At 52.9% G+C, this 50,491-nt stretch carries 45 protein-coding genes, 1 tRNA gene and 2 pseudogenes (1 of these 48 running past the window's edge); 32 read left to right on the top strand and 16 right to left on the bottom strand.

The features are described 5' to 3' along the window. Window positions 1-190: 190 nt before the first annotated feature. Entirely contained in the window at window positions 191-2,380 is a 2,190-nt protein-coding gene (locus NA986_RS15585) for an EAL domain-containing protein (protein WP_001112944.1), read from the top strand. 52 nt (window positions 2,381-2,432) lie between these two features. On the opposite strand, the gene nupC is transcribed toward NA986_RS15585, so the two are convergent. Continuing rightward, a complete protein-coding gene (gene nupC, locus NA986_RS15580; protein WP_000376347.1) occupies window positions 2,433-3,635 on the bottom strand; it encodes a nucleoside permease NupC in 1,203 nt (400 codons plus the stop codon). A 272-nt stretch (window positions 3,636-3,907) separates the two neighbouring features. On the opposite strand from nupC, the gene NA986_RS15575 reads away from it, so the two are divergent. Then, on the top strand, window positions 3,908-3,985 hold the full coding sequence (locus tag NA986_RS15575; protein WP_418144572.1) for a hypothetical protein: 78 nt from the start codon (window positions 3,908-3,910) through the stop codon (window positions 3,983-3,985). Then, a complete protein-coding gene (locus NA986_RS15570) occupies window positions 3,978-5,219 on the top strand; it encodes an Nramp family divalent metal transporter (protein ID WP_000131734.1) in 1,242 nt (413 codons plus the stop codon). Before NA986_RS15575 ends, NA986_RS15570 begins: the two co-directional genes overlap by 8 nt. Window positions 5,220-5,279: 60 nt before the next feature. Here the strand turns inward: NA986_RS15570 and ypeC are convergent, their stop codons facing one another. Both ypeC and mgrA read right to left on the bottom strand, forming a co-directional pair. Beyond that, window positions 5,280-5,606: a DUF2502 domain-containing protein YpeC gene (gene ypeC, locus NA986_RS15565; RefSeq protein WP_000490091.1), complete on the bottom strand. Its 327-nt coding sequence runs from the start codon at window positions 5,604-5,606 to the stop codon at window positions 5,280-5,282. A gap of 113 nt (window positions 5,607-5,719) precedes the next feature. Continuing rightward, on the bottom strand, window positions 5,720-6,718 hold the full coding sequence (gene mgrA, locus NA986_RS15560; protein ID WP_000640278.1) for an L-glyceraldehyde 3-phosphate reductase: 999 nt from the start codon (window positions 6,716-6,718) through the stop codon (window positions 5,720-5,722). A gap of 179 nt (window positions 6,719-6,897) precedes the next feature. Between mgrA and NA986_RS15555 the strand changes: the two genes are divergently transcribed. Next, window positions 6,898-8,550: an alpha-keto acid decarboxylase family protein gene (locus tag NA986_RS15555; RefSeq protein WP_001180858.1), complete on the top strand. Its 1,653-nt coding sequence runs from the start codon at window positions 6,898-6,900 to the stop codon at window positions 8,548-8,550. Window positions 8,551-8,569: 19 nt separating this feature from the next. Here the strand turns inward: NA986_RS15555 and NA986_RS15550 are convergent, their stop codons facing one another. Then, window positions 8,570-9,805 carry an ion channel protein gene (locus NA986_RS15550; RefSeq protein ID WP_023216157.1) on the bottom strand — a complete coding sequence of 412 codons (1,236 nt, stop codon included), beginning with the start codon at window positions 9,803-9,805 and terminating at the stop codon, window positions 8,570-8,572. A gap of 203 nt (window positions 9,806-10,008) precedes the next feature. On the opposite strand from NA986_RS15550, the gene glk reads away from it, so the two are divergent. Together glk and alaC are read left to right on the top strand one after the other, a co-directional pair. Beyond that, window positions 10,009-10,974: a glucokinase gene (gene glk / locus NA986_RS15545; protein WP_000170380.1), complete on the top strand. Its 966-nt coding sequence runs from the start codon at window positions 10,009-10,011 to the stop codon at window positions 10,972-10,974. A 720-nt stretch (window positions 10,975-11,694) separates the two neighbouring features. Beyond that, entirely contained in the window at window positions 11,695-12,933 is a 1,239-nt protein-coding gene (gene alaC, locus NA986_RS15540) for an alanine transaminase (protein WP_000763118.1), read from the top strand. A gap of 49 nt (window positions 12,934-12,982) precedes the next feature. Here alaC and ypdK read toward each other — a convergent pair whose 3' ends face one another. After that, window positions 12,983-13,054, bottom strand: a complete 72-nt coding sequence (gene ypdK, locus NA986_RS15535; RefSeq protein ID WP_010723117.1) for a membrane protein YpdK — start codon at window positions 13,052-13,054, stop codon at window positions 12,983-12,985. A gap of 402 nt (window positions 13,055-13,456) precedes the next feature. Beyond that, window positions 13,457-14,377, bottom strand: coding sequence for a kdo(2)-lipid IV(A) palmitoleoyltransferase (lpxP, locus tag NA986_RS15530; protein WP_000484431.1), 921 nt, complete (start codon window positions 14,375-14,377; stop codon window positions 13,457-13,459). Window positions 14,378-14,898: 521 nt separating this feature from the next. On the opposite strand from lpxP, the gene NA986_RS15525 reads away from it, so the two are divergent. Further along, complete coding sequence (locus NA986_RS15525; protein ID WP_000639889.1) at window positions 14,899-15,141, top strand: YfdY family protein; 243 nt, start codon at window positions 14,899-14,901, stop codon at window positions 15,139-15,141. Window positions 15,142-15,416: 275 nt separating this feature from the next. Here NA986_RS15525 and pgtP read toward each other — a convergent pair whose 3' ends face one another. Next, window positions 15,417-16,808 (bottom strand): phosphoglycerate transporter PgtP, encoded by a 1,392-nt coding sequence (gene pgtP / locus NA986_RS15520; protein ID WP_000955739.1) that lies wholly within the window; start codon window positions 16,806-16,808, stop codon window positions 15,417-15,419. A gap of 435 nt (window positions 16,809-17,243) precedes the next feature. Here pgtP and pgtC point away from each other — a divergent pair, with 435 nt between their 5' ends. The 4 genes from pgtC (at window position 17,244) to pgtE (ending at window position 22,883) form a co-directional block, all read left to right on the top strand. After that, window positions 17,244-18,437 carry a phosphoglycerate transport regulator PgtC gene (gene pgtC, locus NA986_RS15515; RefSeq protein WP_023216155.1) on the top strand — a complete coding sequence of 398 codons (1,194 nt, stop codon included), beginning with the start codon at window positions 17,244-17,246 and terminating at the stop codon, window positions 18,435-18,437. Continuing rightward, the gene (gene pgtB, locus NA986_RS15510) at window positions 18,434-20,440 is read left to right on the top strand and encodes a two-component system sensor histidine kinase PgtB (RefSeq protein WP_000678493.1); all 2,007 of its coding nucleotides are present in this window, start codon (window positions 18,434-18,436) and stop codon (window positions 20,438-20,440) included. The genes pgtC and pgtB overlap by 4 nt, the downstream gene beginning before the upstream one ends. Beyond that, on the top strand, window positions 20,430-21,677 hold the full coding sequence (pgtA, locus tag NA986_RS15505) for a two-component system response regulator PgtA (RefSeq protein WP_000930843.1): 1,248 nt from the start codon (window positions 20,430-20,432) through the stop codon (window positions 21,675-21,677). Before pgtB ends, pgtA begins: the two co-directional genes overlap by 11 nt. A gap of 267 nt (window positions 21,678-21,944) precedes the next feature. Further along, window positions 21,945-22,883, top strand: a complete 939-nt coding sequence (gene pgtE / locus NA986_RS15500) for an omptin family outer membrane protease PgtE (protein WP_000716011.1) — start codon at window positions 21,945-21,947, stop codon at window positions 22,881-22,883. A gap of 156 nt (window positions 22,884-23,039) precedes the next feature. Here pgtE and NA986_RS15495 read toward each other — a convergent pair. Both NA986_RS15495 and NA986_RS15490 read right to left on the bottom strand, forming a co-directional pair. Next, window positions 23,040-23,114: transfer RNA gene (locus NA986_RS15495), tRNA-Arg, on the bottom strand. A gap of 75 nt (window positions 23,115-23,189) precedes the next feature. Then, window positions 23,190-24,131, bottom strand: a complete 942-nt coding sequence (locus tag NA986_RS15490; RefSeq protein ID WP_000377772.1) for a formate/nitrite transporter family protein — start codon at window positions 24,129-24,131, stop codon at window positions 23,190-23,192. Window positions 24,132-24,419: 288 nt separating this feature from the next. On the opposite strand from NA986_RS15490, the gene mlaA reads away from it, so the two are divergent. Then, a complete protein-coding gene (gene mlaA / locus NA986_RS15485; protein WP_000776787.1) occupies window positions 24,420-25,175 on the top strand; it encodes a phospholipid-binding lipoprotein MlaA in 756 nt (251 codons plus the stop codon). 60 nt (window positions 25,176-25,235) lie between these two features. On the opposite strand, the gene fadL is transcribed toward mlaA, so the two are convergent. After that, entirely contained in the window at window positions 25,236-26,543 is a 1,308-nt protein-coding gene (fadL, locus tag NA986_RS15480) for a long-chain fatty acid transporter FadL (RefSeq protein WP_001518618.1), read from the bottom strand. A 370-nt stretch (window positions 26,544-26,913) separates the two neighbouring features. Between fadL and NA986_RS15475 the strand changes: the two genes are divergently transcribed. The 4 genes from NA986_RS15475 to sixA all read left to right on the top strand — a co-directional run bounded on the left by NA986_RS15475 (window position 26,914) and on the right by sixA (window position 31,527). Then, a complete protein-coding gene (locus NA986_RS15475; protein WP_000030904.1) occupies window positions 26,914-27,198 on the top strand; it encodes a YfcZ/YiiS family protein in 285 nt (94 codons plus the stop codon). Window positions 27,199-27,375: 177 nt separating this feature from the next. Then, the gene (gene fadI, locus NA986_RS15470) at window positions 27,376-28,686 is read left to right on the top strand and encodes an acetyl-CoA C-acyltransferase FadI (RefSeq protein WP_001248132.1); all 1,311 of its coding nucleotides are present in this window, start codon (window positions 27,376-27,378) and stop codon (window positions 28,684-28,686) included. Then, window positions 28,686-30,833 (top strand): fatty acid oxidation complex subunit alpha FadJ, encoded by a 2,148-nt coding sequence (gene fadJ, locus NA986_RS15465; RefSeq protein WP_000214135.1) that lies wholly within the window; start codon window positions 28,686-28,688, stop codon window positions 30,831-30,833. Before fadI ends, fadJ begins: the two co-directional genes overlap by 1 nt. Before the next feature lie 208 nt (window positions 30,834-31,041). After that, on the top strand, window positions 31,042-31,527 hold the full coding sequence (gene sixA / locus NA986_RS15460) for a phosphohistidine phosphatase SixA (protein WP_001195801.1): 486 nt from the start codon (window positions 31,042-31,044) through the stop codon (window positions 31,525-31,527). A gap of 99 nt (window positions 31,528-31,626) precedes the next feature. On the opposite strand, the gene smrB is transcribed toward sixA, so the two are convergent. Then, window positions 31,627-32,178 (bottom strand): endonuclease SmrB, encoded by a 552-nt coding sequence (gene smrB, locus NA986_RS15455; RefSeq protein ID WP_000730794.1) that lies wholly within the window; start codon window positions 32,176-32,178, stop codon window positions 31,627-31,629. A 165-nt stretch (window positions 32,179-32,343) separates the two neighbouring features. On the opposite strand from smrB, the gene prmB reads away from it, so the two are divergent. The 6 genes from prmB to NA986_RS15425 are packed head-to-tail and all read left to right on the top strand — an operon-like array spanning window position 32,344 to window position 36,890. Further along, entirely contained in the window at window positions 32,344-33,276 is a 933-nt protein-coding gene (prmB, locus tag NA986_RS15450; RefSeq protein WP_023216674.1) for a 50S ribosomal protein L3 N(5)-glutamine methyltransferase, read from the top strand. 35 nt (window positions 33,277-33,311) lie between these two features. Further along, a complete protein-coding gene (gene aroC, locus NA986_RS15445) occupies window positions 33,312-34,397 on the top strand; it encodes a chorismate synthase (RefSeq protein WP_023216673.1) in 1,086 nt (361 codons plus the stop codon). Window positions 34,398-34,400: 3 nt separating this feature from the next. Next, the gene (gene mepA / locus NA986_RS15440) at window positions 34,401-35,225 is read left to right on the top strand and encodes a penicillin-insensitive murein endopeptidase (RefSeq protein WP_000750429.1); all 825 of its coding nucleotides are present in this window, start codon (window positions 34,401-34,403) and stop codon (window positions 35,223-35,225) included. Beyond that, window positions 35,225-36,034 (top strand): sulfite exporter TauE/SafE family protein, encoded by an 810-nt coding sequence (locus NA986_RS15435; RefSeq protein ID WP_000368599.1) that lies wholly within the window; start codon window positions 35,225-35,227, stop codon window positions 36,032-36,034. Before mepA ends, NA986_RS15435 begins: the two co-directional genes overlap by 1 nt. Beyond that, on the top strand, window positions 36,034-36,582 hold the full coding sequence (locus NA986_RS15430) for an elongation factor P hydroxylase (RefSeq protein WP_001066345.1): 549 nt from the start codon (window positions 36,034-36,036) through the stop codon (window positions 36,580-36,582). The genes NA986_RS15435 and NA986_RS15430 overlap by 1 nt, the downstream gene beginning before the upstream one ends. 32 nt (window positions 36,583-36,614) lie before the next feature. Continuing rightward, complete coding sequence (locus NA986_RS15425) at window positions 36,615-36,890, top strand: YfcL family protein (RefSeq protein WP_000559749.1); 276 nt, start codon at window positions 36,615-36,617, stop codon at window positions 36,888-36,890. Window positions 36,891-36,941: 51 nt separating this feature from the next. Here NA986_RS15425 and mnmC read toward each other — a convergent pair whose 3' ends face one another. Further along, window positions 36,942-38,942, bottom strand: a complete 2,001-nt coding sequence (gene mnmC, locus NA986_RS15420; RefSeq protein WP_070794488.1) for a bifunctional tRNA (5-methylaminomethyl-2-thiouridine)(34)-methyltransferase MnmD/FAD-dependent 5-carboxymethylaminomethyl-2-thiouridine(34) oxidoreductase MnmC — start codon at window positions 38,940-38,942, stop codon at window positions 36,942-36,944. A gap of 159 nt (window positions 38,943-39,101) precedes the next feature. Between mnmC and fabB the strand changes: the two genes are divergently transcribed. Together fabB and NA986_RS15410 are read left to right on the top strand one after the other, a co-directional pair. Then, the gene (gene fabB / locus NA986_RS15415; protein ID WP_000817161.1) at window positions 39,102-40,316 is read left to right on the top strand and encodes a beta-ketoacyl-ACP synthase I; all 1,215 of its coding nucleotides are present in this window, start codon (window positions 39,102-39,104) and stop codon (window positions 40,314-40,316) included. A 97-nt stretch (window positions 40,317-40,413) separates the two neighbouring features. Further along, on the top strand, window positions 40,414-41,070 hold the full coding sequence (locus NA986_RS15410; RefSeq protein WP_001142900.1) for a CPBP family intramembrane glutamic endopeptidase: 657 nt from the start codon (window positions 40,414-40,416) through the stop codon (window positions 41,068-41,070). 66 nt (window positions 41,071-41,136) lie between these two features. On the opposite strand, the gene NA986_RS15405 is transcribed toward NA986_RS15410, so the two are convergent. The 3 genes and pseudogenes from NA986_RS15405 to NA986_RS15395 all read right to left on the bottom strand — a co-directional run. Next, window positions 41,137-41,655 (bottom strand): YbjP/YqhG family protein, encoded by a 519-nt coding sequence (locus NA986_RS15405; protein ID WP_023181631.1) that lies wholly within the window; start codon window positions 41,653-41,655, stop codon window positions 41,137-41,139. After that, window positions 41,655-41,972: pseudogene (locus tag NA986_RS15400) on the bottom strand (hypothetical protein); the annotation flags it as partial. The pseudogene NA986_RS15400 and the gene NA986_RS15405, both read right to left, overlap by 1 nt. Further along, window positions 41,918-42,049: pseudogene (locus NA986_RS15395) on the bottom strand (helix-turn-helix domain-containing protein); the annotation flags it as partial. The pseudogenes NA986_RS15400 and NA986_RS15395, both read right to left, overlap by 55 nt. A gap of 172 nt (window positions 42,050-42,221) precedes the next feature. On the opposite strand from NA986_RS15395, the gene NA986_RS15390 reads away from it, so the two are divergent. Both NA986_RS15390 and NA986_RS15385 read left to right on the top strand, forming a co-directional pair. Beyond that, on the top strand, window positions 42,222-42,596 hold the full coding sequence (locus NA986_RS15390) for a hypothetical protein (protein ID WP_001051265.1): 375 nt from the start codon (window positions 42,222-42,224) through the stop codon (window positions 42,594-42,596). Window positions 42,597-42,775: 179 nt separating this feature from the next. Beyond that, a complete protein-coding gene (locus tag NA986_RS15385; RefSeq protein ID WP_023216015.1) occupies window positions 42,776-43,954 on the top strand; it encodes an MFS transporter in 1,179 nt (392 codons plus the stop codon). On the opposite strand, the gene flk is transcribed toward NA986_RS15385, so the two are convergent. Further along, window positions 43,951-44,952, bottom strand: coding sequence for a flagella biosynthesis regulator Flk (flk, locus tag NA986_RS15380; RefSeq protein WP_000553395.1), 1,002 nt, complete (start codon window positions 44,950-44,952; stop codon window positions 43,951-43,953). The two genes, NA986_RS15385 and flk, sit on opposite strands and share 4 nt — an antisense overlap. Before the next feature lie 103 nt (window positions 44,953-45,055). Here flk and pdxB point away from each other — a divergent pair, with 103 nt between their 5' ends. The 6 genes from pdxB to folC all read left to right on the top strand — a co-directional run. Further along, window positions 45,056-46,192: a 4-phosphoerythronate dehydrogenase PdxB gene (gene pdxB, locus NA986_RS15375; RefSeq protein WP_023216016.1), complete on the top strand. Its 1,137-nt coding sequence runs from the start codon at window positions 45,056-45,058 to the stop codon at window positions 46,190-46,192. Window positions 46,193-46,259: 67 nt separating this feature from the next. Further along, on the top strand, window positions 46,260-47,273 hold the full coding sequence (locus NA986_RS15370; protein WP_001289141.1) for an aspartate-semialdehyde dehydrogenase: 1,014 nt from the start codon (window positions 46,260-46,262) through the stop codon (window positions 47,271-47,273). Then, a complete protein-coding gene (gene truA / locus NA986_RS15365; RefSeq protein WP_000016631.1) occupies window positions 47,273-48,085 on the top strand; it encodes a tRNA pseudouridine(38-40) synthase TruA in 813 nt (270 codons plus the stop codon). The genes NA986_RS15370 and truA overlap by 1 nt, the downstream gene beginning before the upstream one ends. Before the next feature lie 48 nt (window positions 48,086-48,133). Further along, on the top strand, window positions 48,134-48,793 hold the full coding sequence (locus tag NA986_RS15360) for a DedA family protein (RefSeq protein ID WP_000364318.1): 660 nt from the start codon (window positions 48,134-48,136) through the stop codon (window positions 48,791-48,793). A 149-nt stretch (window positions 48,794-48,942) separates the two neighbouring features. Then, a complete protein-coding gene (gene accD, locus NA986_RS15355) occupies window positions 48,943-49,857 on the top strand; it encodes an acetyl-CoA carboxylase, carboxyltransferase subunit beta (protein WP_000118383.1) in 915 nt (304 codons plus the stop codon). A 67-nt stretch (window positions 49,858-49,924) separates the two neighbouring features. Then, window positions 49,925-50,491 carry the start of a bifunctional tetrahydrofolate synthase/dihydrofolate synthase gene (gene folC, locus NA986_RS15350; protein WP_023216017.1) on the top strand. 702 nt of this gene lie beyond the right edge of the window, so 567 of the gene's 1,269 nt are visible here — the first part of the coding sequence; it begins with the start codon at window positions 49,925-49,927; its stop codon lies beyond the right edge, outside the window.

The following is a 50,491-nucleotide window of genomic DNA, read 5'->3' as shown; positions in this document are numbered from 1 at the left end:
ACATTCGAACCCTCGCTGAAAAGCGGGGGTTTTTGCTTTTTGTCACAAAATTCATGGCGTCTGATCTGCTCTTCAGGTGCGTTTGTTTGCCGCTGCTTTTGCGGTCAATATGAGCTTTTGTTAGATTGCTTCATAATGCGAATATACTTATTATTCATGCGCCTTATATAATGATGTGAGCATTAAAGCAATGCCGGATAAGTGTAACGTATTAAAAAATATAAAAATATTCTTACTGGCCTTCTGCCTGACCGTTCCGGCTATTCTGCTATCTCGTCTCATTTCTCCCCGCGCCACAATTGATTCCAGCTATATCTTTCTGGCCTGGCTACCGCTCTGCGTCATGTTTTCCGTGCTGTTTTTATTTGGCCGCCGTGGCGTCGCGCCGATGGTAGGCGGAATGATGTTGACTAATGAATGGAATTTTCATTTACCTCTGCCACAGGCGATGGTGTTGCTATTTTGCCAGACGTTTCCCGTGTTGCTGGTTTGCGCTATCGTACGCTGGCAGCTGGGCGCGCGCTGGCGCTACGGAATACCCAACCAAGGCATCTGGCTACGCGTTTTCTGGTTAGGGTTAATGACGCCGTTTGGCATAAAAATCAGTATGCATCTGGCGGGGCACTACCTGGCTTTCCCGGTGACCATCTCTACCTTCTTTGGCACCGGCACCGCTATTTTCTCGATTGTTGATTTATTGAGTCTGATTTCTGCCGCGCTTATTTTTACCCTCTTTTTCTATTATCCGCTGCGGATGATAGTCAGCCCGCACTATATTCGTATTTTCTGGCGGAGGGATGTCGCTCCTTATCTCGCCAAAGAAAAACGCCTGTTTACGCTTCTTTGGTTTGCCACTCTGGCGACGCTATTAGCGGTGCTGTGTACGCCTTTCGAGACAAAGTATATTGCTGGCTATCTGGTGCCAGTCCTGTTCATTGGATTTACCATCGGCGTGGGGAAAATCAGCTATCCGCTGTTGAATTTTAGTTGGGCTCTCACTGCGCTATTCCTGCTTAGCTATAACCGCAATTTTCTGCAGGGCGTAGGCTCAGAATATTCGCTGGCATTTATCCTTTCAGTTCTCATTTCTTTTAGTATTTGTTTGTTATATATGGCGCGGATTAATCAGCGCAGCGAATGGTTGAATCGACAGTGGCACTCGCAGGCATTAACCGATCCGTTGACGCAACTGCCTAACCTGCGTGCGCTGGAGCAGTTTCTTTTACAGGATGCCGGGCAAAGCGTGTGTTATCTACGCATGGAAAACCTGGAATTTCTGAGCCGTCATTACGGTATGCAGATGCGCGTGCATTGCGAACGCGAGGTGTTTCGCGTGTTGCAGCCGCTGCTGCTGGAAAAGGAGAAAATTTTCCATCTGCCGGGCAGTGAATTATTGCTGGTATTGACGGGACCGGAGACGGAAGCCCGCCTGCAATATATGCTCAATGTGCTTAATAACCGCAAAATTTACTGGAACAATACCGGTCTGGACATGGAATACGGCGCATCGTGGGGAACATTTGATGGTCGCCAGGAAACCTTGCAACCGCTGTTGGGGCAATTAAGCTGGCTGGCGGAGCAATCCTGTTCGCACCGTCGGGTGCTTGCACTGACCCAGAGTATTGAAGCCGCTTCCGGGCAGACGACGGAACGGGTGCTGCGGTTGCAGAAAATCCGTCAGGCGCTGGAGCGCGGCGCGCTTGTTTTGTATGCGCAACCCATTCGCGACTCGCAGGGAAAAGGGTATGACGAGATTCTGACGCGGCTTCGGTGCGACGACGGTATCATGATGCCCAATCAGTTCATTCCGCTTATCGCCCAGTTTAACCTGAGCGTACGGTTTGATATGCAGGTGATGGAAGCGCTCCTGCAATGGTTGTCCGCGCATCCTTCGGCGGAGCAGGGGGCGCGTTTCTCGGTTAATTTGATGCCGCTGACGCTGCTGCAAAAAGAGACGGCGTCGCGCATTATGCAGCTTTTTAAACGCTATGGCGTCCCGCCTGCTTCGGTCATCATCGAAATTACTGAAGAACAGGCCTTCTCTCATTCCGAAATCAGTATGCACAATATCAACCAGTTGCGTAAGTTTGGCCTAAAAATCGCCATTGATGATTTCGGCACCGGCTATGCAAACTATGAACGGCTAAAACGCCTCAAGGCGGACATCATTAAAATCGACGGTTGTTTCGTAAAAGATATTCTGACGGACTCCCTGGATGCGATGATCGTGAAATCCATCACTGATTTAGCGAAAGCGAAATCGTTGAGCGTCGTGGCTGAGTTTGTTGAAACGCCTGCGCAGCGCGATCTGCTATTGCAGCTTGGCGTACACAGTTTGCAGGGATATCTGATTGGCCGCCCGCGCCCGTTAGGTAAATAAGCGGCATAAAAAAACCGGGGATAGCTCCCCGGTTTCTACATTAAACCCAGACTTACAGTACCAGCGCCGCGATAGAGGCGGACAGTACGCTCACCAGCGTAGAACCGTAAACCAGTTTCAGACCAAAACGGGAAACCACGTTGCCTTGCTCTTCGTTCAGGCCTTTAATCGCACCCGCAATAATACCGATGGAAGAGAAGTTCGCGAAGGACACCAGGAAGACGGAGATAATGCCTTCAGCGCGTGGAGAGAGGGTAGAGGCGATTTTCTGCAGATCCATCATCGCCACGAATTCGTTGGAAACCAGTTTGGTCGCCATGATACTTCCTACCTGCAGCGCTTCACTGGACGGTACGCCCATTACCCATGCGACCGGGTAGAAGATGTAACCCAGAATGCCCTGGAAGGAGATGCTGTAGCCGAACCAACCGGTAACCGTTGCGAACAGCGCGTTCAGCGCCGCGATCAGCGCGATGAAGCCGATCAGCATCGCCGCGACGATAATCGCCACTTTAAAACCTGCCAGAATGTACTCGCCCAGCATTTCGAAGAAACTTTGGCCTTCATGCAGGTTCGACATCTGAATATTTTCTTCGCTGGCATCAACGACATAGGGGTTGATCAGCGACAGAACGATAAAGGTGCTGAACATGTTCAGAACCAGCGCTGCGACCACATATTTAGGGTCCAGCATGGTCATATACGCGCCCACGATAGACATGGAAACGGTAGACATTGCGGTCGCCGCCATGGTGTACATGCGGTTACGGGACATTTTGCCGAGGATATCTTTATAAGCGATAAAGTTCTCAGACTGGCCGAGGATCAGCGAGCTGACGGCGTTAAAAGACTCCAGTTTGCCCATACCGTTTACTTTGGACAACAGGAAACCAATAGCGCGGATGACCACTGGCAGAACGCGGATATGCTGAAGAATACCGATCAACGCGGAAATAAAGACGATCGGGCACAATACTTTCAGGAAGAAGAACGCCAAACCTTGATCGTTCATACTGCCAAAGACGAAGTTTGTCCCTTCGTTGGCAAATCCGAGCAGTTTTTCAAACATCTCGGAGAAACCTTTTACGAAGCCAAGGCCAACATCCGAGTTCAGGAAGAACCAGGCCAGTAATACTTCGATAACAAGTAACTGAATGACATAACGAATGCGAATTTTTTTACGGTCACTGCTAACCAGCAGTGCGAGTACCGCAACAACGGCAAGCGCCAGGACAAAATGAAGGACGCGGTCCATATTTGCTCCAAATATGAGGCAGGTTTAATTTTCGTGCACATTCTATGCAACAGCCGTAAAGAAAACGAGATCCAACACACACTATAATAAGGACCTGTGACGAGATTCAAAATTAGTGATCTGTAATACACTTTTACTGTACTGAATATGAAAATGAAAAGTTATATCAGTGTGCTAATCTTGTAATGTTAAGCCAAACTGCTCTGATACAGGTCGTCATCGTATCGGTCTATCGTTTCACACTATCAAAGTAATCACCCGTACCCATTGAAATGCACTTGATAATCATTATCAATAAACATAGCATGAAACATAGCAAAGGCTATGTTTTTGAGGCAAAAGATGACTGACAATCGCGTAGAGAATAGCAGCGGACGGGCGGCGCGCAAGCTAAGGCTCGCATTAATGGGACCTGCGTTCATTGCCGCGATTGGTTATATCGATCCAGGTAACTTCGCGACCAATATTCAGGCCGGCGCCAGCTTTGGCTACCAGCTACTCTGGGTGGTGGTCTGGGCGAACCTGATGGCGATGCTGATTCAAATCCTTTCGGCAAAACTCGGAATCGCCACGGGCAAGAACCTGGCGGAGCAAATTCGCGACCATTATCCGCGCCCGGTAGTCTGGTTTTACTGGGTACAGGCGGAAATCATCGCGATGGCCACCGATTTAGCTGAATTTATCGGCGCGGCAATAGGTTTTAAGCTGATCCTGGGCGTCTCTTTATTACAGGGCGCGGTATTGACCGGTATCGCGACGTTTCTGATTTTAATGTTACAACGCCGCGGTCAAAAACCGCTTGAAAAAGTCATCGGCGGTTTACTGCTTTTTGTCGCCGCTGCTTACATTGTGGAGCTGTTTTTCTCTCAGCCTGATATGGCGCAGCTCGGCAAAGGAATGGTTATCCCGGCGCTACCGAACCCGGAAGCCGTATTCTTAGCCGCCGGCGTGCTTGGCGCGACGATTATGCCGCATGTGATTTATCTGCACTCGTCATTAACACAGCATCTGCACGGCGGAACGCGGCAACAACGGTACTCAGCAACGAAATGGGATGTCGCTATTGCCATGACGATTGCCGGTTTTGTCAATCTGGCAATGATGGCGACCGCCGCGGCGGCGTTTCATTTTAGCGGCCACACCGGCATCGCCGACCTCGATCAGGCATACCTGACGCTGGAACCGTTACTAAGCCATGCGGCGGCAACGGTGTTTGGTCTTAGTCTGGTAGCGGCAGGGCTTTCCTCCACTGTGGTAGGGACTCTGGCGGGGCAGGTGGTGATGCAAGGGTTTGTCCGTTTTCACATTCCGCTGTGGGTACGGCGCACCATTACCATGCTGCCCTCATTTATTGTGATTTTGATGGGGCTGGACCCTACCCGAATTCTGGTGATGAGCCAGGTGCTGCTGAGTTTTGGTATTGCGCTGGCGTTGGTGCCGCTCCTGATTTTCACCAGTAACGCTACGCTAATGGGCGAGCTGGTGAACACGCGGCGGGTAAAACAGATTGGCTGGATAATTGTCGTGCTGGTCGTCGCCCTGAATATCTGGTTGCTGGTTGGAACGGTGATGGGGTTGTCATAAAGACAGAAAGATAGCAGGCCCGATGCGTGGGCGTCATCGGGCTGTTATTCAGCAGGAGGCTTAGTGATGATGTTTGTGACCCCGGCCTCGCCCGCGATGATCGTCGCGATCGCGCCAGCCTTCCCGATAACCGCGTTCATACGCTTTACGCTTATCCCAGCCGCGATGATAGCCGTTGTCATGGCGCCACCAGCGATTTTTACGCCATTCATAATGGTTGTGCCAGTAATCACGGTCGCGCCAGCGACCACCGTCCCAGTAGTTACCGTAATCATCGCGATCGCCAATCTGTAATTTTATTGAGGGCAACAGGGTGATTTCGCCCGCATTCGCGGCAAGCGGTGTAAAAGCCAGCAAGGCTGCCGCCAGAATCAGTGACCTGAACATACTTTCTCTCCTTCACGATCGAGCCGTCGCCGGCCTGTTAATGCAATATTACAAAGCAGTAAAGATTTGTTTCATCGCCTTAACTCTTAAATCATGAAGGAGAGCATTTTTTGCTAAAACCGGCCCTCCAGAATAGCGTCAATTTCTGCACATTCCGCCGCCGAAAAACGGCGATTGGCCAGCATTCCCACGGCGTCTTCGATTTGCGACGGTTTGCTGGCGCCAATCAGTACCGAGGTAACGTTATCGTTACGCAGCACCCAGGCGAGCGCCATCTGAGACAATTTTTGGCCCCGTCGCGCAGCCAGTTCATTCAACTGGCGAACTTTTTCCAGTTTGTCGGCGGTAATCTGTTCTGGTTTAAGGAAACGGCTTCCGCTCGCCGCGCGGGAATCTTCCGGAATGCCATTCAGATAACGGTCAGTGAGCTGCCCGCCCGCCAGCGGCGAGAAGGCAATACTGCCGACGCCTTTTTCCTGCAACAGCGCCAGCAGCCCGTCCTCTACCCAACGCTCAAAAAGCGAATATTTAGGCTGATGAATCAGGCAAGGCGTGCCGAGATCCTCCAGAATATCGATAGCTTGTCTGGCCAGATCGGCAGGATAGTTAGAGATCCCCACATACAACGCTTTGCCCTGGCGCACAAGGTGATCTAACGCTTTCATCGTCTCTTTAAGCGGCGTTTCGGGATCGGGACGATGGTGATAAAAGATATCGACATACTCCAGCCCCATACGTTTCAGGCTTTGATCGAGGCTGGCGATAAGGTATTTCCGTGAACCCCAGTCGCCATAAGGGCCATCCCACATGGTGTAGCCCGCTTTGGTGGAGATGATCAATTCATCGCGCCACGGTAAAAAATCTTCCTGCAGAATGCGGCCAAAATTGCATTCTGCGGAGCCCGGCGGCGGCCCATAATTATTGGCGAGATCAAAGTGGGTAATGCCCAGATCGAACGCGCGTTGCAGCAGCGCCCGGCTATTTTCTATCCGTGTCGCATCGCCGAAGTTGTGCCATAACCCCAGCGAAATAGCGGGAAGTTTGACGCCGCTACGCCCGCAGCGACGATACTCCATTGTGTGATAACGATTTTCATCGGGCTGATAAATCATGACCTTTCCCCCTGTGGCGTGAATAAATAGTGTATACGGTTACACTCGCCAGGCGGTATCCGGATTTTACTGTTTGCCGCTGTAAACATTGTTTTCCAGGCTTTCATCCCCGTCGTGCTGGACAGCCATCGGCATTCCTTAATACTCAACATAATGTCAACGTCAAAAGGAAAGCTGTCATGCAAAACCCCTATACCGTGGCCGACTATTTGCTGGACAGACTGGCAGGATGCGGCATTGGCCATCTTTTTGGCGTACCGGGCGATTATAACTTGCAGTTTCTTGACCATGTGATTGACCACCCGACCTTGCGTTGGGTGGGATGCGCCAATGAGCTGAACGCCGCTTATGCCGCGGACGGTTATGCGCGCATGTCGGGCGCTGGAGCGCTACTCACCACCTTTGGCGTGGGAGAACTTAGCGCTATTAACGGTATCGCGGGCAGTTACGCGGAATATGTCCCGGTCTTGCATATCGTCGGCGCGCCCTGTAGCGCTGCGCAGCAACGTGGCGAATTGATGCACCATACCCTCGGTGACGGCGATTTTCGTCATTTTTATCGCATGAGTCAGGCGATATCCGCTGCCAGCGCAATATTGGATGAACAGAACGCCTGTTTCGAGATTGACCGCGTATTGGGTGAAATGCTTGCCGCACGCAGGCCAGGATACATCATGCTGCCCGCCGACGTGGCGAAAAAAACGGCCATCCCGCCTACGCAGGCGCTGGCGTTGCCCGTGCATGAAGCGCAAAGCGGCGTGGAGACGGCTTTTCGTTACCACGCCCGTCAGTGCCTGATGAACAGTCGGCGCATTGCTCTATTGGCCGACTTTCTTGCCGGGCGTTTTGGTTTACGACCACTGTTGCAGCGCTGGATGGCGGAAACGCCCATCGCTCATGCGACACTACTGATGGGGAAGGGGCTTTTTGATGAACAGCACCCGAACTTCGTTGGCACCTATAGCGCTGGCGCCAGCAGCAAAGAAGTGCGTCAGGCCATAGAGGACGCCGATAGGGTTATCTGCGTCGGCACCCGTTTTGTCGATACCCTTACGGCCGGATTTACCCAACAATTGCCGGCGGAACGCACGCTGGAGATTCAGCCTTACGCGTCGCGCATCGGCGAAACCTGGTTCAACCTCCCGATGGCGCAGGCGGTGTCTACGCTGCGCGAACTGTGCCTGGAATGCGCTTTTGCGCCGCCGCCGACGCGTTCCGCCGGACAGCCAGTGCGGATTGATAAGGGAGAACTGACCCAGGAAAGCTTCTGGCAAACCTTACAGCAGTATCTCAAACCCGGCGATATTGTCCTTGTCGACCAGGGGACCGCCGCCTTTGGCGCTGCCGCGCTGTCGCTTCCTGACGGCGCGGAAGTTGTGGTTCAGCCGCTGTGGGGGTCTATCGGCTATTCCTTGCCCGCCGCGTTTGGCGCGCAAACCGCCTGTCCCGATCGGCGGGTGATTCTGATTATCGGCGATGGCGCGGCGCAGCTCACGATTCAGGAGATGGGCTCGATGTTACGCGACGGGCAGGCGCCGGTCATCCTGCTGCTCAACAATGACGGCTATACCGTAGAGCGCGCCATTCACGGCGCGGCCCAGCGGTATAACGACATCGCGAGCTGGAACTGGACGCAGATACCACCGGCGCTAAACGCGGCGCAACAGGCGGAGTGCTGGCGGGTGACGCAGGCTATCCAACTGGCAGAGGTCCTCGAACGGTTGGCGCGCCCACAACGTCTGTCATTTATTGAAGTGATGTTGCCAAAAGCCGATCTGCCGGAATTACTGCGTACCGTGACCCGGGCGCTGGAAGCCCGCAACGGGGGATAATGGCCCCCGCTGCGCCGGATTAGGGTTCGTGACGGTTGGCGGCCAGCAACGGTTTTCCCGCCAGCAATAGCCAGGCGGGGAGCATCACAATGCAGAGCAGCGGCAGCAGATTGGTATCCGGTACGACGACTGCCGCCATAAACAGACTGAGCCAGCCGTCGCGCGTCACTACCAGCACTAAGCCAAGAATCGCGCAGGAGACGGTAATCGCCGCGGGTACGGCCTCAACATGGGCATGGAGCATGAGCCCCAGCGCCGCGCCGATAAACACAGCCGGAAAAATGCGCCCGCCGCGAAAGCCGCTCGCCGCCGCGATGACCAGCGCAGCGAGTTTGACGACGGCTAAGGTAAAATAATCTCCCGCGCCCAACGTCTGGCTAAACGCCATTTGTTGCATTTCGTCCAGGCCTTTAAACAGGGTAAGCGGCCCGCCAATGACGCCCAGAATACCCAGTATAAAACCGCCAATGCCGAGAATCAGGACCGGATTTTTCAGTCGGTGCAGCAACTCATGCAGACGCGGAAGGCACCAGACGGCGACCATCCCGGCGGCAATGGCGATCGCCGCGACGATCGCTCCGCTGGCAATGTCCACCAGCCGCATCTGCGTGTAATGGGCGATGGGTAACGAAAAATGCGGATGAAAGAACAGGCTGGTGGTGAGTGACCCCGCCGCTGCCGCCATTAACGGCGCAAATAGGCGATCCCACATGGGAATATCGTTAGAGCCGCTAAGCGTTTGCGAAAAAATCAGCGCTGCGGCGACGGGCGTGCCGAACAGCGCGCCGATGGTGCCCGCAGAGGCCAGAATCGTCCAGTCTAACGCCGTGATACGCGGAAACAGGCGGGAGCCGAAAGCCGCCGCCAGCGCGATATTTATTGTCATTATCGGATGCTCTGGCCCCAAACTTACCCCACCAGCAAGGCCGATGATTAAGGCGAGAAGCAGCCCGGGCAGCGCAGATGGCGAGACCGGCATACTGATTAACGGTTCGATGGCCGGATCGGGGCCAGCGTGTCCGGGACTGTAACGGATAATCAAACCCACCACGATCCCGGTTAGCGTGAGCATACCCACTATCCAGAACGGCGAATCATAAGCGATGCCGATGCTGGTGGGCAGTCGTTGCCAAAGAAATTGCTGAAAAACCGACGCGACTTTCATCGAGGCGATTAAAACCAGGCTTGACGCTACGCCAATAATCAGCGCGGGGAGCGACAGCAGCAGCATCGTTCGGGCACGCGGGTGGAACATAATCTCTTCCTTACACGGGGTCGTATACCTATTTTGCACAGCCTGCCCGACGGCATTGCTGCAATTGGTGCTGAAACAAGAAAGTAATTCTGTGATGAAGATCTATATTTATAGGCAGTCAGCCTGATGGCCGTTGTTGTTATGCCCCCATGAATTTACAGTGTGACAAAGACTTATTTTGACTTTAGCGGAGCAGTAGAAGAATGACAAAGTATGCTTTAGTAGGAGATGTAGGCGGCACGAATGCGCGTCTTGCCCTGTGTGATATCGCCAGTGGAGAAATCTCGCAGGCCAAAACGTATTCCGGCCTGGATTATCCCAGTCTTGAGGCCGTGGTGCGCGTTTATCTCGATGAGCATAGCGTCAGCGTGGAAGATGGTTGTATCGCCATAGCCTGCCCGATTACCGGTGACTGGGTAGCGATGACTAACCATACCTGGGCTTTTTCTATTGCGGAAATGAAAAAAAATCTCGGCTTTAGCCATCTGGAAATCATCAACGATTTCACCGCCGTGTCGATGGCGATCCCGATGCTGAAAAAAGAGCATTTAATTCAGTTCGGCGGCGGCGAACCGGTAGACGGCAAACCTATTGCGGTGTATGGCGCGGGAACCGGCTTGGGCGTGGCGCATCTGGTGCATGTGGATAAGCGTTGGATTAGCCTTCCGGGCGAAGGCGGGCATGTCGATTTTGCGCCTAATAGCGAAGAAGAAGCTATGATTCTGGAAATATTGCGCGCCGAAATTGGCCACGTTTCCGCCGAGCGCGTGCTGTCTGGCCCGGGGCTGGTGAATCTTTACCGGGCGATTGTTAAGTCCGACAACCGTCTGCCGGAAAATCTGCGCCCGAAAGATATTACCGAACGCGCCCTGGCGGATAGCTGTATCGATTGTCGCCGCGCGTTGTCGCTCTTTTGCGTCATCATGGGGCGATTTGGCGGCGATCTGGCGTTAACCATGGGAACATTTGGCGGCGTTTATATCGCTGGCGGTATTGTCCCGCGCTTCCTGGAATTTTTTAAAGCGTCCGGCTTCCGTGGTGGCTTTGAAGATAAAGGCCGCTTTAAAGATTATGTACACGGAATTCCGGTCTATCTGATTGTCCATGATAATCCTGGCTTGTTAGGCTCCGGCGCGCATCTGCGCCAGACATTAGGCCATATTCTATAAGTCAGATGGCGGCATAAACGCCTTATCCGGCCTACAAAAGTGTGTCATCTGTAGGCCTGATAAGCGCAGCGTCATCAGGCAATTAATCATTCTCTTGCCAGTCTCAAACCGCGTGCCTCACGCGGTTTTTTTCATTGCCTTTCCTGTGCATGAATGCTTCAACTGTCTGAATTGTTTCACTTTACTCTTGCTGAGCGAAAGGTCAAACACCAGCGCGTTGAGTCATCATGTCATGGCAGTTAGTCAGGCGAAAACAGGGATTTATTTTACTATACGTATCCGGTTCGCTGCCTTATTTACGGTTTCATCGCGGCATCTTGCTGGAAAGGATCCTCATTTTCGGGGAAATGTCCCTGAAAAACACCGCAATATGACATGATCGAATACCATTATCATTAGTAAGGATTTTGGTTAAAGAGGAAAAACCACAAAATCAAAAGGGGATTATTTGAGATAAGGTTTATTGACAGGAAATTATCGTCGGCTGCGCCACGTTACGTAAATTCAATGATATCAATTTGTTAATAATATGATTTGTTTGATGCTATAACTGACACGTTTAAAAAGTAAGTTTTTACGCTTGTTCCTCTTTTTTGACGCTAAAAATATTTTCATTAGCCTCTCGACAGGAAGAAAATTTTCAGGCTATTTTCTAAAGGAGCCACCATCGTGGCAGCGTCGCTCGGACGGTCCGGGCGCTAACGTTAATCTGAGGATATTATGGCTGACTTCCGCCCTGAACGTCGCTTTACGCGTATCGATCGCCTTCCGCCCTATGTTTTTAACATCACCGCTGAACTCAAAATGGCTGCGCGTCGGCGCGGTGAAGATATTATTGATTTCAGTATGGGTAATCCTGATGGCGCAACCCCTCCCCACATTGTCGAAAAACTTTGCACCGTCGCGCAGCGTCCGGATACGCACGGTTATTCCACGTCCCGCGGCATACCGCGTTTACGCCGCGCGATTTCTCACTGGTATCAGGAACGTTATGATGTCGATATCGATCCGGAAACCGAAGCGATTGTGACCATCGGTTCCAAAGAGGGACTGGCGCATTTAATGCTGGCGACGCTGGATCATGGCGATACGGTTCTGGTGCCGAACCCCAGTTACCCGATTCATATCTATGGCGCCGTTATCGCCGGGGCGCAGGTGCGTTCGGTTCCATTGGTAGAGGGGGTGGATTTCTTCAACGAGCTGGAGCGCGCTATTCGCGAAAGTTATCCGAAACCGAAAATGATGATTTTGGGTTTTCCGTCTAACCCTACGGCCCAGTGCGTCGAACTGGAATTTTTTGAAAAAGTGGTCGCTCTGGCTAAACGTTATGATGTGCTGGTGGTGCACGATCTGGCGTATGCCGATATCGTGTACGACGGCTGGAAAGCGCCATCCATTATGCAGGTGCCCGGCGCGCGCGACGTGGCGGTCGAATTTTTCACACTGTCGAAAAGCTATAATATGGCGGGCTGGCGTATTGGGTTTATGGTGGGCAATAAAACCCTGGTCAGCGCGCTGGCGCGCATTAAAAGTTATCACGATTATGGCACCTTTACCCCGCTTCAGGTGGCGGCTATCGCCGCTCTGGAAGGCGATCAGCAGTGCGTGCGCGATATCGCCGAGCAGTATAAACGTCGTCGCGATGTGCTGGTGAAGGGGCTGCATGAGGCGGGCTGGATGGTTGAAATGCCGAAAGCCTCAATGTACGTCTGGGCGAAAATCCCGGAGCAATATGCGGCGATGGGATCGCTTGAGTTTGCCAAGAAGCTGCTGAATGAGGCGAAGGTTTGCGTTTCTCCAGGGATAGGCTTTGGTGATTATGGCGACACCCATGTACGCTTTGCATTAATAGAGAATCGCGACCGCATTCGCCAGGCCGTCAGAGGGATTAAAGCGATGTTCCGCGCCGATGGCGTGCTGCCGTCACATCCAAAACCCGTTGAGGCGAGCACGGAGTAGAAAAGCAAACAGGAGCCCCATGGCTCCTGTTTTTCTTTGCATTGTACTTTTAAATCATCAGGGCGAAAGTACCGGCCCAAACGATGACCATAAATGAAATGCCCATAAAGAAATATTTCACGTTTCATCTCTCCGCGTACCTGTCGTACGCCTAAATGAACTTACACTTACCTGATTATAGAGAGTTGATGCCGGACAATACGAAATTGAGAATTATTCGTGTTTCGACCGCCTGCATCACCTCAGAATTCTGCGCGTCATCGCTCCAGACGGCGCTAATGTACGCCTAAAAATGAGGTGAAACAAGAGGCATTTTCTTATTTACTTTTAGTAACTTACAAGTGTCGGGAATCGGCGACAGTTTAATTTCTGACAGTGATGAATCGCTATTGAGCGACGCCGCCGACACAGTAAAAAATCGCCTGTAAACATGAGACTTATCGCTAAAAGCAGGAATGAGTAATTTACGATATGAATATTATGGCAATGCGAAATGCCAAAATAAAAGGCCTTGCGGCCTTTTTCAGATGTAGAGTGACGCTTCCCCCAACGGGCGAGTCTTGAAACGGCGATGGATCCAGAGATATTGCTCCGGGGCGCGCATGATCTCTTTCTCAATAATTTTATTCATATAGGCAGCGGCTTGATTTTCATCTGCCGGGTAACCTTCCATTTCAGGGGTAATATACAGACGATAACCCGAGTTATCGGATTTCCTGACCATTGTAACGGTCAACATGGCGGCGCCAGACAGCCTGGACAGTACATAGGTGCCGTTGGTGGTGGCGACGTTTTCAACCGCGAAAAATGGCGCAAAGGAGCTGCCTTTAGGGCCGTAGTCCTGGTCGGGAGCAAACCAAACGGCTTCCCCTTTTTTTAGCGCGCCCACAATGCCGCGCAGATTGTTTCTGCCGATCATCGCTTTATTTGAGCGCATACGACCGCGCGTCTGCACCCACTCCATGAGCGGATTGTTATGCGGACGATAGGTCGCCATCATCGGCTGGCAGAGACCCATTACCCGGCCTCCCAATTCCAGCGACATAAAATGCACGCCAACGACCATTACGCCGCGATTTTGCGCCTGCGCACGGGTAAGGTTGTCCAGCCCGTCCACATCAAACCATTTGCGAACCCGGCTATCAGGCCAGAACCAGGCCATGCCCGTTTCAAGCAGCGCCATGCCAAGAGAGTGGAAATTCTCGGCGATCAGTTTTTCCCTTTCTTCCCGGGAGAGGGTCGGAAAACAGAGTTCAATATTTTTCTGGGCGATCGACTCACGTCGCTTCAGGAAGGGGCGCGCCAGCTTACCGGTGCGGGTGCCCAGAAAACGCAAAACCGGGTAGGGAAGCTGCACCAGTAACCAGAGGACGCCAACGCCAAACCACGTCAGCCAGTAGCGCGGGTGCAAAAACGCGCGTGAAAATTTGCTTTGAGGAAACATAAAATACCTTCTGTAGATACGAAAATAATGTATCGCAGAAGAGTCATTATCCGCAGCGGTACACTCTGAAATACGCATCATCCTTCAAGTTGCGTTCGCTTATCCGAAGCACTTACTTGAGTAAGCTCATCAGGGTAACTTGAATGATTTACGTATAGTTAGGCCATCATGTACGACAATGGTTCCCGTAAGGAGTGTAAAACTAAGTCAGTACTAAACCACGAGGGCATGAACGCCAGGCAGGCTAATGTACCACCAGTTATTTACTCGCGCCCAGAAATTCTTTATCAAGAAGCGTAAATATTTCTCCCGTAGCAAAAATAAGCTAATCATTATTTTTAATGCATTGTTTTTACAGTGATAATTTTATTTCAGACGAAGGTCATTGAAAAATGATTAAAAAAATAAAATGTGAGATAAATGTTATGGAAATGACGGGCTGATAAGGTTTATCTTAAAGGAGAAGTGAGAGGGACCGTAAGGCTATATGGAAGCCTTGCCATAGACAGGAGGTATTATAGATGATCTATTTATGGACATTTCTTGCAATAAGTATACTTGCCGTGAGTGGCTATATCGGTCAGGTGATGGGGGCTTTTTCTGCGGTTTCTTCTTTTACGGGAATGGTTATCCTTGCCGCGCTGATTTATTTACTCAATGTATGGTTGCAGGATGGCGATGACATCGTTAGCGGATTATTGCTTTTTCTCGCACCGGCATGTGGGTTAATTATTCGCTTTATGGTGGGATACGGTAAGCGTTAGTCAGTACATACCCTTCATACTTCAAGTTGCTGATGTGTTGGCTACGGATTACTCGGCCCATTCATGGGCCTCGCCCTGACGGGCCGTCGCACGCGATGTTCAAACCTGTTCCCGGCAGATTTGTCGTTCACCCCAGTCACATCGTTATCTATGCTCCTGGGGACTCACTCCCTTGCCGCCTTTAAGCAACTCGAATTATTTTGGGTATACACGATGTCAGCGAATAGATAGCGCCGACAATGTCGGCGCTTCTGTTCCCCGGGAAGGCTAATCGTTTATTGTGCGTCCGCAAGCTGCAGTGAGTCCTGATTATGTAACGCATTCTGGCGCTGGCGTTCCAGTTCCAGCGCGCCGCGATGGGAGAGGTAACAGAATAGAATGCAGCACACGATGCCGCCCATCAGAAGATAAAATCCGCCGTACCAGCCAAGTTTATCCACCATTACACCAAACAGGCTGGTGCCCAACGAGGCGCCGAAAATATAGCTCATGAACCCACGTAAACCGACGGCGGAACCTACGGCAAAGCTGGGGACTATCTCCATTGTCTGTACGGACGCGAGGAACTGCGGGACGTAAATCAGACAACCTACAATGGCGGCGAAAATCGTTACCATCAGCAAAGATTCACTTTTCCAGTATCCGATCAGACAGACAAAAATCAGCGCCATGCAAATCATGGCTAACGGCATTCTGCGGCCCTTAAACAGTTTATCTGACAGCCAGCCTGCCAGTAGCGTAGAGGGAATCGCCGCCCACTCGAAAAAGAGAAACGCGACGCTCATCTGTTCTTTTGAAAAGTGTTTTACTGTCAACAGATAGATAGGTAACCAGCTAATCATGCCAAACCGCACCATATAGACGAAGACATCCACCAGCGAAATATACCAGGCATTTTTATTGCGCAGCACATAAGTACAGAAGATTTGCCATGCGCTCATATTTTCCGGCGCTTTTGCCGTATTCTTCGTTTTCAGTACGACTTTTTCTTCCGGCATCATCTGTTCCAGGGAGGGAAGACCTTCTTCGCGCGGCGAACCTTTTCCCAAGACCAGAACAATTAAGGCAAAAATGACGGCGACGCAGGCCGGAACGATATAACTGGCGCTTTGCCAGTGTTCGTTGCCCAATATCGCAAAAGCCGCACCGACGATAGGCGCGACGATCCCGCCGCCAACGTTATGCGAGATATTCCAGAAGGCGCCTACGCGTCCGCGCTCCCGACGAGGGAACCAGTTTGCAATAGTAATAAACGAGGGGCCGACGCCCATGCCCTGAAAAAGGCCATTGAAGACCACCAGAGCGGCAAATATCCAGAATGCGCTACTGAATCCCAGCCCAACGTTAACAATCGCGCAGAGTACCAGACCGCACGCCATGAAGACTTTTGGGCTGGCTTTATCCGCCAGACTGCTCATTACGCCTTTACTGATTCCGTAAGCAATAAGCATACAGCTACTCAGCAGGCCGATTTGCGTAGCGCTGAGATCCAATTGCTCTTTTAAATAAGGCGTCGATAATGTGAAGTTGTTTCTGACTATATAGTAAGCGAGATATCCCAGAAATACGCTTAACAATGCCTGTATACGATATCGACCATACGTAGCCTGGACTTTTTCCGGTGGGACTTTATGCGCCGATTGCCCTGTTTTTAATATTGTTAACATGGAGTCACCTGTATTTTATAGTGAGATGAACATCAGGAGGTTTTGTCGGTAGAGTGAAAGGAGTGACAATAAAATTCAAGTCGAAGAAATGTGTCAAAATTGACTCAATTGGGTGAATTTAAAGGTTATTTTTGACCCATCCTGAAGGGTGTGGTGAAACTTTAATTATTGGCATGGCCGTTTTATCGTTAGCATGTGCGGATATTAACAAATTTGCTGCCAGTGATCTGATACGCTTTATTGATGTTTTCGGGCGACGGACCCGTTATTATTCAAATAACGTTGTTCTGGATGCCAACAGAAATAAAAGGGTAAGTTTTGTCTCAATATTTTCTTTATGTGATATCGATATTTATGAACGGGATCACAAATCGACTTTTCTCATGCTGTAGTCGTTTCGCCAGAGTGGGCGCTTTTACGCTATGGCTGGCGGCAATGTTCGGTTCTTGCCAGGCGTACAGCCGCGAGCTGGTGATGGCAACGACCTTTTCACCCAGCGCGACCGCCTGGATTATCCAGCGCTGGCAGACGGAGCCGGGTTCCGTCATGATTCGTACGCTCAACCGTACCAGCGGTTCTTTAGAGCAATTACTTGATACGGCGAATGCGGAAAATGTCGATCTGATCCTGACGTCATCCCCCATGCTGTTGCAACACCTTCAGGAGCACCAAAAGCTGGCGCTATTGGATAGCGCGCCTGCCGCCAGCCAGAAGCTGGTGCCGCGTTCTATCCGCTCAACTTCAGTGGCGGTAGCGGTATCCGGATTTGGGCTATTGATCAATCGTTCAGCGCTCGCTGCGCGCCATCTTCCGCCGCCTGCCGACTGGCAGGATATGGGCCAGCCCAGTTACCAGGGCGCTCTATTAATGAGCAGTCCGTCACGCTCAGACACCAATCATTTGATGGTGGAGTCGCTGTTGCAGCAAAAAGGCTGGACGGCAGGGTGGGCGACGCTGCTGGCAATCTCGGGTAATCTGGTCACGATTTCCTCTCGCAGTTTCGGCGTAGCGGATAAAATCAAAAGCGGGCTTGGCGTTGCCGGGCCGGTCATTGATAACTATGCTAATTTGCTACTTAACGATCCTAATCTTACTTTTACCTATTTCCCGTATTCTGCGGTGTCGCCCACTTACGTCGCGGTGTTGAAAAACAGCCGTCATGCAGACGAAGCGCGTGCTTTTATTCATTACTTATTAAGTCCGAAAGGGCAAAGGATACTGGCTGACGCGAATACCGGTAAGTATCCCGTCGCACCGCTTAGCGCCGATAATCCTCGCGCCGCGCAACAACAGCGTTTGATGGCCCAGCCGCCGTTGAACTATCGTCTGATCCTGAAGCGTCAGCAACTGGTACAACGCATGTTTGATACCGCGATCAGTTTTCGTCTTGCGCAGCTTAAAGATGCATGGCGAGCGTTGCACAGCGCAGAAACGCGGCTTAAACGCCCCTTACCTGAAATCAGAGCCTTATTGACCAGCGTCCCGGTGGATGCGGCAAGCAGCGAAGATGAAACCTGGCTGGCGCAGTTTGATAATAAAAGCTTTGCCGAACAAAAAATGATGGAGTGGCAGATCTGGTTTCTGAACAATCAGCGGCTGGCGATTCACAAACTGGAAGAGCTGAAATGAAGGGGAGATTATTGCAACGGCTTCGTCAGCTCAGTATCAGCAACAGTTTACGGGGTGCATTTTTAACGGGCGCATTACTGACGCTGATTGTCAGTATGGTCAGCCTTTATTCCTGGCATGAGCAAAGTTCACAGGTTCGCTATTCGCTTGATGAATATTTTCCTCGCATCCACTCCGCTTTTTTAATTGAGGGGAACCTGAATCTGGCCGTGGATCAACTCAATGAATTTTTGCTGGCGCCGAACACGACGGTACGTTTGCAGTTACGTACGCAGATTATTCAGCATCTGGATAAGATTGAGCGTCTCAGTCAGGGGCTTCAGCTTGCTGAACGCCGGCAACTGGCCGTCATTTTACAGGATAGCCGGACCTTGCTGGCGGAGCTGGACAACGCCCTCTACAACATGTTTTTGGTGCGGGAGAAAGTCAGCGAGCTTTCCGCTCGCATTGACTGGCTCCATGATGATTTCACCACGGAGCTAAATTCGCTGGTACAGGATTTTACCTGGCAGCAGGGGACGCTACTCGATCAAATTGAGGCGAATCAGGGCGACGCGGCGCAGTACTTGCAACGTTCGCGCGAAGTGCAGAACGAGCAGCAGCAGGTATATACCCTGGCGCGAATTGAAAATCAGATTGTTGACGACCTGCGCGACAGATTGAATGAGCTCAAGTCCGGCAATAATGACGGGATGCTGGTGGAGACCCATATTCGTTATCTGGAAAACCTAAAAAAAACGGCGGATGAGAATATTCGTGCACTGGATGACTGGCCCAGTACGATCACGCTGCGGCAAACCATCGACGAACTATTGGAAATCGGGATGGTAAAAAATAAGATGCCCGATACCATGCGCGATTATGTTGCGGCGCAAAAGGCCTTACTGGACGCCAGCCGCGCCAGAGAGGCTACGCTAGGGCGCTTTCGCACGCTGCTTGAGGCGCAGTTAGGTAGTAGTCACCAGCAAATGCAGACGTTCAATCAACGCCTGGAACAGATTGTCCGCGTTAGCGGCGGGCTTATTTTAGTGGCGACGCTCCTGGCGTTGCTGCTGGCGTGGGGACTCAACCACTATTTTATCCGTTCCCGGCTGGTAAAGCGTTTTACCGCGCTTAATCAGGCTGTGGTACAGATAGGGCTGGGGAGAACCGACTCGACTATCCCGGTTTACGGGCGCGATGAGCTAGGACGGATAGCCCGTTTGCTGCGTCATACGCTGGGCCAGCTCAATATGCAACGCAGGCAGCTTGAACAAGAGGTCGCCGAGCGCAAAGAGATAGAGGCCGATCTGCGCGCCATGCAGGATGAGTTGATTCAGACGGCGAAACTGGCGGTAGTCGGCCAGACCATGACCACGCTGGCGCATGAAATTAACCAGCCGCTGAATGCGCTTTCAATGTATTTATTTACGGCGGGACGCGCGATTGAACAAGGTCAGAGCGGACAGGCGAGAAATACGCTCACCAAAGCGGAAGGGCTCATTAACCGGATTGACGCCATTATCCGTTCGCTGCGGCAGTTTACCCGCCGGGCGGAGCTGGAAACGCCATTGTATCCCGTTGATCTGCGCCAAACCTTCGTGGCGGCATGGGAGCTATTAGCCATGCGCCACCAATCCCGGCAGGGAGCGCTTTCACTGCCAACCGACACCGTATGGGTTAGCGGCGATGAAGTGCGTATTCAGCAGGTTCTGGTGAATGTGCTGGCGAATGCGCTTGACGCCTGTTCGCATGATGCGGCGATCGCGGTGACGTGGCAGACGCAGGGAGAGGCGCTGGAGGTTTATATTGCAGATAACGGCCCTGGCTGGCCTGTGGCGCTGTTGCCCTCTTTACTCAAGCCGTTTACCACCAGTAAAGCTGTCGGGTTGGGTATTGGGCTGTCGATTAGCGTGTCGCTGATGGCGCAAATGAAGGGCGACCTGCGTCTGGCGTCGACGCTGACGCGTAACGCTTGCGTGGTGCTGCAATTCTCGGTAACGGATGTCGATGATGTTGAATGATGAATGTTCTATTTTGCTGATTGATGATGACGTTGATGTACTTGACGCCTATACCCAAATGCTTGAGCAGGCAGGCTACCGCGTGCGTGGCTTTACCCATCCTTTCGAGGCCAAAGAGTGGGTAAAAGCGGATTGGGAGGGGATCGTTTTGAGCGATGTGTGTATGCCGGGGTGTTCCGGTATCGATCTTATGACGCTGTTTCATCAGGATGACGATCAACTGCCAATCTTATTGATTACCGGACATGGCGATGTACCGATGGCGGTTGATGCGGTGAAAAAGGGCGCCTGGGATTTTCTGCAAAAACCCGTCGATCCGGGCAAGCTGTTGATATTAATTGAAGACGCGCTACGCCAGCGCCGGTCGGTCATTGCACGGCGGCAATATTGCCAGCAGACGTTACAGGTTGAACTGATTGGGCGCAGCGAGTGGATGAATCAGTTTCGACAACGGTTACAACAACTGGCGGAAACGGACATTGCCGTATGGTTTTACGGTGAGCATGGCACTGGACGTATGACTGGCGCCCGTTATCTCCATCAACTGGGGCGTAACGCGAAAGGGCCGTTTGTACGCTATGAACTGACGCCGGAGAATGCCGGGCAGTTGGAGACATTCATCGACCAGGCGCAAGGAGGCACGCTGGTGTTGAGTCATCCCGAATATCTGACACGCGAACAGCAGCACCATCTGGCGCGTTTACAAAGCCTGGAGCATCGGCCTTTTCGTTTGGTGGGCGTTGGCAGCGCTTCGCTGGTGGAGCAGGCGGCAGCTAACCAGATTGCGGCCGAGCTTTACTACTGTTTCGCCATGACCCAAATCGCCTGCCAGTCTCTTTCTCAGCGACCGGATGATATCGAGCCGTTATTTCGCCATTATCTTCGAAAAGCCTGCCTGCGGCTCAATCATCCAGTGCCGGAAATAGCGGGGGAATTACTGAAAGGAATAATGCGACGCGCCTGGCCAAGCAATGTGCGCGAACTGGCTAATGCGGCGGAGCTTTTTGCTGTTGGCGTGCTGCCGCTGGCGGAAACGGTCAACCCGCAGTTGCTTCTGCAGGAGCCGACCCCGCTTGACCGGCGCGTTGAAGAGTATGAGCGACAAATTATTACCGAAGCATTAAATATTCATCAGGGACGAATTAATGAAGTGGCGGAGTACCTGCAAATTCCCCGTAAAAAACTTTATCTGCGCATGAAAAAATATGGTCTAAGTAAAGAGCATTATAAATTCTGATATTACAGTTACTTTCAATCTGGCTGACAACATCAGCAACGATGTCGTTAGCCAGATAACGTCGCATCACCGTAATGGTAAATCATTCCATCATGATTATAGATTGCTTATTATTCACCTGAGCATCAAATTCTATTTCTTAACTTCAATATAAGGTAAAAATGCGTCAAGTTCTCTGGCGTAATAAATGTACTCTTGTCCGACGATTTGACAAGATGAAAACTTCATCACCTCTCCAGATTACATCTGAATATGAGGACAAGAGAAATGAAAAAACATGCTATTGCAGTAATGATGATCGCCGTATTTTCTGAGTCGGTTTATGCGGAGTCTACCTTATTTATTCCGGACGTCTCTCCTGATAGCGTCACGACATCCCTTTCTGTGGGGGTGTTAAATGGTAAATCCAGGGAGCTGGTTTATGATACCGACACCGGGCGGAAGCTGAGTCAACTGGACTGGAAAATAAAAAATGTCGCCACGTTGCAGGGGGATTTATCATGGGAACCCTATTCGTTCATGACGCTGGACGCCCGCGGCTGGACGTCTTTGGCGTCGGGATCGGGTCATATGGTTGACCATGACTGGATGAGCAGTGAGCAGCCTGGCTGGACCGATCGTTCAATTCATCCGGACACCAGCGCCAACTATGCTAATGAATACGATTTGAACGTGAAAGGTTGGTTATTGCAGGGCGATAACTACAAGGCGGGCGTGACAGCGGGCTATCAGGAAACCCGTTTTAGCTGGACGGCAAGAGGCGGGTCTTATATTTATGATAATGGTCGGTATATTGGTAACTTTCCTCATGGCGTGCGCGGCATAGGTTATAGCCAGCGTTTCGAAATGCCCTATATCGGGCTAGCGGGTGATTATCGTATTAATGACTTTGAGTGTAATGTACTGTTTAAATACAGCGACTGGGTAAATGCGCATGATAATGACGAACACTACATGCGCAAACTTACCTTCCGCGAAAAAACGGAAAATTCACGATATTATGGCGCTTCTATTGACGCCGGATATTATATTACCAGTAATGCAAAAATCTTTGCTGAGTTCGCTTACAGTAAATATGAAGAAGGTAAGGGCGGTACGCAAATCATAGATAAAACCAGCGGTGATACGGCGTATTTTGGTGGCGATGCCGCAGGTATAGCTAATAATAACTATACGGTTACCGCGGGGTTGCAGTACCGCTTCTAGACCACATCAGGATGTCATCGGTCATAACCGGCCGATGACGACTTTTTGCTGAACGTATGGCATGTCCGGTGATATTGCATAGGGACAATAAAAGCAACATGAAAGGGAAACCGCTCGAAAGACTATGCAGCAAGAAGAGAATTTCCTGGGTATCAATGGTGTCCCCTGCAGGAATCGAACCTGCAACTAGCCCTTAGGAGGGGCTCGTTATATCCATTTAACTAAGGGGACAACGCGGCGCCAGTATAGCGTTTTTTATTCGCCGGAGTAAGTGTAGCGCCGCCTGACTGGTTAAACCGTCGCCACTCAGCGCTGTTTTTCCGCTTTTTTCCGCTCCCGTTCCAGGCGCTCGCCGCGTAGCCTCGCTTCTTCCTTACGTTTATTGCTCATATCGTTGCGGATCTGCGCGTGGCTCATCAATGCGAAAATAAAGGTGCCGCCGCAGATATTTCCGGCAAGTGTGGGAAGGGCGAAGGGCCAGAGAAAGTCGCTCCAGGGCAGCGTGCCGTTGAAAACCAAATACAAAATTTCAACGGAACCGACGACAATATGGGTGGTATCGCCCAGCGCGATAAGCCAGGTCATCAAAATAATGACCACAATCTTTGCCCCGCCTGCTGCAGGAAACATCCATACCATTGTGGCGATGATCCAGCCAGAGATAATCGCGTTGGCAAACATCTCCGTTGGGCTATTTTTCATGACCTCCATACCAATTTTGACAAAGGCGTCGCGGGTCTCTTCATCAAATATAGGCATATATTCAAATGCCCACGCCGCAACCCCGGTGCCAATAAGGTTACCCAATAAGACTACGCCCCATAAGCGCATCAGCAGGCCAACGTTACTCAGAGTGGGATTTTGCATTACCGGCAATACGGCGGTAACGGTATTTTCAGTAAATAATTGCTGGCGGGCCATGATGACAATGATAAAACCAAAGGTATAGCCGAGATTTTCCAGTAAAAAGCCGCCGGGAACGCCTTCAAGCTGCACGTGGAAAATTCCTTTCGCCAGGAGTGATGCCCCCATAGAAAGTCCTGCGGCAATGGCTGACCAGAGCAAAGCCATCGCATCGCGTTCCATCTCTTTTTCACCATCCTGGCGAATATGTTCATGAATCGCCATGGCGCGGGAAGGAAGACGATCTTCATCCACTTCAATCTCTTTACCGCTTTGTTTTTCTTCGCTTTCAACTTCCAGGTCACTGCTGTGCCGGTTAATTTTATCGTCGTTAAGGCTATCCATGATGATCTCTGCTGATTAATACATATTAATAAAGCGTAGCGGTTTTTCATTTACCCAGGCCGGGGCATTCTCCGAAAAAATAAAAATGATCACGCTCGTTTTTATCTGTTTCGTTAGAATAGGGCCGTCACGTTGTTGCGTTACCAGGCTATGCTCAGAGCAATGAGATCGCGCATATAGACATCGTTTGACGTGCTGTTAAAATCGCTCACACCTAAACAGGCGGATACGGTAGCGTTCCGTCATGGATGGCAATCAGCGATAGCCATAATTCACAGGGAGACATCTATGAAGCTTCGCCTGTCGGCGCTGGCGCTGGGAACCACACTGCTGGTCGGGTGTGCGAGTTCCGGTACAGAACAGCAGGGGCGTTCAGACCCATTTGAAGGGTTTAACCGCACCATGTACAACTTCAACTTTAATGTGCTGGACCCGTATGTTGTTCGGCCGGTCGCGGTCGCCTGGCGTGATTATGTTCCACAGCCTGCGCGTAACGGTTTAAGTAATTTCACCGGCAACCTCGAAGAACCGGCGATCATGGTGAACTATTTCCTGCAGGGCGATCCTTATCAGGGTATGGTGCATTTCACCCGTTTCTTCCTGAATACCTTATTAGGGATGGGCGGCTTTATTGACGTCGCGGGAATGGCGAATCCTAAGCTGCAGCGCGTTGAACCGCATCGCTTTGGCAGTACGCTGGGCCATTATGGCGTGGGGTATGGGCCTTATATGCAACTTCCGTTCTACGGCAGCTTCACGCTGCGTGAAGATGGCGGGGATATGGCGGATACCTTGTATCCGGTGCTCTCGTGGTTGACCTGGCCAATGTCCATAGGAAAATGGACTATCGAAGGGATAGAAACCCGCGCGCAGTTGCTGGACTCCGATGGTTTGCTGCGCCAGTCTTCCGATCCTTATATTATGGTGCGCGAGGCGTACTTCCAGCGTCATGACTTTATCGCCAATGGCGGAAAACTCAAGCCGCAGGAAAACCCGAACGCGCAGGCGATTCAGGACGAACTCAAAGAGATCGACTCGGAATAAACGGCAGTAAATAAAAAGGTGAGCGCAATGCTCACCTTTTTGATCCGTTTCAGAAAGAGATTAGAACGCGTAGTTAAAGTTAGTACCGAACAGCCAGGCTTTCCCTTCAGATTCAAACTGATAAGGGCCTTCATTAATTTTCACGCTCTGACCATGCATATAAGAGACGCCAACGTCGACAGACGCATCTTTATTAAAGGCGTAAGTCGTACCGGCGCTCAGCCAGAAACGGTCCTGGTCCGGAATAGAGATAGAACGGTTTTGCGCTGGTACCGGGCTGTCATCGAAGGCGATACCGGTACGGAACGTCCAGTTGTCATCGTAGTAATAGGTGGTACCCAACGCAATGCGATAAGCGTCTTTAAAGCCTTCATGCTTCTCAAAGAGCGTATCGCCGGCGGTCGATTTTGCCTTCAATTCCTGGAACTGGCTCCAGCTGGTATAGGCCAGGCTATAGTGGATGGCCCACTGTGGCGCCACACGGTTATAACCGGACACTTCCCACATTTCCGGCAGATTCAGCGTCAGGTAGCCTGACTGCGTCGCGCCGCCGGTTGCCGTTGGGATAGGCAGGTTAAATCGGTTTATAGCGATGGGAAGATCGCTACTGTAGTTGCCTTTAAAGTCAATTTTGACTTCCGAGCGGTAGGTCAGCGCGTAGCGGTTATTTTTATCCAGTTCATAAAGGATACCGGCATTCCAGCCAAAGCCCCACTGATTACCGTTCAGGTGGGCAATCTTGGTGTCGCTGGGAATCTGACCCGCGACCGGCGCCAGCGCCGGATTCTGTGCCGCGACCAACTGGCCTAAATCGCCCGCAAAACGTTCGATTTTTGCACGCGCGTATACCGCATCAAAGCCGAGGCCGAAGCTCCAGGCCTCATTTAAGCGATAAGCGCCGCTTAAATTCAGGTTCATGGTTTCAAGATCGGTCGTACCGCCAACCGAGCCGCCGGCGTATGTGTCGTTAAACTCTGTCGCCAGACCATAGTTAGAGGTAATAGAAGCCCCCCAGCCAAACTGGTCGTTAATCGGGGCGACAAAATGGACGTTCGGCACCCAGGCCGTCGGCGCGATGTTATCCGCATCTAACGTCCGACGAGATGGCGATGTCCCGCTAATATTAACATCAGGATCAATATAAACCGCGCCCGCTGAAAACGTCGGGCGGTCAAACATGGTAATTAACGCCGGGTTGCGGCTAACGTTACCCGCATCATCTGCGATTGCGCCTTCACCCGAATAGGCCCGGCCAAGGCCAGAGGAAGAAAATTCGTTTAACTGAAAGCCTGCAGACCAGGCCTGGGTGGAGATGATTGCCACTGCGACTGCGAGAGCAGACTTTGTAAACAGGGTTTTCTGGCTCATGACCATAACCTCATTGATTATTTTTATACAAACTATGTTACATGCTGTAACAGGAGCGCGAAGTGTAGGGTCTGCGGTACGACTTAGAAATCAGACCAGTGGCGAGAGTATAGGTCTGACCAGCTAGAATGTTGCAAGTATGTTTATAAGTTTTTTCAATTGTGATCTTAGAAACGAGATCTGGCTGGCAAAATCGGCGGGCTTAACGGTCACCCGATCGCGCGATTTTTGTTTTAGATCATTTTTAAGTGTGATTTCGGTCACTTAACGCGTTTCCCACCATTAACGACTGGAGAGGCGAATGCCGGGAGCGTAAAATATCCCCATCGTTTATCTGGCACCCTGGGTGCAAATACAGAGGAAATCTACAATGAGTAAATGCAGTGCTGATGAAACCCCGGTTTGCTGCTGTATGGACGTTGGAACCATCATGGACAACTCCGATTGCACCGCGTCATACAGCCGCGTATTCGCTACCCGCGCAGAGGCTGAAGAGACGCTGGCGGCGTTAACCGAAAAAGCGCGTAGCGTGGAGTCTGAACCTTGCCAAATTACGCCAACCTTTACCGAGGAATCCGAAGGCGTTCGTCTGGATATTGATTTTGTTTTTGCCTGCGAAGCAGAAACGCTGATCTTCCAGCTCGGCCTGCGTTAATCCGTTCATTCACGACGCCTCCATCATCATCTGGCGGAGGCGTTTTCTTTTTTTGTCGCTTCCCTTCACTGTGCCTTAGCTCCCACTTTCTTTTCTCTCTGCTTGGCTAAATGTAAAAAATTGGTTAAGACTGTGATCAGGTCAGACCACTAATTTATTTTTTTACAGGGGAGTACTATGCGTCAGGCTTTACCGTTGGTCACCCGTCAGGGCGATCGCATTGCTATTGTCAGTGGGTTACGAACCCCCTTCGCTCGTCAGGCCACTGCATTTCATGGTATTCCCGCTGTTGATCTCGGCAAGATGGTGGTAGGCGAGCTGCTGGCGCGCAGTGAAATTCCAGCCGATGCCATTGAGCAACTGGTTTTTGGTCAGGTAGTACAAATGCCGGAAGCGCCCAACATTGCGCGCGAAATTGTGCTGGGTACGGGGATGAATGTTCATACCGATGCCTATAGCGTAAGCCGCGCCTGCGCCACCAGTTTTCAGGCGGTAGCGAATGTGGCGGAAAGCCTGATGGCCGGCACGATACGCGCGGGTATCGCTGGCGGCGCAGATTCGTCGTCGGTACTGCCAATAGGCGTGAGTAAAGCCCTGGCGCGGGTACTGGTTGATGTCAATAAAGCCCGGACGACCCGCCAACGGCTGACGCTTTTTTCTCGTCTGCGCTTACGCGACCTGCTGCCCGTTCCTCCCGCCGTTGCTGAGTATTCCACCGGTCTGCGCATGGGCGATACCGCCGAACAGATGGCGAAAACGTATGGTATTACACGTGAACAGCAGGACGCGCTGGCGCATCGTTCACATCAGCGCGCCGCGCAGGCATGGGCGGAGGGCAAACTGGCGGAAGAAGTGATGACGACCTATGTGCCGCCGTATAAAAACCCCTTTGCAGAAGACAACAACATTCGCGGCACCTCCACGCTGGCGGACTACGCCAAACTGCGTCCCGCTTTTGACAGAAAACATGGCTCTGTGACCGCCGCCAATAGTACACCGCTGACCGACGGCGCTGCCGCCGTTATTCTGATGACCGAATCCCGCGCTAAAGAGCTGGGGCTGCGCCCGCTTGGTTATCTGCGCAGCTACGCCTTTACCGCTATTGATGTCTGGCAGGACATGCTATTGGGGCCGGCCTGGTCAACGCCGCTGGCGCTGGAGCGGGCCGGGTTGACGATGGCCGATCTGACGCTTTTTGACATGCATGAAGCGTTTGCCGCTCAGACTCTGGCGAACTTACAACTGCTGGGCAGCGAACGATTTGCCCGTGAGGTGCTTGGTCGTGCGCAGGCGACAGGGGAGGTGGATGACGCTAAATTCAACGTGCTCGGCGGCTCAATCGCCTACGGGCATCCTTTTGCCGCAACGGGCGCACGGATGATAACCCAAACGTTGCATGAGTTACGGCGTCGGGGCGGAGGTTTTGGCCTGGTCACAGCCTGCGCGGCTGGCGGTCTTGGCGCGGCGATGGTTCTGGAGGCGGAATAATGACTACCACATCAGCTTTTATGCTTAACGTGCGTCTGGATAATGTCGCGGTTGTCGCTATTGATGTCCCTGGAGAAAAGGTGAACACCCTGAAAGCGGAGTTTGCCGCGCAGGTACGCGCCATCCTGAAGCAGATCCGGGAAAATAAAGCGTTGCAGGGCGTTGTTTTTATCTCAGCCAAAGCAGATAACTTTATTGCTGGCGCTGATATCAACATGATAGGTCACTGCCAAAACGCGCAGGAAGCGGAAACGCTGGCGCGTCAGGGGCAACAACTGATGGCGGAGATCCAGGCGTTGCCTGTTCCGGTTATCGCCGCCATTCATGGCGCCTGTCTGGGGGGCGGCCTTGAAATGGCGCTGGCCTGCCATCGACGTATCTGTACCGACGACGTTAAAACCGTTCTCGGACTGCCGGAGGTACAGTTAGGGCTTTTACCGGGATCGGGCGGAACGCAGCGACTTCCACGGCTGGTGGGGGTCAGTACCGCGCTGGATATGATCCTGACAGGTAAACAGCTTCGCGCCAGACAGGCGCTTAAAGCCGGGCTGGTTGATGATGTGGTGCCGCAAACTATTTTACTGGAAGCGGCTGTCGAGCTGGCTAAAAAAGAACGCCTGGCGCAGCGGACATTACCGGTCCGTGAACGTATCCTGGCGGGGCCGCTGGGGCGCGCGCTGTTATTTCGCCTGGTGCGTAAAAAGACGGCGCAAAAAACGCAGGGTAATTATCCGGCGACGGAGCGGATCATTGATGTGATTGAAACGGGACTGGCGCAGGGCAGCAGTAGCGGCTATGACGCGGAAGCGCGCGCTTTCGGCGAGCTGGCGATGACGCCTCAATCGCAGGCGCTGCGCGCTATTTTCTTTGCCAGTACCGAGGTGAAAAAAGATCCCGGTAGCGATGCGCCGCCCGGCCCGCTGAACAGCGTGGGCATCTTAGGCGGCGGGTTAATGGGTGGCGGTATCGCCTGGGTTACGGCCTGTAAAGGCGGATTGCCAGTACGAATTAAGGATATAAATACTCAGGGGATCAATCATGCTCTGAAGTACAGCTGGGATCTGCTTGAAACAAAAGTACGCCGCCGCCATATCAAAGCCAGCGAACGCGATAAACAATTGGCGTTGATATCAGGTTCGACAGATTATCGTGGTTTCAGTCATCGTGATCTGGTCATTGAAGCGGTGTTTGAAGATCTGCCGTTAAAACAACAGATGGTGGCGGAAGTGGAACAAAATTGCGCTGCTCACACCATTTTTGCCTCCAATACTTCTTCCCTGCCGATTGGCGATATTGCGGCGAATGCGGCCAGACCGGAACAGGTGATTGGATTGCACTTTTTTAGCCCGGTCGAGAAAATGCCGCTGGTTGAGGTCATTCCTCACGCGTCTACTTCCGCGCAGACCATCGCCACGACCGTTAAGCTGGCGAAAAAACAGGGTAAAACCCCGATAGTCGTCAGCGATAAAGCCGGGTTTTATGTTAACCGAATTCTTGCGCCGTATATCAATGAGGCGATTCGGATGCTGACTGAAGGCGAACGTGTCGAACATATTGACGCCGCCCTGGTAAAATTTGGTTTTCCGGTGGGGCCAATCCAACTTTTGGATGAGGTAGGAATCGACACGGGCACTAAAATTATTCCTGTGCTTGAGGCGGCGTATGGAGAACGTTTTAGCGCGCCTGCAAATGTTGTCGCTTCAATTTTGAATGACGATCGCAAAGGTAGAAAAAATGGCCGCGGTTTCTATCTTTATGGCGAAAAAGGGCGTAAAAGCAAAAAACAGGTTGACCCTGCTATTTATAAGCTTATTGGCGTGCAAGGGCAGAGTCGACTATCTGCGCAGCAGGTGGCAGAGCGCTGTGTCATGTTAATGCTTAACGAAGCGGCGCGCTGTTTCGACGAAAAAGTGATTCGCAGCGCGCGCGATGGCGATATTGGCGCCGTGTTTGGTATCGGTTTTCCGCCGTTCCTCGGTGGCCCGTTCCGCTATATGGATGCTCTCGGGCCGGGTGAAATGGTGGCGACATTACAGCGCCTGGCCGCACTTTACGGTCCTCGTTACGCGCCTTGTGAACAATTAGTGCGCATGGCGGAGCGCAGGGAGCATTTCTGGACGAATGGGGAAACTGACCAGGGAAATTGAGGTCAAAGAGAATATGAATCCGCACTGAATGCCTCCTTAATGGCGAAATAATAATCAAGGATTGACTATGCTTACGCCATTGAGGTAAAAAACAGCGTTTCATTCGGTGAATGGATAAGGCACAATGCCGGCCACCGCATTTTTGCCGCAGCCAATAGGGGCATGTGGTAAGCGTGTTGGTGAAACTGGTTAACAAAAGCGGTGCAATATGCAAGTTTTTATCATGCGTCACGGCGACGCAGCCCTCGATGCCGCCAGTGATTCGGTTCGTCCCTTGACCCCTTGTGGGTGTGACGAGTCTCGCCTGATGGCGAACTGGCTGAAAGGTCAAAAAGTGGATATCGAACGTGTTCTGGTGAGTCCGTTTCTTCGGGCCGAACAGACGTTAGATGTGGTCGGCGATTGTATGAATCTGCCGGCTCAGGTGGATGTCCTGCCGGAGCTAACGCCCTGTGGCGATGTCGGTCTGGTCAGCGCCTACCTCCAGGCGCTGGCCAATGAAGAGATCGGATCGGTGCTGGTGATCTCTCACTTACCTCTGGTCGGATACCTGGTATCTGAGCTTTGTCCGGGCGAAACGCCGCCGATGTTCACGACGTCCGCAATTGCCAACGTTACGCTTGATGTAAGCGGCAAGGGGACATTCAACTGGCAAATGAGTCCCTGCAATCTGAAAATGGCGAAAGCGATTTAATCTTTGCTGCCTGATGGCGCTTCGCTTATCAGGCCTACGACAGCGCTGGCTGTTCGTAGGCTGGATAAGCCGCTTGCGCCGCCATCCGGCAATTCCGCATCAGGGTAATTCGGGCGGTTGCCACTCTTCCACTTCAATCAACACCAGCAGCGCGGCGTCGCCGCCGTACTCTTTTGGTGCTTGATGAAAGGCCATCACATGCGGATGCTGCGCCAGCCATAACGGCGTTTGCTGTTTCAGAATATGTTTACCGTGTCCATGCATGACGCAGGCGCAAAAAATATGTTCCCGACGGCAGGCGGCAATTAGCGCTCCCAATTCCTGCTTGGCCTGAAGCTGCGTTAAGCCGTGTAAATCCAGAAACAGTTCCGGCGAATAGTCGCCGCGACGCATTTTTTTTAGCTCGAAATGGCTGACATCTTCACGGACATACTTTACCGGCCCTTCCGTATTGAGCAGCGGCTGGAACTCATCAGAAAAATAGTGGCTGGCGTCCGCCTGTTCCTGAATTAACCTTCGGGTAGGGACTTCCGTGATTTTCTTGCGCAGTGGCCGATGGACGATAGTATCCTGTTTAATCTTTCGGGTGCCGACCATCAGCTGACGGAACAGCGCCTGGTCCTCCTCGCTGAGCGATGTTTTCTTTTTCATTCGTGGGTCTCGTCTGATCTTTTGCCTTAGTTTACCCGACCAGGAGGATATCCGAACGGTCAAAACGGATTTTTCGTATTCTCCCGCCGCGTCAATGCTGATTTATCCCTGCCTTCGTGGCAAACTAGCCGCCGAATTTAATGCGAGCATGCCCTGGAGGAATACGTGGATAAAATTTTCGTCGATGAAGCAGTAAGTGAACTGCATACCATTCAGGACATGTTGCGCTGGGCGGTAAGCCGCTTTAGCGCGGCGAATATCTGGTATGGACACGGTACCGATAACCCGTGGGATGAAGCGGTACAACTGGTGTTGCCGTCTCTTTATCTGCCGCTGGATATTCCGGAAGATATGCGGACCGCGCGGCTGACGTCCAGCGAAAAACACCGCATTGTCGAGCGAGTGATTCGTCGCATTAACGAGCGTATCCCGGTCGCCTACCTGACCAATAAAGCCTGGTTCTGCGGCCACGAATTTTATGTCGATGAGCGCGTGCTGGTGCCGCGTTCGCCGATTGGCGAGCTGATTAATAACCACTTCACCGGCCTTATTAGCCAACAGCCGAAATATATTCTGGATATGTGTACCGGCAGCGGCTGCATCGCCATCGCCTGTGCTTATGCTTTCCCGGACGCAGAGGTTGATGCGGTCGATATTTCGCCGGATGCGCTGGCTGTCGCCGAGCATAACATTGAAGAACACGGTCTTATCCATCACGTGACGCCAATCCGCTCCGATCTGTTCCGCGATCTGCCGAAAGTTCAGTACGATCTGATTGTCACTAACCCGCCTTATGTCGATGCGGAGGATATGTCCGATCTGCCGAACGAATATCGCCACGAACCTGAGCTGGGGCTGGCGTCCGGCACTGACGGCCTCAAATTGACCCGTCGTATCCTGGGAAATGCGCCGGATTATCTGTCCGATGACGGCGTTCTGATTTGTGAAGTCGGAAACAGCATGGTACATCTGATGGAGCAGTATCCGGATGTGCCGTTCACCTGGCTGGAGTTTGACAACGGCGGCGATGGCGTCTTTATGTTGACCAAAGCGCAGTTGCTCGCGGCCCGTGAACATTTCAATATTTATAAAGATTAAAACACGCAAACGACAACAACGATAACGGAGCCGTGATGGCAGGAAACACAATTGGACAACTCTTTCGCGTAACCACTTTCGGCGAATCACACGGGCTGGCGCTTGGGTGTATCGTCGATGGCGTGCCGCCCGGCATCCCGTTAACGGAGGCCGATCTGCAGCACGATCTCGACAGACGCCGCCCCGGCACCTCGCGCTATACTACCCAGCGCCGCGAACCGGACCAGGTAAAAATTCTCTCCGGCGTGTTTGATGGCGTGACGACCGGCACCAGCATTGGCCTGCTGATTGAAAACACCGATCAGCGCTCGCAGGACTATAGCGCGATTAAAGATGTTTTTCGTCCGGGACACGCGGATTACACCTATGAGCAGAAATACGGCCTGCGCGATTACCGTGGCGGTGGACGTTCTTCCGCGCGTGAAACCGCGATGCGCGTAGCGGCAGGGGCGATTGCCAAGAAATACCTGGCGGAAAAGTTCGGCATCGAAATCCGCGGCTGCCTGACCCAGATGGGCGACATTCCGCTGGAGATTAAAGACTGGCGTCAGGTTGAGCTTAATCCGTTCTTTTGTCCCGATGCGGACAAACTTGACGCGCTGGACGAACTGATGCGCGCGCTGAAAAAAGAGGGTGACTCCATCGGCGCGAAAGTGACGGTGATGGCGAGCGGCGTGCCGGCAGGGCTTGGCGAACCGGTATTTGACCGACTGGATGCGGACATCGCCCATGCGCTGATGAGCATTAATGCGGTGAAAGGCGTGGAGATCGGCGAAGGATTTAACGTGGTGGCGCTGCGCGGCAGCCAGAATCGAGATGAAATCACGGCGCAGGGTTTTCAGAGCAACCACGCTGGCGGCATCCTCGGTGGCATCAGTAGCGGGCAACACATTGTGGCGCATATGGCGCTGAAACCTACCTCCAGCATTACCGTGCCGGGACGTACGATCAACCGGATGGGTGAAGAAGTCGAGATGATCACCAAAGGGCGCCACGATCCGTGTGTGGGGATTCGCGCAGTGCCGATCGCAGAAGCCATGCTGGCGATCGTGCTGATGGATCACGTGCTGCGCCATCGGGCACAGAATGCGGATGTAAAGACAGAGATTCCACGCTGGTAAGAAATGAAAAAAACCGCGATTGCGCTGCTGGCATGGTTTGTCAGTAGCGCCAGCCTGGCGGCGACGCCGTGGCAGAAAATAACTCATCCTGTCCCCGGCGCCGCACAGTCTATCGGTAGCTTTGCCAACGGATGCATCATTGGCGCCGACACGTTGCCGGTACAGTCCGATAATTATCAGGTGATGCGCACCGATCAGCGCCGTTATTTCGGCCACCCGGATCTGGTCATGTTTATCCAGCGGTTGAGTCATCAGGCGCAGCAACGGGGGCTCGGAACCGTCCTGATAGGCGACATGGGGATGCCTGCCGGAGGCCGCTTTAATGGCGGACACGCCAGTCATCAGACCGGGCTTGATGTGGATATTTTCTTGCAGTTGCCGAAAACGCGCTGGAGCCAGGCGCAGCTATTGCGCCCGCAGGCGTTAGATCTGGTGTCCCGCGACGGTAAACATGTCGTGCCGTCGCGCTGGTCGTCGGATATCGCCAGTCTGATCAAACTGGCGGCACAAGACAATGACGTCACCCGTATTTTCGTCAATCCGGCTATTAAACAACAGCTTTGCCTCGATGCCGGAAGCGATCGTGACTGGCTACGTAAAGTACGCCCCTGGTTCCAGCATCGCGCGCATATGCACGTGCGTTTACGCTGCCCTGCCGACAGCCTGGAGTGCGAAGATCAACCTTTACCCCCGCCGGGCGATGGATGCGGCGCTGAACTGCAAAGCTGGTTCGAACCGCCAAAACCTGGCACCACAAAGCCTGAGAAGAAGACACCGCCGCCGCTGCCGCCTTCCTGCCAGGCGCTACTGGATGAGCATGTACTCTGATGGACAATTTTTATGATCTGTTTATGGTCTCCCCGCTGCTGCTGGTGGTGCTGTTTTTTGTCGCCGTACTGGCAGGATTTATCGATTCTATCGCTGGGGGCGGAGGGCTGCTCACTATCCCTGCGCTGATGGCCGCCGGGATGTCGCCGGCAAACGCGCTGGCGACCAATAAATTACAGGCGTGCGGCGGCTCCCTCTCGTCTTCGCTCTATTTTATTCGCCGTAAAGTGGTAAACCTGGCCGAGCAAAAGCTCAATATTCTGATGACGTTCATTGGCTCGATGAGCGGCGCGCTGCTGGTGCAGCACGTGCAGGCGGATATTTTGCGCCAGATCTTGCCCATCCTGGTGATTTTCATCGGCCTCTATTTTTTATTGATGCCGAAGCTGGGCGAGGAAGATCGCCAGCGCCGCCTGTATGGATTACCGTTCGCGCTGATAGCCGGGGGATGCGTCGGGTTTTACGACGGCTTTTTCGGGCCTGCCGCCGGGTCGTTTTACGCTCTGGCGTTTGTCACCTTATGTGGCTATAACCTGGCGAAATCCACGGCACATGCCAAAGTGCTTAACGCTACCTCCAACGTTGGCGGCCTGCTGTTATTTATCATCGGCGGCAAAGTGATCTGGGCGACGGGCTTCGTGATGCTGGTTGGTCAGTTTTTAGGGGCGCGAATGGGGTCGCGTCTGGTGTTGAGCAAAGGCCAAAAGCTTATCAGACCGATGATCGTTATTGTCTCGGCGGTAATGAGCGCCAGGTTACTTTATGATAGCCACGGACAGGAGATCCTCCACTGGTTGGGGATGAACTAATGAACAATACGCACCATTACGAACAGTTAATTGAGATTTTTAACGGCTGCTTTGCCGAAGAATTTAATACCCGTCTGATTAAAGGCGACGACGAACCGATCTATCTTCCTGCTGACGCGCAGGTACCGTATCACCGTATCGTCTTTGCGCATGGGTTTTACGCCAGCGCGCTGCATGAGATTTCTCACTGGTGTATCGCCGGTAAGGCGCGCCGCGAACTGGTTGACTTTGGTTACTGGTACTGCCCGGACGGACGCGACGCGCAGACCCAAAGTCAATTCGAAGACGTTGAGGTGAAGCCACAGGCCTTCGACTGGTTGTTTTGCGTGGCGGCGGGGTATCCCTTTAACGTCAGTTGCGACAATCTGGAAGGCGATATTGAGCCGGATCGCGTGGCGTTTCAGCGCCGGGTTCATGCGCAGGTAATGGCGTATCTGGAGCAGGGCATTCCTGAACGTCCGGCCCGCTTCATCAAAGCGCTACAGAATTACTATCACACGCCCGAACTTAAGGCGGAACAGTTCCCGTGGCCGGAAGCGCTTAATTAAAGCCAGCGCCACGTTTACAATGAGGAAAGAAGATGATCGCGGAGTTTGAATCACGCATTCTGGCATTAATTGACGATATGGTAGAGCACGCCAGCGACGATGAGCTTTTTGCCAGTGGATACCTGCGTGGCCACCTGACGTTAGCCATTGCCGAGCTGGAGAGCGGTGATGACCACTCCGTTGAGGCGGTCTATGCCAACGTTAGCCAAAGTCTGGAAAAAGCGATCGGCGCCGGCGAACTGTCGCCGCGCGATCAGGCGTTAGTCAAAGCGATGTGGGACAATTTGTTCGACAAGGCAAAACAATAACGCCGTGGGCTGGAAGGCGACGCTTGCCGCCTTCCGCTATTGACTGGCCCATTACTTCACCGCTTTTCCCTTCAATAACTTTCTCACCCATAACCGATTCGGATTTAACGCCGCCAGCGTACCGGCATCCAGTGGAATCGGCTCGTTACTCATCTGCGCCGCCAGAATTTCTGCGCATAATGGCGCTGAGCACAAACCACGCGATCCCAGCGCGCCGAGCATAAATAAACCCGGATACACAGGCGCAGGCGCCGCCGACGTTTTATTATCGGCTAAATCGGCGTAATGCGTCAGCGTGGCGTGGTAATCCGGGACATTGCCCACCATCGGCAGGTGATCGCGGGTGGCGCAACGCACGCCGCAACGGGCGCTGTTGCCGCTAACGTCAACCTCTGTGGCCCATTTCGCATCCGGAAAACAGTCAAGCAGACGCTGTCGGTTCTGACGCTGATCTTCTTCGCGCCAGACGGTGCTTTCGTCCCCCCGGTGATAGCTGGCGCCAATACAGTGCTGCTGATTATGCGGATTTTGCGGCGTCAGATAGCCGTCGTAGCATAACACCTGACGCAACGCCGAGAGAGCGGGGGTGGTGGGAATATGACTGACCTGCCCCCCGACGGCATACACCGGCAGCGGCTGGGTCTGATCAAAACGGTTAATCTGATGGCCGTTCGCCAGGACGACGGTCTCATGGCTGACGGTTTCACCTGACGTAAAGCGCAGTTGCCAGCGCGACTCCTGCGCAACGAGCGACGTGAGCGTATGGCGAAAGCGCGTTTGTAAACCCTGTTCGGTCGCCAGTGCGATGACTGCGCGAGTTAATTGTTCCGGGCACAGCCAGCCGCCTTCCGGATAGGTAATTCCTCCGCAGCGTGTCGTCACGCCAACCGCCTGTTCCGCCTCTTCAGCATTGAGCGCCGAGGCCAGTCCGGCGGGCAGCGCCAGGGACAGCATCTGGGCAATTTTCTGCTGGCTTTTCTCATCCCATCCGAGCTGCGTCACGCCGCACCAGTCATGATCAAAAGAGACGGGCAGGGCATCATACAGGCGACGGGCAAAGGTGAATGCGGTCGGGAAAAAGCGATTAATGGCGGCGTCATGTTTGCTAAGGAGCGGATAAAGCGCGCCCTGTCGATTACCGGAAGCGCCCTGGGCGGGCTGATCATCTGCGCAATAGAGCGTCACCTGCCAGCCGCGACGCAGTAACGCCAGTGATAACAGCGCGCTGGCGATGCCGCCGCCAATGATTGCTGTTTCACGTTTTTCGCTTCCGCTGCGGTAAAACCAGGGCGCGGAAAGGGTCGGCATGAGGTGTTGTTCCATCACTCCGCAAAGCATCTCGCGTTTACGTCCGAAGCCTTTGCGTTTTTGCATGGTAAAACCGGCTTCCTGTAATCCCCGACGGACGAAACCCGCCGAGGTAAACGTCGCCAGCGTTGCGCCGGGCCGCGCCAGCCGCGCCATCGCGTTAAACAGGTTTGGCGTCCACATATCCGGATTTTTCGCCGGGGCAAAACCGTCGAGGAACCAGGCGTCGACTGTTTGATTCAGCGTGGCGTCCAGTTGGTCGGTCAGTTCATTAATATCGCCAAACCACAAATCCAGCGTCACCCGGCCCCGATCCAGCAATAGGCGGTGGCACCCCGGGAGCGGCAGCGGCCATTGCGCCTGCAGCTGCTCTGCCCAGGGCGCGAGCTCCGGCCAGTGTTGGTGCGCCAGCGCCAGATCGTCGCGCGTTAACGGGAATTTCTCAAAACTGATGAAATGTAACCTTTGCAGCGTCGCTTGTGGGTGCGCAGAACGAAAGCTGTCAAACGCCTGCCACAGCGTCAGGAAGTTAAGTCCGGTGCCAAAACCGCTTTCCGCGACTATAAATAATGGATGTGAATGTACGGGAAATCGCTCCGCAAGACGATTGCCGCCAAGAAAAACGTAGCGTGTCTCTTCGAGTCCATTGTCATTAGAAAAATAGACATCATCAAAATCTCGGGAAACAGGTGTACCCTCAGCGTTAAATTCGAGTGTGGCGGGTTGTATGGCGTATTGTTTCACGTAAGTTACTCGTCTGACGGGCGGTATCGCGATCTTAACGATGTGTGCCTGACGGCGCAAATTTCCGTACTAAATGGCTGATCGGACTTGTTCGGCGTACAAGTGTACGCTATTGTGCCAATCGAAACTTAAAAATAGTGCGAATTACAGAGGTATTGAATGAAACGTGCAGTGATTACTGGCCTGGGCATCGTTTCCAGCATCGGTAATAACCAGCAGGAAGTCCTGGCATCTCTGCGTGAAGGACGTTCAGGGATCACTTTCTCTCAGGAGCTGAAGGACGCCGGCATGCGTAGCCAGGTATGGGGCAACGTAAAACTGGATACCACTGGCCTCATTGACCGCAAAGTCGTGCGCTTTATGAGCGACGCCTCCATCTATGCTTATCTGTCTATGGAGCAGGCAGTGGCCGACGCCGGTCTGGCGCCGGAAGTCTATCAGAATAACCCGCGTGTCGGCCTGATTGCAGGTTCCGGCGGCGGCTCCCCGAAATTCCAGGTCTTTGGCGCAGACGCCATGCGTAGCCCGCGTGGTCTGAAAGCCGTGGGCCCGTATGTGGTGACGAAAGCAATGGCATCCGGCGTTTCCGCCTGCCTCGCTACGCCGTTTAAAATTTATGGCGTGAACTACTCCATTAGCTCCGCTTGCGCGACCTCCGCACACTGTATCGGCAATGCGGTTGAACAGATCCAACTAGGCAAACAGGACATCGTTTTTGCTGGCGGCGGCGAAGAGCTGTGCTGGGAAATGGCCTGTGAGTTCGATGCGATGGGCGCACTGTCCACCAAATATAACGATACGCCTGAAAAAGCGTCCCGTACCTATGATGCGCACCGTGATGGGTTTGTCATCGCGGGCGGTGGCGGTATGGTTGTTGTCGAAGAGCTGGAACACGCTCTGGCGCGCGGCGCGCATATCTATGCGGAAATCGTCGGCTATGGCGCAACATCCGATGGCGCAGACATGGTTGCTCCGTCTGGTGAAGGCGCAGTACGTTGCATGCAGATGGCGATGCACGGCGTAGACACGCCGATCGACTACCTGAACTCTCACGGTACCTCTACTCCGGTAGGCGACGTGAAAGAACTCGGTGCAATCCGTGAAGTGTTTGGCGATAACAGCCCGGCTATCTCCGCGACCAAAGCGATGACCGGCCACTCGCTGGGTGCGGCTGGCGTGCAGGAAGCCATCTACTCTCTGCTGATGCTGGAGCACGGTTTTATCGCGCCGAGCATCAACATCGAAGAGCTGGATGAGCAGGCTGCGGGTCTGAACATCGTGACCGAAACGACCGAGCGTGAACTGACTACCGTAATGTCTAACAGCTTCGGTTTTGGCGGCACCAACGCCACGCTGGTGATGCGTAAGTTGTAAGCCTGACTATTACGTTGTAGTATCAACAATGAAACAGGTCGCTAATGCGACCTGTTTTTTCATTCAGGGAATAACAAATTATATGGATATTATATAAATGCCAACTAATACATTAGATAAAATTAGGCATAGTTTGAGTTGTGTGGCTGTTTTATTTGGTTTGTTCGGCATTTTTGTTTTTGCCTCATTTTCGCCTTCCTATGCCTGGCTTTATTTGGGAGGTCTGGCTGCGCCTTTTATATATAGTATTGTTTTTGTCTATGCGATTGCCGCCTGGAGTATTTATTCAAAGTATTACCCGTTTTTATCATTGGGTCGCTTATCATTCGTGGAGTGTTTTGTTCCGGCGCTGGCCCTGGTGTGCCTTACCGTTCTCTACAATGCTTTTAGTGGCCCGGAACCCTGGATGGCCGAGTTATCAAGGCAATTTTTTCTTCATAAATTTCTTAACACGCTGGCGATGTGCTTTCTGGCTCCTGTGGCGGAGGAAATTATATTCAGAGGGTTTTTATTAAACAGCAGTATCGGTTGGGGGCGGTACTCAAGAGCTTCCGGTATTATTATTACTTCACTCGCTTTTGCATTTATGCATACACAATATCTCTTTGCGGTGACTTTTGTTTATCTGTTTGTTTTTTCATCGATATTATGCGTTGTTCGAATGAGAAGCCGTGGGCTAATGATACCGATAACACTTCATATTTTAAATAATGCCTGGGTTGTTTTCGGCTTACTGTTTTCAGCGACGGAATAAGAGCCTGATGAAATAGGCGCTTTAACCTCTCCGGTACGAACAAGAGACCGATGGCGATTCCCTTTTTTAATGCTTCTTATATTCCGGCGCGACTTTTGCTGACCAGGCCTCAGCCTGGGTGATGGCGCCTGCGTCATAAATCGGCTGTTCATAATCCTTATCAGCATCCCGAACGCGGTAAATTTTCCAGCGTCCCTCTTCCCAACGGGTATAAACCTCCAGGTGGATGGGCGTTGACTCTGTAGCCAACAGAACATCCACTTTTTCTCCGCCGAGGAAAGGGTGTGCCTTCCCAACCCGTAACTGTGGAATCCACTCTGGCGCATAGTCCTGCGCATACATAAAATAATCTGCCCCCACAATCTCCTGTTCATAAAGGGACTGTATTAGCGCCAGGCGATGAATAACCTCTTTAGCAACGTAACGTTGCATTAAGGCGGTGGTGTCGTCAGGGGTATTCACATCGTTCGTGAACGTCGTCATCCATGAGGTATAGAACTGCTTCACGGCCTGCGTACTGTCGTGATGAGGCGCAGAGCAACTACAAAGCAACAGGATAAGCGCGACAAGGGAGAACGTTTTCATTAATTCTTCCTGTAGATGGTATATGAGGGCCTGGCTGCCCGGTAGCCCGGGCCGGCCCACATATCGCGTTGTTTAAAATCTGAATACCACTCTGCACCATCGTATATCGCCATGTGACCGCTCGGGTTTCCGCCAGCGTAAGGTTGAATAATAATGACGTCACCCTCGCGCGGCATTTCATAGGTACCAATAGCGGTGAATCCGGCGCTTCTTAACATTGGGCCATAATCTTTCGCATGATATGTATGCCCCAGCGTGATACCGCCCGCCTGAATTGCCTTTCGGGTAAATTCCGCACACCGGCCTGACGAGAAAGATCTCTGAGCGTAATACCTCTTTTTTCAAGTGCACTTTTAATATCTGCACGATGCCAGTCCTGGCTTTTTGGTTCCATTCTGTAATCCTAAGAAGATGTGTTATCGGCACCGATATTTTTAAGGTAAAAATTAGCGCGAGAAAAAGAAAGTTACTTTCTTTTTCACTCTGAGAATAGTGCCGGAAAGAAAGCAAAATTTCGCGAAAAAGAAGAAATATTTTTATTTCATCAGGGGAAAGGAAAGAAACCGATGGCAAAGGAATGGTTCACGGTTAAGGAATGTCTTGGCTTACCGGGGTTTCCGGGAAGCGAGCCTGCGGTTCGCGAACGTTTGTATAAGTACAGCGAAGGGAAAGAGGGTGTCAGGCGTAAGCGTGTTAAATCAAAGGCCGAGGAGTTTCATATATCTGTTTTCCCTCTTTATGTTCATCGTTATCTTGACGACAGCGGAGAGGAACCGACGCCAGAACCCATTTCCTTACAGGAAGCGGAGCCTGAAGATATCCAGGAGATGATGTTCAGGTTACTGACGCCAGAACAGCGCAAGCAGGTGACCGGACGGTTTAAGGTGAGAGGGATGAAAGCGGTCTTTCCCTTTCTGTTTAATGACACGCCGCCACGTTGATACCCTGGCTGCAATTTCAAGGTTGACAAGTTTCGCGTCTCACAGGCAGACTTCACTCTCTACATTATCCTTCCGATAATGCGTAAGCGTTTAACGTTATCCAACGCACCTTAATCCTGACGTTCAGGTAGAGGGGGGCGTGGCCTTTCCCCGCCTTACTCTGCATTCTGGAGTAATGCATGACAGCAGTTAGCCAAAAAACAACGACCCCGTCTGCGAATTTTTCGCTGTTCCGCATCGCCTTTGCGGTTTTCCTGACCTATATGACGGTCGGCCTGCCGTTACCCGTCATCCCGCTTTTTGTCCATCACGAACTGGGCTATAGCAATACGATGGTTGGGATCGCCGTGGGCATTCAGTTTTTTGCGACGGTACTGACGCGCGGCTATGCCGGACGGCTGGCGGATCAATATGGCGCTAAACGATCGGCGTTACAGGGGATGTTTGCCTGCGGGCTGGCGGGCGCCGCCTGGCTCCTGGCCGCGCTGTTGCCGGTTTCCGCGCCGATAAAATTCGTGCTGCTTATTGTCGGGCGTTTGATCCTCGGATTTGGCGAAAGCCAGCTGCTGACCGGAACCCTGACCTGGGGACTGGGGCTGGTTGGCCCAACGCGTTCCGGTAAGGTGATGTCGTGGAACGGAATGGCGATTTACGGCGCGCTGGCGGCCGGTGCGCCGTTGGGCTTGCTGATCCATAGCCACTTTGGCTTCGCGGCGCTGGCGGGGACGACGATGGTTTTACCGCTGCTGGCCTGGGCATTCAACGGCACCGTGCGTAAAGTGCCTGCGTATACGGGGGAGCGACCTTCACTGTGGAGCGTGGTCGGGCTTATCTGGAAACCGGGCCTGGGCCTGGCATTGCAGGGCGTGGGCTTTGCCGTCATCGGTACGTTTATTTCACTTTATTTTGTCAGCAATGGCTGGACGATGGCGGGATTCACCCTGACCGCGTTTGGCGGTGCGTTTGTCCTGATGCGCATGTTGTTCGGTTGGATGCCGGACCGCTTTGGCGGCGTGAAGGTCGCCGTTGTCTCATTGCTGGTTGAGACGGCAGGGCTGCTGCTCTTGTGGCTGGCGCCGACGGCCTGGATAGCGCTGGTAGGCGCGGCGCTCACCGGGGCTGGGTGTTCACTGATTTTCCCGGCGCTGGGCGTGGAGGTTGTGAAACGCGTACCTGCACAGGTACGCGGTACGGCGCTCGGCGGCTACGCCGCGTTTCAGGATATCTCCTACGGCGTTACCGGCCCGCTGGCGGGCATGTTGGCCACGTCATGCGGCTATCCTTCCGTATTCCTCGCGGGAGCGATCTCCGCGGTGGTTGGCATCCTGGTGACGATATTATCGTTCCGGCGTGGTTAAGAAACCAGCCAGAAAAGCGCCAGTACAATTATTAGCGCGATAAACAACAGGCCTGGCCGCGCAGACAGATTTTTTACGGTTTCAATCATCGGCGCGAACGGGCGGTAGATGGGTTGAATAGAGAGCGGTTCAAGCTCATCCGCCTCTCGCTCTACGCGACGCAGGAAAATATGGTTAAGTAAATCCTGCACCTGGGCGGTGGTCAGCACCGTTTGCGGCTGAATTTGATAAGTGTGTTGGGCATACTCTTTGATCGCTGTGAGTTCGTCCGGTTCCAGCGGTTGTTTTAACGCAGCCTGCAGCGTATGTAGCGTAGGCGCGTGTTGTAGTGACAGCGTCTGCCGCGCCTGTAGCCATGTCGCCAGATGAGTAAACTGCTTTGCCGGAATGAGCTCGCCGCTTTTCACGCCGGAGAGTTCCAGCATTGATTGCCAGATAAGTTTGTTTGACTCGCCGGTCGCGGCCGCCAGCTTCGTCACCAACTGATTTAACGTATTATGTTCAGCAGGCAATAATGGCCGATCCGTTGCCGGACGTTGCTGCGGCTGCGGAATGGAAAGCTGCCCCTGTTGCAGGAGCGTCAGCACGTTTTTAAGTTGATCGGGCGTAAGCTGGCTAAGCGCGGTTTGACCGTATTGCTGACGGATAAAATCGCTGACGGCCTGACGATTATTCCCGACGCCAAGCAGCTCTGTTAGCTGTGAAAGCACCTGACGATTGGCGTGATTTTGCTGCGCTACGCCCAGACGCTGGGTAAGATTCTGTTCAGCGGCGGGGAAGTGGCGCGACAGTAGCGGCGCGTCATTTTTTATCCCCAGATCGTGTTTCATTCCGGCCCATACTTCCGCGCTTTGCTGCTGGGTCAGTGAAATCAGGCGCGTGATCAGCCTTTCCAGTACCGTACGCTGTTGCATGGAAAGCGGCTGCTCGCTCGCAGCGGAAAGAGGATTACGCCCTTCGCCTGGAGGCTGTGCAGGGGCGCCGGAGATGGGATGCATAATTAATTATCCTTTAACCATAAATCTGAGCAATATATGCCTGGCGGCCAGATTATGGCACACTTGTCCGGTTAACTCTCGTTCTCAAACAGGTACGACAGTCGTGAAAATTCTCGTTGATGAAAATATGCCTTACGCCCGCGAATTATTTAGCCGCCTGGGTGAGGTAAAGGCAGTGCCGGGTCGCCCGATCCCCGTTGAAGAATTGAACCATGCCGATGCGTTAATGGTGCGTTCGGTCACGAAAGTGAATGAATCGCTGCTGAGCGGCACGCCGATTAACTTCGTTGGTACTGCTACGGCAGGCACCGATCATGTGGATGAGGCATGGCTGAAGCAGGCGGGCATCGGTTTTTCAGCCGCGCCCGGCTGTAATGCTATCGCCGTGGTGGAGTATGTGTTTTCCGCGCTGTTGATGTTGGCCGAACGTGACGGCTTTTCGTTACGCGATCGCACTATAGGGATTGTCGGCGTGGGTAACGTCGGAAGTCGGCTACAGACCAGGCTTGAAGCGTTGGGTATCCGCACGTTGCTGTGCGATCCGCCACGCGCCGCACGCGGGGACGAGGGTGATTTTCGTACGCTGGATGAGCTGGTGCAGGAAGCGGATGTCCTGACTTTCCATACGCCGCTCTATAAAGACGGACCGTACAAAACGCTGCATCTGGCCGATGAGACGCTGATCCGTCGACTGAAACCCGACGCCATTCTCATTAACGCCTGCCGCGGTCCGGTGGTGGATAACGCCGCGTTGCTGGCGCGACTTAATGCCGGGCAGCCGCTGAGCGTGGTGCTTGATGTGTGGGAGGGCGAACCGGATCTTAACGTCGCGCTGCTGGAAGCCGTGGATATCGGCACGTCGCATATTGCCGGCTATACGCTGGAAGGCAAAGCGCGCGGCACCACCCAGGTCTTTGAGGCGTATAGCGCGTTTATTGGCCGCGAGCAGCATGTCGCGCTGGAGACATTACTGCCTGCGCCTGAGTTTGGTCGTATTACGCTTCATGGCCCGCTGGATCAACCGACGCTGAAAAGACTGGCGCATTTGGTGTATGATGTGCGCCGCGACGATGCGCCGCTGCGTAAAGTCGCTGGAATTCCGGGTGAATTTGATAAATTGCGTAAAAATTATCTTGAGCGCCGTGAATGGTCGTCTTTATACGTGATGTGTGACGACGAAACGGCAGCCGCCTTGCTGTGTAAGCTAGGTTTTAACGCTGTTCATCACCCGGCACATTAATGTCTTCTTAATGCTCCCTGTCGAATAATGCGACAGGGACGCTTATGTATTTCTGGAGTAAATCACCATGTCTGAAGGCTGGAACATTGCCATTCTGGGCGCAACGGGCGCCGTAGGCGAAGCCCTGCTTGAAACACTGGCTGAACGCCAGTTCCCGGTCGGTGAAATTTATGCATTGGCGCGTCATGAAAGCGCGGGCGAGCACCTCCGTTTTGGTGGCAAGTCGGTCATTGTCCAGGATGCGGCGGACTTTGACTGGACGCAGGCGCAGTTGGCGTTTTTCGTTGCCGGCGCAGAGGCGTCGGCTGCCTGGATAGACGACGCGACCAATGCAGGTTGCCTGGTGATAGATTCCAGCGGTCTGTTCGCGCTGGAGCCTGATGTGCCGCTGGTCGTGCCGGAAGTTAACCCGTATGTACTGGCGGATTACCGTAACCGTAACGTGATTGCGGTCGCCGATAGTCTGACCAGTCAACTGCTGGCGGCGCTCAAGCCGTTAATCGATCAGGGGGGACTGTCGCGTATTGCCGTCACCAGTATGTTATCAGCGTCCGCGCAGGGGAAAAAAGCGGTCGATGCGCTGGCTGGACAGAGTGCGAAGCTGCTTAACGGCATACCGATTGATGAAGATGATTTCTTTGGCCGCCAGTTGGCGTTCAATATGCTGCCGCTGCTGCCGGATCGGGAAGGCAGCGTGCGCCAGGAACGTCGTATCGTCGATGAAGTGCGTAAAATTTTGCAGGACGATGGCGTGATGATCTCCGCCAGTGTCGTGCAGTCGCCGGTGTTCTATGGCCATGCGCAGATGGTGAGCTTTGAAGCGCTCCGTCCGCTGGCGGCGGAAGAGGCGCGCGAGGCATTTTCCCGCGGTGAAGATATCGTACTGTCAGAAGAGACGGATTACCCGACGCAGGTGGGCGACGCTTCCGGCAATCCACAGCTCTCTATTGGCTGTGTGCATAATGATTACGGTATGCCGGAACAAATTCAGTTCTGGTCAGTGGCGGACAACGTGCGTTTCGGCGGCGCGCTGATGGCCGTTAAAATTGCGGAGAAGCTGGTGCAGGAGTATCTGTACTGATGTCCGGACAGCAATCATCGCCGGTCTATAAAATTGCGCTGGGTATTGAGTACGACGGCAGCAAGTATTATGGCTGGCAGCGTCAGAATGAAGTGCGCAGCGTGCAGGAAAAGCTGGAAAAAGCGCTCTCGCAGGTGGCAAATGAACCTATTAACGTGTTCTGCGCCGGGCGTACCGATGCCGGCGTTCACGGCACCGGGCAGGTTGTCCATTTCGAAACGACCGCATTGCGCAAAGATGCGGCATGGACGCTGGGGGTAAATGCGAATTTGCCTGGTGACATTGCCGTGCGCTGGGTGAAAACTGTACCGGATGATTTTCACGCGCGATTTAGCGCTACGGCTCGCCGTTATCGCTATATCATCTACAATCATCGACTGCGTCCTGCGGTGTTAGCAAAAGGCGTGACGCATTACTATGAGCCGCTGGATGCAGAGCGGATGCATCGCGCGGCGCAGTGTCTGCTTGGCGAAAATGATTTTACCTCGTTTCGCGCAGTGCAGTGCCAGTCGCGCACGCCGTGGCGTAATGTGATGCACATCAACGTTACCCGCCACGGCCCTTATGTGGTGGTCGATATCAAAGCGAATGCCTTTGTTCATCATATGGTCAGGAATATTGTCGGCAGCCTGCTGGAAGTAGGCGCTCACAACCAGCCGGAGAGCTGGATCGCAGAGCTGTTAGCGGCCAGGGACAGAACGCTGGCGGCGGCAACGGCGAAGGCGGAAGGGCTATATTTGGTTGCGGTGGATTACCCTGACCGGTTTGACCTTCCAAAACCACCAATGGGCCCGCTATTTCTGGCGGACTAATCCGAATCGCACACCCGAAACGTGTCGGGTAGAAAGGCAAAGACAAATATGGACCTGATCTACTTTATTATTGATTTTATTCTGCACATCGATGTGCATCTGGCGGAGCTGGTCGCGGAGTACGGCGTCTGGGTGTACGCTATTTTGTTTTTGATTCTGTTTTGTGAAACCGGCCTGGTCGTCACGCCGTTTCTGCCGGGCGACTCGCTGCTGTTTGTCGCCGGGGCGCTGGCTTCGCTGGAAACCAACGATCTCAATGTGCATGTCATGGTGGCGTTAATGCTGATCGCCGCAATTGTTGGCGATGCGGTAAATTACACGATTGGTCGACTGTTCGGCGAAAAACTGTTCAGTAATCCGAATTCGAAAATTTTCCGCCGCAGTTACCTGGATAAAACCCACCAGTTTTATGAAAAACACGGCGGTAAAACTATCATTCTCGCTCGCTTCGTGCCGATCGTCAGAACCTTTGCGCCGTTTGTGGCAGGGATGGGGCACATGTCCTATCGGCATTTTGCCGCCTATAACGTCATCGGCGCGCTGCTGTGGGTACTGCTCTTTACCTACGCCGGTTATTTCTTCGGTACGATACCGTTGATTCAGGATAACCTTAAGCTGCTGATTGTGGGGATTATCGTGGTTTCGATATTACCTGGCGTCATTGAGATTGTCCGGCATAAGCGCGCTGCGTCGCGTGCCGCAAAATAGAAAGTAACTCAGCGGTTCGACCACTTTTTTATCCAAAGTTTCGGGCTGTTATGTTTTAATGTGCAACATTCATGGTCTGTTGGGGGCAAAAATGGCATTATGCGCCCCTTATAATAAAGCTGACTAAGGTTCAGGCAGAAAGGTCACCAATGAGCTGGATTGAACGAATTAAAAGCAACATTACTCCCACCCGCAAGGCAAGCATTCCTGAAGGGGTGTGGACCAAGTGTGATAGCTGCGGTCAGGTTTTATACCGCGCTGAGCTGGAACGTAATCTTGAGGTCTGTCCTAAGTGTGACCATCATATGCGCATGTCGGCGCGCAATCGCCTGCATAGCCTGTTAGATGAAGGTTCCCTTGTGGAGTTGGGTAGCGAGCTGGAGCCGAAAGACGTGCTCAAGTTCCGCGACTCCAAAAAATATAAAGACAGACTGGCGTCCGCGCAGAAAGAAACCGGCGAGAAAGACGCGCTGGTGGTCATGAAAGGGACGCTTCACGGTATGCCGGTTGTCGCCGCCGCGTTTGAATTCGCGTTCATGGGCGGCTCAATGGGGTCTGTCGTTGGCGCACGCTTCGTTCGCGCCGTTGAACAGGCGCTGGAAGATAACTGTCCGTTAGTGTGTTTCTCTGCTTCCGGCGGCGCGCGTATGCAAGAAGCGTTGATGTCGCTGATGCAGATGGCGAAAACCTCTGCTGCGCTGGCGAAAATGCAGGAACGTGGTCTGCCCTACATCTCGGTATTGACCGATCCGACAATGGGCGGCGTTTCCGCCAGTTTTGCGATGCTGGGCGATCTCAACATCGCCGAGCCAAAAGCCCTGATTGGCTTCGCCGGCCCGCGCGTTATCGAACAGACCGTTCGCGAAAAACTGCCGCCAGGATTCCAGCGCAGTGAGTTCCTGATCGAAAAAGGCGCTATTGATATGATAGTCCGCCGCCCGGAAATGCGCCTGAAGCTGGCGAGCATTCTGGCGAAGCTGATGAATCTGCCCGCGCCGAACCCGGACGCCCCGCGTGAAGGCGTGGTGGTGCCTCCGGCGCCGGATCAGGAGTCTGAGGCCTGATAACTGAAAAGGGCAGGGCCGCAGGCTCTGCCCTTTTGCTTTTCACCGTAAAGAAGCAGCGGAATCAATGAAAAACAAATCTATACCTCAAGCTGCGTCGCCCCTGGCCTCGTGGCTTTCTTATCTGGAAAACCTGCACAGCAAGAGTATCGATTTAGGCCTTGAGCGCGTAAGCCAGGTGGCAGCGCGTCTGGACATCCTCAAGCCTGCGCCGTTCGTTTTTACCGTTGCGGGAACCAACGGCAAAGGTACGACCTGTCGAACGCTGGAGTCGGTGTTAATCGCGGCGGGATACCGTGTGGGCGTCTATAGTTCACCTCATCTGGTACGTTACACCGAGCGCGTGCGCGTGCAGGGGAAAGAATTAGCGGAATCCGCGCATACCGCGTCCTTTGCGGAAATAGAAGCGGCACGCGGCGATATTTCATTGACCTATTTTGAATATGGTACGTTGTCGGCATTGTGGCTGTTTAAACAGGCTAACCTTGACGTGGTGATTCTGGAGGTCGGGTTGGGCGGGCGCCTGGACGCCACGAACATTATGGATGCCGATGTAGCGGTAATTACCAGCATCGCGCTTGACCATACTGACTGGCTGGGGCCGGATCGCGAAAGTATCGGCCGCGAGAAGGCC

Source organism: Salmonella sp. NW177, from assembly GCF_051811585.1.
Lineage (GTDB): Bacteria > Pseudomonadota > Gammaproteobacteria > Enterobacterales > Enterobacteriaceae > Salmonella > Salmonella enterica.
This window is presented reverse-complemented; position numbering and strand designations above follow the sequence as displayed.

Bases quoted from the DNA above. Each gene is read 5' to 3' on its own strand.
- truA (WP_000016631.1), top strand. From the start codon at position 47,273: ATGTCCGGACAGCAATCATCGCCGGTCTATAAAATTGCGCTGGGTATT.
- NA986_RS15585 (WP_001112944.1), top strand. From the start codon at position 191: ATGCCGGATAAGTGTAACGTATTAAAAAATATAAAAATATTCTTACTG.
- NA986_RS15570 (WP_000131734.1), top strand. From the start codon at position 3,978: ATGACTGACAATCGCGTAGAGAATAGCAGCGGACGGGCGGCGCGCAAG.
- sixA (WP_001195801.1), top strand. From the start codon at position 31,042: ATGCAAGTTTTTATCATGCGTCACGGCGACGCAGCCCTCGATGCCGCC.
- accD (WP_000118383.1), top strand. From the start codon at position 48,943: ATGAGCTGGATTGAACGAATTAAAAGCAACATTACTCCCACCCGCAAG.
- mlaA (WP_000776787.1), top strand. From the start codon at position 24,420: ATGAAGCTTCGCCTGTCGGCGCTGGCGCTGGGAACCACACTGCTGGTC.
- NA986_RS15435 (WP_000368599.1), top strand. From the start codon at position 35,225: ATGGACAATTTTTATGATCTGTTTATGGTCTCCCCGCTGCTGCTGGTG.
- pgtE (WP_000716011.1), top strand. From the start codon at position 21,945: ATGAAAAAACATGCTATTGCAGTAATGATGATCGCCGTATTTTCTGAG.
- fadI (WP_001248132.1), top strand. From the start codon at position 27,376: ATGCGTCAGGCTTTACCGTTGGTCACCCGTCAGGGCGATCGCATTGCT.
- NA986_RS15405 (WP_023181631.1), bottom strand. From the start codon at position 41,655: ATGAAAACGTTCTCCCTTGTCGCGCTTATCCTGTTGCTTTGTAGTTGC.
- lpxP (WP_000484431.1), bottom strand. From the start codon at position 14,377: ATGTTTCCTCAAAGCAAATTTTCACGCGCGTTTTTGCACCCGCGCTAC.
- ypeC (WP_000490091.1), bottom strand. From the start codon at position 5,606: ATGTTCAGGTCACTGATTCTGGCGGCAGCCTTGCTGGCTTTTACACCG.
- NA986_RS15430 (WP_001066345.1), top strand. From the start codon at position 36,034: ATGAACAATACGCACCATTACGAACAGTTAATTGAGATTTTTAACGGC.
- mgrA (WP_000640278.1), bottom strand. From the start codon at position 6,718: ATGATTTATCAGCCCGATGAAAATCGTTATCACACAATGGAGTATCGT.
- NA986_RS15575 (WP_418144572.1), top strand. From the start codon at position 3,908: ATGCACTTGATAATCATTATCAATAAACATAGCATGAAACATAGCAAA.
- pgtB (WP_000678493.1), top strand. From the start codon at position 18,434: ATGAAGGGGAGATTATTGCAACGGCTTCGTCAGCTCAGTATCAGCAAC.
- fadJ (WP_000214135.1), top strand. From the start codon at position 28,686: ATGACTACCACATCAGCTTTTATGCTTAACGTGCGTCTGGATAATGTC.
- NA986_RS15475 (WP_000030904.1), top strand. From the start codon at position 26,914: ATGAGTAAATGCAGTGCTGATGAAACCCCGGTTTGCTGCTGTATGGAC.
- NA986_RS15385 (WP_023216015.1), top strand. From the start codon at position 42,776: ATGACAGCAGTTAGCCAAAAAACAACGACCCCGTCTGCGAATTTTTCG.
- glk (WP_000170380.1), top strand. From the start codon at position 10,009: ATGACAAAGTATGCTTTAGTAGGAGATGTAGGCGGCACGAATGCGCGT.
- NA986_RS15555 (WP_001180858.1), top strand. From the start codon at position 6,898: ATGCAAAACCCCTATACCGTGGCCGACTATTTGCTGGACAGACTGGCA.
- pgtC (WP_023216155.1), top strand. From the start codon at position 17,244: ATGTTCGGTTCTTGCCAGGCGTACAGCCGCGAGCTGGTGATGGCAACG.
- NA986_RS15360 (WP_000364318.1), top strand. From the start codon at position 48,134: ATGGACCTGATCTACTTTATTATTGATTTTATTCTGCACATCGATGTG.
- fadL (WP_001518618.1), bottom strand. From the start codon at position 26,543: ATGAGCCAGAAAACCCTGTTTACAAAGTCTGCTCTCGCAGTCGCAGTG.
- NA986_RS15370 (WP_001289141.1), top strand. From the start codon at position 46,260: ATGTCTGAAGGCTGGAACATTGCCATTCTGGGCGCAACGGGCGCCGTA.
- NA986_RS15410 (WP_001142900.1), top strand. From the start codon at position 40,414: ATGCCAACTAATACATTAGATAAAATTAGGCATAGTTTGAGTTGTGTG.
- alaC (WP_000763118.1), top strand. From the start codon at position 11,695: ATGGCTGACTTCCGCCCTGAACGTCGCTTTACGCGTATCGATCGCCTT.
- NA986_RS15525 (WP_000639889.1), top strand. From the start codon at position 14,899: ATGATCTATTTATGGACATTTCTTGCAATAAGTATACTTGCCGTGAGT.
- NA986_RS15425 (WP_000559749.1), top strand. From the start codon at position 36,615: ATGATCGCGGAGTTTGAATCACGCATTCTGGCATTAATTGACGATATG.
- NA986_RS15550 (WP_023216157.1), bottom strand. From the start codon at position 9,805: ATGTTCCACCCGCGTGCCCGAACGATGCTGCTGCTGTCGCTCCCCGCG.
- pgtP (WP_000955739.1), bottom strand. From the start codon at position 16,808: ATGTTAACAATATTAAAAACAGGGCAATCGGCGCATAAAGTCCCACCG.
- mepA (WP_000750429.1), top strand. From the start codon at position 34,401: ATGAAAAAAACCGCGATTGCGCTGCTGGCATGGTTTGTCAGTAGCGCC.
- nupC (WP_000376347.1), bottom strand. From the start codon at position 3,635: ATGGACCGCGTCCTTCATTTTGTCCTGGCGCTTGCCGTTGTTGCGGTA.
- NA986_RS15490 (WP_000377772.1), bottom strand. From the start codon at position 24,131: ATGGATAGCCTTAACGACGATAAAATTAACCGGCACAGCAGTGACCTG.
- fabB (WP_000817161.1), top strand. From the start codon at position 39,102: ATGAAACGTGCAGTGATTACTGGCCTGGGCATCGTTTCCAGCATCGGT.
- pgtA (WP_000930843.1), top strand. From the start codon at position 20,430: ATGTTGAATGATGAATGTTCTATTTTGCTGATTGATGATGACGTTGAT.
- aroC (WP_023216673.1), top strand. From the start codon at position 33,312: ATGGCAGGAAACACAATTGGACAACTCTTTCGCGTAACCACTTTCGGC.
- smrB (WP_000730794.1), bottom strand. From the start codon at position 32,178: ATGAAAAAGAAAACATCGCTCAGCGAGGAGGACCAGGCGCTGTTCCGT.
- NA986_RS15390 (WP_001051265.1), top strand. From the start codon at position 42,222: ATGGCAAAGGAATGGTTCACGGTTAAGGAATGTCTTGGCTTACCGGGG.
- flk (WP_000553395.1), bottom strand. From the start codon at position 44,952: ATGCATCCCATCTCCGGCGCCCCTGCACAGCCTCCAGGCGAAGGGCGT.